Source organism: Bacillus sp. NPDC077411 (assembly GCF_044543425.1).
GTDB lineage: Bacteria > Bacillota > Bacilli > Bacillales > Bacillaceae_G > Bacillus_A > Bacillus_A bruguierae.
In genome coordinates this window covers 57027-114697 of record NZ_JBITWA010000014.1, presented here as the reverse complement: position 1 = coordinate 114697, position 57671 = coordinate 57027, and the positions used below count along the sequence as shown (strand labels likewise).

Annotated in this window: 62 protein-coding genes and 2 pseudogenes (2 of these 64 cut by a window edge); 24 read left to right on the top strand and 40 right to left on the bottom strand. The window is 36.6% G+C overall.

The window, feature by feature from the left end; translation table 11 throughout:
- The 12 genes from ACIGHG_RS17690 to ACIGHG_RS17635 form a co-directional block, all read right to left on the bottom strand.
- A protein-coding gene (locus tag ACIGHG_RS17690; RefSeq protein WP_336474536.1) for a YfhO family protein crosses the window boundary here: on the bottom strand, positions 1-1050 show its 5' end (the start). It extends 1497 nt beyond the left edge of the window; the window shows 1050 of its 2547 coding nt (coding positions 1-1050); the start codon lies at positions 1048-1050; the stop codon falls past the left edge of the window.
- 125 nt (positions 1051-1175) lie between these two features.
- Positions 1176-3872 carry a YfhO family protein gene (locus ACIGHG_RS17685; RefSeq protein WP_336474535.1) on the bottom strand — a complete coding sequence of 899 codons (2697 nt, stop codon included), beginning with the start codon at positions 3870-3872 and terminating at the stop codon, positions 1176-1178.
- An 80-nt stretch (positions 3873-3952) separates the two neighbouring features.
- Complete coding sequence (locus ACIGHG_RS17680; RefSeq protein WP_336474534.1) at positions 3953-4375, bottom strand: GtrA family protein; 423 nt, start codon at positions 4373-4375, stop codon at positions 3953-3955.
- Positions 4376-4387: 12 nt separating this feature from the next.
- A complete protein-coding gene (locus ACIGHG_RS17675; protein WP_396549645.1) occupies positions 4388-5392 on the bottom strand; it encodes a glycosyltransferase family 2 protein in 1005 nt (334 codons plus the stop codon).
- Between the two features lie 140 nt (positions 5393-5532).
- Entirely contained in the window at positions 5533-6417 is an 885-nt protein-coding gene (gene galU, locus ACIGHG_RS17670) for a UTP--glucose-1-phosphate uridylyltransferase GalU (RefSeq protein WP_396549643.1), read from the bottom strand.
- 596 nt (positions 6418-7013) lie between these two features.
- The gene (locus tag ACIGHG_RS17665; protein WP_336474531.1) at positions 7014-8741 is read right to left on the bottom strand and encodes a phospho-sugar mutase; all 1728 of its coding nucleotides are present in this window, start codon (positions 8739-8741) and stop codon (positions 7014-7016) included.
- A gap of 160 nt (positions 8742-8901) precedes the next feature.
- Positions 8902-10389, bottom strand: coding sequence for a leucyl aminopeptidase (locus tag ACIGHG_RS17660; protein WP_090918447.1), 1488 nt, complete (start codon positions 10387-10389; stop codon positions 8902-8904).
- A gap of 61 nt (positions 10390-10450) precedes the next feature.
- A complete protein-coding gene (locus ACIGHG_RS17655) occupies positions 10451-10831 on the bottom strand; it encodes a DUF309 domain-containing protein (protein WP_336474529.1) in 381 nt (126 codons plus the stop codon).
- Positions 10832-10918: 87 nt separating this feature from the next.
- Positions 10919-11545 carry a 3D domain-containing protein gene (locus ACIGHG_RS17650; RefSeq protein WP_090918445.1) on the bottom strand — a complete coding sequence of 209 codons (627 nt, stop codon included), beginning with the start codon at positions 11543-11545 and terminating at the stop codon, positions 10919-10921.
- Between the two features lie 85 nt (positions 11546-11630).
- Complete coding sequence (locus ACIGHG_RS17645; protein WP_090918443.1) at positions 11631-11948, bottom strand: YuiB family protein; 318 nt, start codon at positions 11946-11948, stop codon at positions 11631-11633.
- A gap of 15 nt (positions 11949-11963) precedes the next feature.
- Positions 11964-12461 (bottom strand): NUDIX domain-containing protein, encoded by a 498-nt coding sequence (locus tag ACIGHG_RS17640; RefSeq protein ID WP_090918441.1) that lies wholly within the window; start codon positions 12459-12461, stop codon positions 11964-11966.
- Between the two features lie 196 nt (positions 12462-12657).
- Entirely contained in the window at positions 12658-13866 is a 1209-nt protein-coding gene (locus ACIGHG_RS17635) for an NAD(P)/FAD-dependent oxidoreductase (RefSeq protein ID WP_396549640.1), read from the bottom strand.
- Positions 13867-14442: 576 nt separating this feature from the next.
- On the opposite strand from ACIGHG_RS17635, the gene ACIGHG_RS17630 reads away from it, so the two are divergent.
- The 6 genes from ACIGHG_RS17630 to ACIGHG_RS17605 all read left to right on the top strand — a co-directional run bounded on the left by ACIGHG_RS17630 (position 14443) and on the right by ACIGHG_RS17605 (position 20108).
- Positions 14443-15432 carry an NAD(P)/FAD-dependent oxidoreductase gene (locus ACIGHG_RS17630; protein WP_336474527.1) on the top strand — a complete coding sequence of 330 codons (990 nt, stop codon included), beginning with the start codon at positions 14443-14445 and terminating at the stop codon, positions 15430-15432.
- A gap of 346 nt (positions 15433-15778) precedes the next feature.
- Positions 15779-16255: a GyrI-like domain-containing protein gene (locus tag ACIGHG_RS17625; protein ID WP_336474526.1), complete on the top strand. Its 477-nt coding sequence runs from the start codon at positions 15779-15781 to the stop codon at positions 16253-16255.
- 239 nt (positions 16256-16494) lie between these two features.
- On the top strand, positions 16495-16812 hold the full coding sequence (locus ACIGHG_RS17620) for a magnetosome magnetite crystal formation protein family (protein WP_336474525.1): 318 nt from the start codon (positions 16495-16497) through the stop codon (positions 16810-16812).
- Between the two features lie 264 nt (positions 16813-17076).
- The gene (locus ACIGHG_RS17615) at positions 17077-18327 is read left to right on the top strand and encodes an MFS transporter (protein WP_336474524.1); all 1251 of its coding nucleotides are present in this window, start codon (positions 17077-17079) and stop codon (positions 18325-18327) included.
- Positions 18328-18599: 272 nt separating this feature from the next.
- The gene (locus ACIGHG_RS17610; RefSeq protein WP_396549637.1) at positions 18600-19052 is read left to right on the top strand and encodes a 2-thiouracil desulfurase family protein; all 453 of its coding nucleotides are present in this window, start codon (positions 18600-18602) and stop codon (positions 19050-19052) included.
- 243 nt (positions 19053-19295) lie between these two features.
- Positions 19296-20108 carry a hypothetical protein gene (locus ACIGHG_RS17605; protein ID WP_090918428.1) on the top strand — a complete coding sequence of 271 codons (813 nt, stop codon included), beginning with the start codon at positions 19296-19298 and terminating at the stop codon, positions 20106-20108.
- A 493-nt stretch (positions 20109-20601) separates the two neighbouring features.
- On the opposite strand, the gene ACIGHG_RS17600 is transcribed toward ACIGHG_RS17605, so the two are convergent.
- From ACIGHG_RS17600 to ACIGHG_RS17565, 8 genes are all read right to left on the bottom strand, one after another.
- Entirely contained in the window at positions 20602-20757 is a 156-nt protein-coding gene (locus ACIGHG_RS17600) for an FbpB family small basic protein (protein ID WP_396549635.1), read from the bottom strand.
- A 297-nt stretch (positions 20758-21054) separates the two neighbouring features.
- A complete protein-coding gene (locus tag ACIGHG_RS17595; RefSeq protein WP_336472097.1) occupies positions 21055-23559 on the bottom strand; it encodes a right-handed parallel beta-helix repeat-containing protein in 2505 nt (834 codons plus the stop codon).
- A gap of 44 nt (positions 23560-23603) precedes the next feature.
- A complete protein-coding gene (locus tag ACIGHG_RS17590) occupies positions 23604-23762 on the bottom strand; it encodes a hypothetical protein (RefSeq protein ID WP_336472096.1) in 159 nt (52 codons plus the stop codon).
- Between the two features lie 272 nt (positions 23763-24034).
- The gene (locus tag ACIGHG_RS17585; RefSeq protein WP_336472117.1) at positions 24035-24172 is read right to left on the bottom strand and encodes a hypothetical protein; all 138 of its coding nucleotides are present in this window, start codon (positions 24170-24172) and stop codon (positions 24035-24037) included.
- Between the two features lie 400 nt (positions 24173-24572).
- On the bottom strand, positions 24573-25826 hold the full coding sequence (locus tag ACIGHG_RS17580; protein ID WP_336472095.1) for an ATP-binding protein: 1254 nt from the start codon (positions 25824-25826) through the stop codon (positions 24573-24575).
- 474 nt (positions 25827-26300) lie between these two features.
- Entirely contained in the window at positions 26301-26654 is a 354-nt protein-coding gene (locus tag ACIGHG_RS17575; protein WP_336472094.1) for a HesB/IscA family protein, read from the bottom strand.
- Between the two features lie 45 nt (positions 26655-26699).
- Positions 26700-27566: a diaminopimelate epimerase gene (gene dapF, locus ACIGHG_RS17570; protein ID WP_336472093.1), complete on the bottom strand. Its 867-nt coding sequence runs from the start codon at positions 27564-27566 to the stop codon at positions 26700-26702.
- 265 nt (positions 27567-27831) lie between these two features.
- Entirely contained in the window at positions 27832-28071 is a 240-nt protein-coding gene (locus ACIGHG_RS17565; RefSeq protein ID WP_090918412.1) for a YuzB family protein, read from the bottom strand.
- Positions 28072-28638: 567 nt separating this feature from the next.
- Between ACIGHG_RS17565 and ACIGHG_RS17560 the strand changes: the two genes are divergently transcribed.
- Positions 28639-29709 carry an NAD(P)/FAD-dependent oxidoreductase gene (locus tag ACIGHG_RS17560; RefSeq protein ID WP_336472092.1) on the top strand — a complete coding sequence of 357 codons (1071 nt, stop codon included), beginning with the start codon at positions 28639-28641 and terminating at the stop codon, positions 29707-29709.
- Positions 29710-29745: 36 nt separating this feature from the next.
- Here the strand turns inward: ACIGHG_RS17560 and ACIGHG_RS17555 are convergent, their stop codons facing one another.
- The 3 genes from ACIGHG_RS17555 to ACIGHG_RS17545 form a co-directional block, all read right to left on the bottom strand.
- Entirely contained in the window at positions 29746-30543 is a 798-nt protein-coding gene (locus tag ACIGHG_RS17555) for a nucleotidyltransferase domain-containing protein (RefSeq protein ID WP_336472091.1), read from the bottom strand.
- Positions 30531-30821: a hypothetical protein gene (locus ACIGHG_RS17550; RefSeq protein WP_336472090.1), complete on the bottom strand. Its 291-nt coding sequence runs from the start codon at positions 30819-30821 to the stop codon at positions 30531-30533. The genes ACIGHG_RS17555 and ACIGHG_RS17550 overlap by 13 nt, the downstream gene beginning before the upstream one ends.
- A gap of 81 nt (positions 30822-30902) precedes the next feature.
- Positions 30903-31211 carry a YuzD family protein gene (locus ACIGHG_RS17545; RefSeq protein WP_090918403.1) on the bottom strand — a complete coding sequence of 103 codons (309 nt, stop codon included), beginning with the start codon at positions 31209-31211 and terminating at the stop codon, positions 30903-30905.
- A gap of 178 nt (positions 31212-31389) precedes the next feature.
- On the opposite strand from ACIGHG_RS17545, the pseudogene ACIGHG_RS17540 reads away from it, so the two are divergent.
- A pseudogene (locus tag ACIGHG_RS17540) lies at positions 31390-31608 on the top strand (NifU family protein); the annotation flags it as partial.
- 155 nt (positions 31609-31763) lie between these two features.
- Here ACIGHG_RS17540 and yutH read toward each other — a convergent pair.
- On the bottom strand, positions 31764-32765 hold the full coding sequence (yutH, locus tag ACIGHG_RS17535; protein WP_396549631.1) for a spore coat putative kinase YutH: 1002 nt from the start codon (positions 32763-32765) through the stop codon (positions 31764-31766).
- A gap of 116 nt (positions 32766-32881) precedes the next feature.
- On the opposite strand from yutH, the gene ACIGHG_RS17530 reads away from it, so the two are divergent.
- Positions 32882-33373, top strand: a complete 492-nt coding sequence (locus ACIGHG_RS17530) for a phosphatidylglycerophosphatase A family protein (RefSeq protein WP_020063076.1) — start codon at positions 32882-32884, stop codon at positions 33371-33373.
- A gap of 50 nt (positions 33374-33423) precedes the next feature.
- Here the strand turns inward: ACIGHG_RS17530 and ACIGHG_RS17525 are convergent, their stop codons facing one another.
- The 9 genes and pseudogenes from ACIGHG_RS17525 to ACIGHG_RS17490 form a co-directional block, all read right to left on the bottom strand.
- Positions 33424-33891 (bottom strand): GNAT family N-acetyltransferase, encoded by a 468-nt coding sequence (locus ACIGHG_RS17525; RefSeq protein WP_396549629.1) that lies wholly within the window; start codon positions 33889-33891, stop codon positions 33424-33426.
- Between the two features lie 157 nt (positions 33892-34048).
- A pseudogene (locus tag ACIGHG_RS17520) lies at positions 34049-34192 on the bottom strand (IS4 family transposase); the annotation flags it as partial.
- A 116-nt stretch (positions 34193-34308) separates the two neighbouring features.
- Complete coding sequence (locus ACIGHG_RS17515) at positions 34309-35301, bottom strand: ABC transporter permease subunit (protein ID WP_336472087.1); 993 nt, start codon at positions 35299-35301, stop codon at positions 34309-34311.
- A 1-nt stretch (position 35302) separates the two neighbouring features.
- Positions 35303-36184 carry an ABC transporter permease subunit gene (locus ACIGHG_RS17510; RefSeq protein WP_396549627.1) on the bottom strand — a complete coding sequence of 294 codons (882 nt, stop codon included), beginning with the start codon at positions 36182-36184 and terminating at the stop codon, positions 35303-35305.
- Between the two features lie 439 nt (positions 36185-36623).
- Positions 36624-37976 carry an MFS transporter gene (locus tag ACIGHG_RS17505; RefSeq protein ID WP_396549682.1) on the bottom strand — a complete coding sequence of 451 codons (1353 nt, stop codon included), beginning with the start codon at positions 37974-37976 and terminating at the stop codon, positions 36624-36626.
- A 107-nt stretch (positions 37977-38083) separates the two neighbouring features.
- Complete coding sequence (locus ACIGHG_RS25710; RefSeq protein ID WP_413788878.1) at positions 38084-38146, bottom strand: tetracycline resistance efflux system leader peptide; 63 nt, start codon at positions 38144-38146, stop codon at positions 38084-38086.
- A gap of 153 nt (positions 38147-38299) precedes the next feature.
- On the bottom strand, positions 38300-39064 hold the full coding sequence (locus ACIGHG_RS17500; RefSeq protein ID WP_336472085.1) for a TIGR01457 family HAD-type hydrolase: 765 nt from the start codon (positions 39062-39064) through the stop codon (positions 38300-38302).
- Positions 39065-39156: 92 nt separating this feature from the next.
- Complete coding sequence (locus tag ACIGHG_RS17495) at positions 39157-39792, bottom strand: helix-turn-helix transcriptional regulator (RefSeq protein ID WP_336472084.1); 636 nt, start codon at positions 39790-39792, stop codon at positions 39157-39159.
- Positions 39793-39861: 69 nt separating this feature from the next.
- Positions 39862-40302: a DUF86 domain-containing protein gene (locus tag ACIGHG_RS17490; protein ID WP_090918391.1), complete on the bottom strand. Its 441-nt coding sequence runs from the start codon at positions 40300-40302 to the stop codon at positions 39862-39864.
- A gap of 148 nt (positions 40303-40450) precedes the next feature.
- Here ACIGHG_RS17490 and glpX point away from each other — a divergent pair, with 148 nt between their 5' ends.
- The 3 genes from glpX to ACIGHG_RS17475 all read left to right on the top strand — a co-directional run bounded on the left by glpX (position 40451) and on the right by ACIGHG_RS17475 (position 42576).
- Positions 40451-41422 carry a class II fructose-bisphosphatase gene (gene glpX / locus ACIGHG_RS17485; protein WP_090918389.1) on the top strand — a complete coding sequence of 324 codons (972 nt, stop codon included), beginning with the start codon at positions 40451-40453 and terminating at the stop codon, positions 41420-41422.
- 15 nt (positions 41423-41437) lie between these two features.
- A complete protein-coding gene (locus ACIGHG_RS17480) occupies positions 41438-41704 on the top strand; it encodes a DUF3055 domain-containing protein (RefSeq protein ID WP_020063086.1) in 267 nt (88 codons plus the stop codon).
- Positions 41705-42075: 371 nt separating this feature from the next.
- The gene (locus ACIGHG_RS17475; protein WP_090918385.1) at positions 42076-42576 is read left to right on the top strand and encodes an Hsp15 family protein; all 501 of its coding nucleotides are present in this window, start codon (positions 42076-42078) and stop codon (positions 42574-42576) included.
- A gap of 57 nt (positions 42577-42633) precedes the next feature.
- Here ACIGHG_RS17475 and ACIGHG_RS17470 read toward each other — a convergent pair whose 3' ends face one another.
- Entirely contained in the window at positions 42634-42936 is a 303-nt protein-coding gene (locus tag ACIGHG_RS17470; RefSeq protein WP_090918383.1) for a YutD family protein, read from the bottom strand.
- Positions 42937-43239: 303 nt separating this feature from the next.
- Here ACIGHG_RS17470 and ACIGHG_RS17465 point away from each other — a divergent pair, with 303 nt between their 5' ends.
- The 5 genes from ACIGHG_RS17465 (at position 43240) to ACIGHG_RS17445 (ending at position 46845) form a co-directional block, all read left to right on the top strand.
- Complete coding sequence (locus ACIGHG_RS17465) at positions 43240-43812, top strand: YhcN/YlaJ family sporulation lipoprotein (protein WP_396549624.1); 573 nt, start codon at positions 43240-43242, stop codon at positions 43810-43812.
- 265 nt (positions 43813-44077) lie between these two features.
- Positions 44078-44854: a YhfC family intramembrane metalloprotease gene (locus tag ACIGHG_RS17460; protein ID WP_396549622.1), complete on the top strand. Its 777-nt coding sequence runs from the start codon at positions 44078-44080 to the stop codon at positions 44852-44854.
- Between the two features lie 183 nt (positions 44855-45037).
- On the top strand, positions 45038-45604 hold the full coding sequence (locus ACIGHG_RS17455) for a histidine phosphatase family protein (RefSeq protein ID WP_396549620.1): 567 nt from the start codon (positions 45038-45040) through the stop codon (positions 45602-45604).
- A gap of 58 nt (positions 45605-45662) precedes the next feature.
- Positions 45663-46355 carry a YoaP domain-containing protein gene (locus tag ACIGHG_RS17450; RefSeq protein ID WP_396549680.1) on the top strand — a complete coding sequence of 231 codons (693 nt, stop codon included), beginning with the start codon at positions 45663-45665 and terminating at the stop codon, positions 46353-46355.
- 22 nt (positions 46356-46377) lie between these two features.
- Positions 46378-46845: a YbaK/EbsC family protein gene (locus ACIGHG_RS17445; protein ID WP_336472080.1), complete on the top strand. Its 468-nt coding sequence runs from the start codon at positions 46378-46380 to the stop codon at positions 46843-46845.
- Between the two features lie 29 nt (positions 46846-46874).
- Here ACIGHG_RS17445 and ACIGHG_RS17440 read toward each other — a convergent pair whose 3' ends face one another.
- A complete protein-coding gene (locus ACIGHG_RS17440) occupies positions 46875-47207 on the bottom strand; it encodes a DMT family transporter (RefSeq protein WP_090918374.1) in 333 nt (110 codons plus the stop codon).
- An 80-nt stretch (positions 47208-47287) separates the two neighbouring features.
- Positions 47288-48184 carry a lipoyl synthase gene (gene lipA / locus ACIGHG_RS17435; RefSeq protein ID WP_020063094.1) on the bottom strand — a complete coding sequence of 299 codons (897 nt, stop codon included), beginning with the start codon at positions 48182-48184 and terminating at the stop codon, positions 47288-47290.
- A gap of 189 nt (positions 48185-48373) precedes the next feature.
- Here lipA and ACIGHG_RS17430 point away from each other — a divergent pair, with 189 nt between their 5' ends.
- A complete protein-coding gene (locus ACIGHG_RS17430; RefSeq protein ID WP_396549617.1) occupies positions 48374-49363 on the top strand; it encodes a M23 family metallopeptidase in 990 nt (329 codons plus the stop codon).
- Between the two features lie 29 nt (positions 49364-49392).
- Here ACIGHG_RS17430 and yunB read toward each other — a convergent pair whose 3' ends face one another.
- The 3 genes from yunB to ACIGHG_RS17415 all read right to left on the bottom strand — a co-directional run bounded on the left by yunB (position 49393) and on the right by ACIGHG_RS17415 (position 51957).
- A complete protein-coding gene (gene yunB, locus ACIGHG_RS17425; RefSeq protein WP_396549616.1) occupies positions 49393-50130 on the bottom strand; it encodes a sporulation protein YunB in 738 nt (245 codons plus the stop codon).
- 52 nt (positions 50131-50182) lie between these two features.
- Entirely contained in the window at positions 50183-50485 is a 303-nt protein-coding gene (locus tag ACIGHG_RS17420) for a YunC family protein (protein WP_396549614.1), read from the bottom strand.
- An 80-nt stretch (positions 50486-50565) separates the two neighbouring features.
- Positions 50566-51957: a bifunctional metallophosphatase/5'-nucleotidase gene (locus tag ACIGHG_RS17415; protein WP_396549678.1), complete on the bottom strand. Its 1392-nt coding sequence runs from the start codon at positions 51955-51957 to the stop codon at positions 50566-50568.
- 241 nt (positions 51958-52198) lie between these two features.
- On the opposite strand from ACIGHG_RS17415, the gene ACIGHG_RS17410 reads away from it, so the two are divergent.
- From ACIGHG_RS17410 to ACIGHG_RS17390, 5 genes are all read left to right on the top strand, one after another.
- A complete protein-coding gene (locus ACIGHG_RS17410; protein WP_251227648.1) occupies positions 52199-52570 on the top strand; it encodes a GntR family transcriptional regulator in 372 nt (123 codons plus the stop codon).
- 5 nt (positions 52571-52575) lie between these two features.
- Positions 52576-53442: an ABC transporter ATP-binding protein gene (locus ACIGHG_RS17405; RefSeq protein WP_396549612.1), complete on the top strand. Its 867-nt coding sequence runs from the start codon at positions 52576-52578 to the stop codon at positions 53440-53442.
- Positions 53435-54040, top strand: a complete 606-nt coding sequence (locus ACIGHG_RS17400; RefSeq protein WP_396549611.1) for an ABC-2 transporter permease — start codon at positions 53435-53437, stop codon at positions 54038-54040. The genes ACIGHG_RS17405 and ACIGHG_RS17400 overlap by 8 nt, the downstream gene beginning before the upstream one ends.
- 390 nt (positions 54041-54430) lie before the next feature.
- Positions 54431-54760, top strand: a complete 330-nt coding sequence (locus tag ACIGHG_RS17395; protein ID WP_396549609.1) for a PadR family transcriptional regulator — start codon at positions 54431-54433, stop codon at positions 54758-54760.
- Positions 54760-55485 carry a VanZ family protein gene (locus ACIGHG_RS17390; protein WP_396549607.1) on the top strand — a complete coding sequence of 242 codons (726 nt, stop codon included), beginning with the start codon at positions 54760-54762 and terminating at the stop codon, positions 55483-55485. The genes ACIGHG_RS17395 and ACIGHG_RS17390 overlap by 1 nt, the downstream gene beginning before the upstream one ends.
- A 119-nt stretch (positions 55486-55604) precedes the next feature.
- Here ACIGHG_RS17390 and ACIGHG_RS17385 read toward each other — a convergent pair whose 3' ends face one another.
- Positions 55605-57134, bottom strand: coding sequence for a thiol-activated cytolysin family protein (locus ACIGHG_RS17385; RefSeq protein ID WP_396549605.1), 1530 nt, complete (start codon positions 57132-57134; stop codon positions 55605-55607).
- Positions 57135-57467: 333 nt separating this feature from the next.
- On the opposite strand from ACIGHG_RS17385, the gene ACIGHG_RS17380 reads away from it, so the two are divergent.
- Positions 57468-57671: the start of a tyrosine-type recombinase/integrase gene (locus tag ACIGHG_RS17380; protein WP_396549603.1), read on the top strand. The gene runs 792 nt beyond the window's last position; 204 of the gene's 996 nt are visible here — the first part of the coding sequence; the start codon lies at positions 57468-57470; its stop codon lies off the right edge, out of view.

Here is a 57671-nt window from a genome sequence, read left to right as displayed (position 1 = left end):
ATATGCATTCGGCCACTTATTTCCATGCCACGCTAAATTTAAAAATGGAATTGCAAAACTACAAATTAAGAACAAAAATACAGCTATAGATAAGAATTTTTCTCGTTTATTAATTCCTTTATTAACAAAGTATAAAGGTAATAATACGAGTACTAATATAGATGCATATACGTTTGGAATACCAAATAAACTTGAATCATACCCACCAGATAATAACTTCCAATAGAAAAGAAGTAAATCTAGCTTCCATTCTAATTTGAACTCCGTTGAACCGATACTATATGGGTTACTCTTTAACGCTTCAAGAGTTGGAAGAATAATCACCGCTCCTATGCCAGCAGCTAATCCCGTTCCGAGGCAGAAAAGAAGAAAATATTTTCCCCACGTTTTTATGGCCCGAAACTCATATTGTGTAAAAAGTCGAATCATAAAATAAAGGAATGTAAAAATCCCAAACATAAAGGAAATGTAGAAATTTGCGATAAACATAATTGCTAACGAAAACGTAAAGAAAATAATCTTTTTATCTCGTAAAAGTTTTTCAACTCCCATTAAAACGACAGGTAGAAATACAATACCATCTAGCCACATTACATGAAACGAATAGGCCATAACAAAGCCTGATAATGCATAAGCTGTTGAAAATAATAACAACCCTTTATGCTGCTTTCCTATCACATAACGTAAAAACAAGCCGCATGTTACTCCTGCAAACCCTACTTTTAAAAGCGTAATAAGAAAAATAAATTCTGGAAGGTTTGCTTTATTAAAGAAGAAAAGAAGAAGAGAAAACGGACTTGATAAATAATAAGCAAATGTTCCAATAAAGTTAAGTCCCCCGCCTAACTCCATTGTATATTGTAAACTCTTTCCTTCTGTAAATACGCTATGTAAATAAGAATAAAATTGAACATATTGTGTGCTTAAATCACTAATTAATACTGAATAATTCCCAAACGGATACATACCAAATATAGCATAACTTAAAAGCAATATCCCAAACGGAATGAAAAAGAACAGTACGCCATATAACCCTCTTAATTGTTTCATTATTTTATGCTCCTGTTTTATTTTTTTTGCATACTTGCTATTTTCTCATATTAATGAATATTTGTAAAAAAAAACCTTTCTAAACAGGTTCTGTTACCCCTGCTTAGAAAGGATTCTCTTTCACATTACTTCCTCTTCTTTGACACGATAAAACAAAGAACAATCGCTGCCAATAAGCTAATAACAGAAACGATGACCCCTACTACAAATCCAGGGGATGTATACTTCAATTCAATTGTATGTGTTCCTTTTGGTAGTTCTACTCCAAGAAATGCATCATTTAATTTCAGTACTTTACCATCTTTTCCATCAATTTTTACTTTCCATCCTTTATCATATGGGATAGATAAGAAAAGGAGATTATCTTGTTTTACATCAATCTTCCCTTGAACACTACGACCCGTATAGTTTGTGACGTTCAATGGTTGTTGTTTTAATTCATTCACACGTTTTTCAAATGTATCTATGTCAAGTCCATAGAACAACTGCTGATCTAATTCAACGGAATGACGTTTTACCGTCACTTCTACTTCTACTTTTTCATTTTCAAAATAGCCTAAATCAAGAATACCATTGTTCCAATAATAAGATGGATAATCAGACACGTCGCTGTCTGGTCCCTCACCGATTGTTTTACCTAATGTTTTTCCATTTACGTAAACCTTTGTTACACCAGTTGGTTCCACACGTAATTTTGTATATAACTGTTGTTTTCCTTTAACATCAAACACGTATTTAATGCTTGCTGTCTTATCATCTTGCTCTTTGACTAACTGGATTGGTTTTTGATTTGTAAGAGCCGCTTTTTTCTTCTCAGCAGCAAGTTGCTTTTTACTTTTTTCTTCATCTGCTACTGCCAAGTTATTATATTGAACAGAAATTGGTTCAAGCGGTTTATAATAGCTTACAGGTTGTCCATTTAACTTGCCAATTAGTTTATTTTGCTCTTCAAATGAGTTTGTATAGTTGGTTTTTTCAACCTTTAATTTCTCTTTTCCTTTTGTATCAAACTCATCTTTATTGACCATATATCCAAACGGAAGGGCATTTTTATTCTCATATACGGAAATATCGCCGATATTATCGACTTTTTCAAAACCATATTTATTTAACGGACGATCTGAAATCATATACTTCATACCAAATAAGGCATCAGTTGAAACAATTCCTTTGCCGTTTTGCAAAATTAATGCGTCCAAATAACCGTAACCTAAATCTTGCATATATAAATTCAAATGCCCATTTGCAACAGAGTTGAAATGAGTAAGTCCTTTATATCCAAAGCGCATCGCATCATTCCAAGTTCTTCCCATTGTTGTTTCCATGCGATATAGCCCTTTGTCTTTTTCAGCTACTTTTTGAATTGTTTCTTCATATCCCGGATATGGAGATGCATATTCTTGACGATTAATGTAGCCATACTCATAGCCCATTAACTTAATCATATATACTGTGTTAAGTGCAACATCTAGCAAAGCTACAGCTACTAATGCGAAAGATACCAATGCTTTGTTCTTTTTCACTCGAACTTTTGCGTATAGTAACAGCGCATATACAACAACGAAAAAGATGTTTGCCATCATTTTATTCGATTGCATATAAGAAGGTGCTACTTTTCCAAGTAAAACAATCATAAATAGGTTAAAGAAAACGACCTTTTTCAATGCAGGTAATAATTCTTCTCCGAATACCATAAACGTTCGAACAGCCACATAAATAAGTGAGAATGACAATACAAACGAATAACGATATGGGAAATTTGTTGGCGGCTCAAAGCCATGCCAAGCAATATTTAAAAACGGTATTTCAAAAGAAAGAACGATAAAGAGCATCACTGCCCCGTATACAATTTTTTCTTTTAATGCAATTTTCTTTGTTACAAAGAACAATGGAACAAGTAACAGTGTCAATACACCAGCATACACGTTTGGCATCCCATTAACCGTTGTATCGGTAATTCCATTAAAGAAGCGACTATAAAAATCAAATGGATCGAAATTAAACGCTGTAGAAAATGGAAGTTTCGTACGTTCTGCAAAGTTACTCTTTAAGTCCATATACGTCGGCAGTATAATAAATGCCGCCATTCCAGCTGCTAAACCTGTTCCAATGCAGAACCATACAAACTTTTGCATAAATTGCTTTACATTACGAACGTCATAAAGGACACAGAAACGCACCACAAAGTAAATAAATGTAAAGATCCCTACCATATAAGAAATATAGAAGTTTGTAATAAACGTAAGAGCTAAACTAAAAATAAACAATCCGCATTTTTTAGTTGTCAACAACTTCTCAATTCCAAGCATAATGAGCGGAAGCAAATAAATTGCATCCAACCACATAACGCAGAAGGAATAGACTGTTACAAATGACATTAATGCATAAAAAGTTGAGAATAATGCGATTGTAATCTCACGACGCTTCATCATATAACTTAAATAATGCGTCATTGTCACACCAGCTAATCCAACTTTCAATAATGTCATAACCATAATTGCTTCCGGAATATGAGCACGATCAAAAAAGAAAATTAAAATAGAAAACGGGCTTGCTAAATAGTAGGCAAATACACCAAGAAAATTTAGTCCCATTCCGCCTTCCCAACTATAAAAAATGCTTTTTCCATTTTTCATAACATCATATAAATATGTGTAAAACTGTACATACTGTGTGTGCAAATCAGTAATAAGAATTGATTTTTGTCCAAATGGAGCAATACCAATCAGTATAAACATTACACCATAAATAGAAAACGGAAGGAAAAAAGCTAATGCATATAAAAATTTCTTTTTCTTAAATAAATCCAACAGTTGTTGCATTATACTCCTCCATATCATTCCTAGTTCGAAAATATATGTATAAAAAACAATAGCCGGCATAAAGCCAAGCTATTTGTTTTTTATGCATTTTGGCCTTGTTTCACTTCGACCTTCTTTTTAAAAATTATATATTTACTTGCAAAATAGTTAACAATTACAACAATAACATTCGCGATAATTTTAGATACTAAATCATTGATACCTAACCATTCGATTAATACAATCATGGAGAAAATATCGATGAAGTACGATAAAACGCGAAATCCCATAAAATAGAAAAATTCTTTCATCGCATGGGCAAAACTTGTTGGTTGACTTTTAAATACATACTTTTTATTTGTAACATACGCAAACAACACAGATACAATCCATGCGATTGTCGTAGCAACTTTGTAATCCATTCCAACTAAAGTTGCACAAACATAATACGTAACTATATTAACTAACGTCGTTAAACCGCCAAAAAGCAAATAGTTAAAGATTTCCTTCACTCTGTTATTCACGTTTTTAATCCCCTAACGATTTGATTTTACTTTATGGTCTTCTACGCGATATAACTTTGCTGTCGGCTTTTCATCCAAATTTGTTACTTTATCATCGTTATACTCATCTACAAAGTATAGTGGACGATTTTTCGTTTCGTTAAAAATACGGCCTAAATATTCACCGATAATTCCAACTGCAATTAATTGTACACCGCCAAGGAATAAAATCGCTGTCATCATTGATGGATATCCGCTCACAGATTCCCCATGAATAAGCGTCTTAATAATAATCCAAAGCATGTAGCAAAATGCACCAAATGATACGGTGAATCCTAAGAAGGATGCAAGACGTAATGGAAACGTTGTAAAGGATGTGATTCCTTCAATTGCTAAATCCATTAGCTTAAAGTAGTTCCATTTCGTTTCACCAGCTGCGCGTGGATCACGGTCGAATAAAATTTCTTTCTTATTGTATCCAATCCAACTGAACATTCCCTTTGTATAACGCTGTGTTTCACGAATTTGCTTTAATGCTTCCACGCAGCGTCTATCCAATAAACGAAAATCTCCTGTATTTTCTTGAATTGGGATTCTTGTTGTTTTCTTTAATAGGCTATAGAATTTTCCAGCTGTCCATTTCTTCGCCCAAGATTCTCCTGCACGAGAACGTCTTTTTGCATAAACATCATCATAGCCTTGCTCCCAATATTGAATCATGTCTGGGATTAATTCTGGCGGGTCTTGTAAATCAGCATCAATAATGATAACTGCATCGCCCATCGCATGATCAAGTCCTGCGATCATCGCTGTCTCTTTTCCAAAGTTACGAGATAAGTCTACATAAGAAATGCGTTTATCGCGTACTCGAAACTCTTTGATCATATTTAATGTATTATCTTTACTTCCATCATTCACAAATAAAATCTCAAAGTTGTAGTTTGGCACCGACTCAATTACGCCCGTCAACCGGCTATACAGCTGATCTAACACTTCTTCTTCATTATATGCCGGTACTAAAATTGTAATGGTCTTCAAAGAAGGTACCCCTTTCTTTTTCAAATTTTCTCAGTAAAGAACAATTTATAAGCACAGATTAGACATAGTAAATTGGATGTTTCCCTTAGAATACCTCATTCTCCAATTCACTATGTCTAATCTTACACATCTATCAATAATTAATTTTTAACCGCTTGTTCTTGTACAAGTTTTTGCATAATTTGTAGTAAATCTTCTTTTAATTCGTCATGTTGCAGCGCCATTTCAATTGTTGTTTGAATAAAGCCAAGTTTCTCACCAACATCATAACGTGTTCCTTCAAAATCGTAAGCGAATACGCGTTGAATTTCGTTTAGATTTTGAATTGCATCCGTTAATTGAATCTCACCGCCAGCACCGACATGTTGTTCTTCTAAGAAACGGAAGATTTCAGGTGTTAAAACATAACGACCCATAATCGCTAAATTTGAAGGTGCTGTACCTTGTGCTGGTTTTTCAACAAATTGTTTTACTTGATAACGACGGTCGTCTTTTTCTAATGGATCAATAATACCGTAGCGATGTGTTTCATCTTCAGGAACTGTTTGCACACCAATTACAGATGATAATGTTTTTTCATACTCATCGATCAATTGTTTTAAGCAAGGTGTTTCTGCTTGCACAATATCGTCTCCAAGTAATACAGCAAACGGCTCATCACCAATGAATTTACGCGCACACCATACTGCATGGCCTAAACCTTTTGGTTCTTTTTGACGGATATAGTGAATATCAACCATTTTAGAAGAAGCTTGTACCTTTTCAAGTAGCTCATACTTTTTCTTTTCTAATAAATTTTGCTCTAATTCAAAAGCATTATCGAAATGATCCTCAATTGCACGTTTTGTTTTGCCTGTAACGATAATAATATCTTCAATACCTGCAGCAACTGCTTCTTCAACGATATATTGAATTGTTGGTTTATCAACAATCGGTAACATTTCCTTTGGCATTGCCTTCGTTGCTGGTAAAAAACGTGTTCCAAGACCAGCAGCAGGAATAATAGCTTTTCTTACTTTTTTCATGTTTACAACCTCTTTCTTTATTGGTTTTACATGGCGAACATTTTTTTATTTCCTATCAGTTAATTTATCCTACACAAGATAAATTTATTGTACAAAGCACACTTAGTTATAGAGAAAATAATATGAAGAACCTCATCATATTAATTCTCATATTGTCTCTCTCTCTAGGAATCTTACAACCTTTTTCCTTTGTAATATTCCCTTTTTTTTATGACAAAGTGACATTCCCTACAAATTTTACATGATTGTCTCTTCATTAGTCAAGGTTTCCTCAAACTTGTCATAAATTTATAACTTAATAATACTCCTCTTTTATGAATAAAATGTCATATCAAGCTCTACTGTATAAATCCATTTTAACTTTCCGACATATAAGTCGCTGCTACGCAGAATACACCATGACCTCTACTTGCTTTCTCCTTTTGTTTTAAACCTTGCATGTGACAGGAAAACGCCCTGACCGTTTCTATGCGTGGCCAGATGTCCCCCTAAAAAGAAAGGGGTTTCACGTTGTTTTTACTTATATGAATGTCCATAAAATAGATTTGCCTGATACATCTCCTTTACAAAATAAAAAAAGGGATTTCTCCCTTTTTTTATTTTACTCGATTCATAATATCTTCTTTAATCGCTTCAAGCTTCTCTTCACTACGCTGCAAGGAATCTCCTTGTACACCAAAGTAAAACTTAATCTTTGGCTCTGTTCCAGATGGACGTAGGCAGAACCAAGATCCATCTGCCAAATAATACTTTAATACATTTGATTTTGGTAATTCAATTTCTTCTGTCACATTTTCTTTTACTTTTGTTCTAACGCTTGCTTTATAATCTTCTGCAATCGTTACTTCTAAATCTGCCACTTCTGTCGGTCTATTTTCACGGAACGATGTCATCATATTTTGAATTTGCTCTGCTCCGTCTTTTCCTTTTAACGTTAAGGAAACAAGTCCTTCACGGAAATATCCGTACTTTTCAAATACTTCAAGTAAACCATCATATAATGTTTTGCCTTGCGCTTTATAATATGCGGCAACTTCACATGCAAATAATACAGATTGTACTGCATCTTTATCACGGCAGAACGGGCGAATTAAATAACCATAGCTTTCTTCATAACCGAACTGGAATTCATATTCTCCGCTCGCTTCATATTGCTTAATCTTCTCACCGATAAATTTAAAGCCAGTTAACGTATCGATTGTATCAAGTCCATAAGATTTTGCGATTGTACGTCCTAATTCAGATGTAACGATTGTTTTTAATACAACACCGTTTGCCTGTAACATACCTTGTTCTTTCTTTTGTGATAATAAGTAATCCAGCATTAAAGCACCTGTTTGGTTTCCTGTTAATACTTGATACTCACCATCATGATTGCGAACTGCTACACCAAGACGATCAGCATCTGGATCTGTTGCAATTAATACATCTGCATCAATTTCTTCACCGTATCGAATTGCCAATTCAAACGCAGCATGTTCTTCTGGATTTGGTGATTTTACTGTTGAAAAGTCTGGATCTGGCTGTTCTTGTTCTTTTACAACAGTTACATTTTTAAATCCAACTGCCTCTAATCCGCGGCGAGCCGGAATATTAGATGTTCCATGCAAAGGTGAGAAGACAATTTTTAAATCTTGTCCAACTTCCTTCACAAGCTCTTTATTAAGAATAACTGTTTTTAATTGTTCTAAATATGCATCGTCAACTTCTTGACCGATGATCTGTAAGAGACCATTTTGTTTCAATTGCTCTACATCAGCAACCGCTACTGTCAATTCATCACTTACATTATTTACATACTGAATTAACTCATCTGCTTCTTTTGGAGGCAATTGTCCACCATCATCTCCGTACACTTTATAACCGTTATATTCCGGCGGGTTATGGCTTGCTGTAAGAACAATTCCACTGTACGTATGCAAATAACGTACTGCAAATGACAATTCTGGTGTTGGGCGTAGACTTTCAAATACATATGTTTTAATACCGTGAGCACCTAATGTTGCTGCTACTTCCATTGCAAACTCTGGAGACTTATGACGGGAATCATATGCAACAACAACGCCGCGTGCTTTTGCTTCTTCACCTTGATTTTCAATGAAACGAGCTAAACCTTCCGTCGCCTTACGAACAGTGTACACATTTAAACGATTTGTGCCGGCACCTAACTCTCCGCGCATACCACCTGTACCAAATTCTAAGTTTTTATAAAAACTATCTTCAATTTTCTTTTCATCACTTTGCATTGCTTCTAATTGCTGCTTTAGCTCTGCATCTAAATCTGCAAAGGAAATCCAGCGTTCATACTCTTTTTTCCATTCCATGTTGTTTTCTCCTCTCAATCAGCATAGTTTCATTATATGAAAAAAATTATGCTTCCCTCAATATTTTTTATTTTTTTACAACATTTAATTCCCTATTTATCGAGTGAAAGCACTGGCACACATCTAAAAAAGGATTGGCAAATGCCAATCCTCTCCTTACTTACTCTTCATTTCCAAAGCTTTCAACAAGTGTTGCCAATGTACGCACCATTGCTCCTGTTCCTCCGCTTGGACCTAAGTCATGTGCGCTCTTTGTATCAGATGTTCCTGCGATGTCTAAATGCACCCAAGGTGTTTTTTCTGCAAATTCTCCAAGGAATACACCTGCCATAATCGCATGGCCATCACGCCCTGGCGAGTTATTCAAATCTGCTAACTTACTATTTCGAACACGCTCTTTATCGCGTTCGAAAATCGGTAATTGCCACATTGGCTCATCTGTTTCCATCGATGCCTCTAACACTTGCTCATAAAATGCTTCGTTATTTGTCATAGCACCTGTTGTATGATTTCCAAGTGCAACAATAACACCACCTGTTAATGTCGCAACATCAACAAGATAATTTGCTCCAAGCTTCTTCGCATACGTAATACCATCAGCTAACGCTAAACGACCTTCTGCATCTGTATTTAATACTTCAATCGTTTTACCACTCATCGATGTAATCACATCATCTGGTTTAAATGCGGTACCGCTCACCATATTATCTGTAGAAGGAATAACAGCTACTACGTTTTGCTCTGGGCGAAGTTCACCGATAATTTCCATTGCACCAAGAACAGCTGCCGCACCGCCCATATCGCCTTTCATACCAACCATGCTTTCGCGCGGTTTTAGAGAATAACCACCTGTATCGTATGTAATTCCTTTACCAACTAAACCAATTACATCTGTCCATTCTTCTTTACCTTTATATAAAAGAGCAATCATTTTTGGCGGCTCTGTAGAACCTTGATTTACCGCAAGCAGGGCGCCCATTCCAAGCTCTTCCATTTCTTCTTTCTCAAGAACCTTATAATCCATATCATACTTTTCCGCTAGTTCAACCGCATAATCCGCTAAAGCTGTTGCCGTTAACATATTTGGCGGCATATTCACAAGCGTACGCGCAGAGTTTGTAGCACGTCCGTGTACATAGCCAACTGTTAATGCAGCTTCAATTTCTTGCGGGTCTTCCTTTGTAATTACAACAAAGCTTTCTAATTGATGCGCTTCTTTTTTATCTGTTTTATATGTTAACAACTCATATGTGCCAAGGAAATATGTTTCTGCCGCAATATGCGCAACATCAATAGCGTCCATTTTATCTGTAACAAACGAATCTAACATAAATGCAACATTTTTCACTTTAGCACTTTGCAATGTTTTCGCTAACTTTCCGAGCGTACCTCGCAGTGTTTCTGTCGTATATCTTTCTTTTTTGCCAAGGCCAACAAAATAATAACGCTTTGTATCTGTTTTTCCTAAACTATGTAATTTAGAAATGACTTTTTTCTTTGGAGAAATTTCCTTTTCATCTAGTAACACTTGTAAATGACCATCAAACGCTTGGTTTAATTCTTTCACAAAACTGCTCATTACCTCATCTTCAAATAAAGCAACAACTACCGCTTCATGACTTACTAATTCTTTTTGCACTTGAAACATGCTAGCACCCCCTGTTTTTTGTGTTTCTATTATATCCTTATTTTCGGGAAAATGCGACAATTCAAACTTCTTCCATGTATAAAATAAATTGCGGGAGCTGCGGCAATTTCTGAATTTCCTCATATGAAATTCGATTTATCTCTTTCGGTAACATTTCACGACACGTTTGAATGAAGTGTACAACTTTTTCAACATTCAAATCCCAATAAATCGGGCAATACGGAGTTAAATACGCTTCAGCTACTCCCATCATTATCCGTGCCCCCTTTATATTTCCGTAGCTATAATGATACTGTGCGACTGTCATTTGCAATAAACCTTTTAAAAACAAATTCTCTCGATCTTCGAGCCACATTTCTTCTAATAAGTCATGGCACGTATAATAATCACCTTCATTATACTTTATAAAAAACTCATAATACGCTAAAGGATAATCTTCCATCACTTCTCTCCCTTTACTGCGTTTTTTCTTCTCCATTTCACTTTATGATAACAAATAAAAAAAAGTCTAGCGCCACAAGCGTCTAGACTATTGCTGTTTTAAATATTGTGAGCGAAACACTTGCATTGTTTCATCTTCATTTAAAAGCGTTAAATCTTGTTCTGTAAGTTTGCCATTTCCCATTTTCACAACGTAAACATTCACTTTTTTCTTTCCCCATTGATTATATACATCTCGCACGGTTTCATAATATAAATCAAGGCGATTCCCTTGAATTGCACCGCCTTTATCCGCCACAACACCGTAGCCATATCCAGGAACGAACAGAATCGTCCCAATCGGAAATACGCGAAGATCAGCTGCGATTGTTGAATATATATCCCGCTTTACTTTCACCCCGGAATATGTAATCCCGTACTCAGGATGTCCTTTTGTTTTTCCTGTTGACTCCATACCAGCTGTATATCCTGTGGCAGTAACTTCCATCTGGTGATACTTTGACCAATCTTTTGCATTCTCTAAAGCACGAATAACTTCGGCACTTGGAATCGCCTGCTTATTTTGTTCAGCTGCGTGCACTACTTTCACTTCATTTTTCTTATACATATGAATCATTTCAGAAAGAGAGATTCCTGACATAGCTTGCCAAGTTACACATAATGCAGCTATAAATAAGCAAATCATTATCATGCGAATGCTATATCGTTTTATCATTTTCGTTTTCCACACTCCTTCATCGTTATTGTGCCCCAACTGATGAAGGAAATATTCATGAAAAAAGCTCCTAAAAAAAGGAGCTTCAAAACATTTGATATCCACGTTGTCGTAATGATTTGATCACAATGCCAGATAAAGCGGCACCGACTAAGCCAGTTGATAAGATCATAATATCAGCTTGTCCAAGGTGAAGAAAGCTTGTTCCTAATGAAGTGAACGCTTCTTTTGGCTGTACAAAGTAATCTAAAAAATCAACTTTATCAATAATAAACACACAAATAAGCGGATATACGACAACCATGACCCATGTTGCTCGTAAAATCATATTTAATAAAAAACCAATTCCAAAAAATAAAACTAAGAATAACATCATAGAAATTAATAAAACGGGTATGCTCATTATTTCCATCCCTTCTTATTTATTTTCTGTATTTCCTACAAAAATGTTATATACTGTATAACCAAATTGTTCTCCTGGATTTAACGTCCCGTCCATTTGTAAAAGCGGAGCCGGCATTGCTTCTAATAAATACTGTATTAACACGGAAGCATGTTCATCATGTGCGATATCTGTTGGAAATAAGAATGCTCCTTCAGACAATTCCCGCTCCTGAATGATAATATGTTCTCCTTTTGGTTCTAAAAGAAAAATAATCATATTGTCACTAATCTCACCCTGTATGACACCTGATCGAACACTCATTATTCCTTTCACACTCGTAGCAATTCCTGTCTCCTCTAACACTTCACGCTGCACTGCTTGATCGATTGTTTCTCCTTCATTGACAAAACCAGCAGGCAATGACCATTTTCCTTTTAATCCGCCATATTTTTTCTTAACGACAAGCCACCTTCCATCTGACGTTATGACAAGACCACTTACCGCTAACCATACCTTTCCACGTTTACTCATTATTAGAAACCCCTTCCAGTAAAACGAACAGAATATTCACTCTTTTCTTCCATTATACTATAAAGATTTCAAAAGGAGAACGAGGTGAAACGCGCTCTCTATGTAAAAAGAACTTTATTTATTTTGTAATATTCAGTAAAATTAAAACAACAAAAAACAGAAACAGCCGATAGCCGTTTCTGTTTTGAATTACAAATTAAAATAATTTTAACTTACCTTTTTTAAGAACTAATAAAGGTCCGCCAAGTATGAATAGGTAACGGTTGTCGATTACTTTCTTCATGAATGAAGCTTTCCAGCCAGTTAATTTTTTGCCCATTACAACGCCCATTGCATCGTCATGTCCTAATGAACATACAGAACCTTTGTTATCGAATACAAACTTCTGCATTTCGCCTTTACCACGAACAAGAACAGCTAAGTTATGTGCAATGCTGTAACCTTGTTGAATCGCAATTTGTGCTGTTGGTGGGTATGGACGGTTAATTTCTTCGTTAATGATTAACGCTGCATCACCAACCATGAATACTTCTTCATGACCTGGAGCGTGCATGTACTCGTCCACTTTTACACGACCGCGCATTGCTTCAAAGCCAGACTCTTCTACAATACCGTTACCGCGAACACCTGCAGCCCAAACTACAGTTGCAGATTTCAATAATTCTACATCGTCGCCGTTTGCAACAAGAATACCTTCTTCAGTTGCTTCCTTAATAGCTGTACCGATGCGGAATTCTACACCTTTTTTCTCTAATTGTTTTACAGCGTACTCAACTAGCTCTGGATCGAAACCAGGAAGTGCTGTTGGAGCAGCTTCAACACAAATGATACGCGCTTTTTCACGAGGAACATCATACTCTTTACAAAGCTCTGGAACACGGTTTGCAAGCTCACCTACATACTCGATACCTGTAAATCCAGCACCGCCGACAACGATTGTAACTAACTCATCGCGTTTTTCTGAAGCATATAGAGAGAACATGTACTCCATATGATCACGAATTTGACGAGTTGCATTAATGTTAGCGATAGAGAATGCATGCTCTTTTAATCCTTTAATTCCAAACGTTTCAGACTCGAAACCAAGACCGATTACTAAGTAATCATACTCTAGCTCGCCATTCTTTAAGATAACGCGCTTTTCAGCTGCTTTAATTTCTACAACTGTGTCTTGTACGAAGTTTACTTTGTTTGTGTCGATTACATCTTTAATGTCTAAACGAACTTTGTCATGATGCAACGTACCAGCTGCACTTTCATGTAACCAAGTTGCTTGATAATGATAGCTGTTGTTATTTACTAATGTGATTTCAGCTTCACTTACAGATAATGTTTTTTGCAGACGAACAGTAGTAATCATTCCGCCATAACCTGCGCCTAGAACTACGATTTTTGGCTTCTTCACCCTAATCACAACCCTCTTCTTTATATAGATAGTTAAAAATAATAAAAATAGTGCTAAAACAAATGAAATGCTAAGAATGTAAAAGTTCTCACATTCTTAACAAAACCAAAAACAAGTTTGAAAAATGTTACGAAATTTGTCATAAAAAATTAATACATTTACCTTCCTATATTAGTCGTTTTCTTTTTACTTTTCAAGCACTTGTAGAATTATCAATATTTTAAAATAACGTAGTCTTTTTAAGTTTTTTGACATTTGCTTATTCACTAAGTGTATAAAGCTTTTCACCCATTTTTTTTGCTTTCTGTTATGCCGTATATATATTAAAATTACGAAAAAATACATATAATTACCAAACATTGCATCCTTTACTTACTGGCTAGTTTCTTCTTTGTATAACAAATCTATACAAAGTGCATATACAATTCAGTCGCTTTCTACGGCTTTTTTTTATAAAATATGATATTATTTGTCTTGGGTGCGCTTGCACTCCGCTCATGGAAGTTTCGTATAACATACATACGAGTGTATATAGGATAAGCACGAAAAATTTCCTAATTATAGGGGGAGTAAACAGTGACAGAAAATCAAAAGGTATACGACATCACTATTATTGGTGGAGGCCCAACTGGATTATTCACAGCTTTTTATGGCGGTATGAGACAAGCAAGCGTAAAAATTATCGAAAGCTTGCCACAACTCGGCGGTCAATTATCCGCATTATATCCTGAAAAGTACATATATGATATCGCAGGTTTTCCAAAAATTCGTGCACAAGAACTTATTAACAACTTAAAAGAACAAATGAGCAAGTTCGAACCAACCATTTGCCTAGAAGAAGCTGTACAAACGATAGAAAAACAAGAAGATGGTGTGTTCAAACTTGTAACAAATAAAGAAACACACTATTCTAAGTCCGTCATCATTACAGCTGGAAACGGCGCGTTTAAGCCGCGTCCTTTAGAATTAGAAGGCACAGAGAAATTCGAAAAAACAAACTTACATTATTTCGTTGATGATATGAATAAATTTGCTGGCAAACGCGTTGTCGTCTTTGGCGGCGGAGATTCTGCTGTAGACTGGACAATGATGTTAGAGCCAATCGCAGAAGAAGTAACAATCGTTCACCGCCGTGATAAATTCCGCGCACATGAGCATAGCGTCGAAACGTTAATGAACTCGCGCGCACTAGTAAAAACACCATACGTTCCAGTTGAACTTATAGGTGAAGAAAAAATTGAACAAGTTGTACTTCAACATGTGAAAACAGAAGAGACAGTTGTCATTGATGTTGATGATGTCATCGTAAACTACGGATTCGTCTCTTCCCTTGGTCCAATTAAAGATTGGGGCCTAGATATCCAAAAGAACAGCATCGTTGTAAATTCTAAAATGGAAACAAACATCCCTGGCATTTACGCAGCTGGTGATATTTGTACATATGAAGGAAAAGTAAAACTAATCGCATGTGGCTTTGGCGAAGCCCCAACAGCAGTAAACAACGCAAAAGCATACTTCGATCCAAATGCGAAGCTGCAACCAATGCATAGTTCTAGTATGTTTTAATAAAAAGAGACTGATTCCAAAGGCACTTAAGCGCCTTTGCGAATCAGTCTCTTTTTTACGTGCCCAGCAATATATATCGGCGTTTTTTACGATATATCAGCGATTCGACACAATATAAAGTGAAACTTCCATCAGTGACGACTTTTTCACTGATGGAAAGCCCGCCCAATCGGGCTTTTACGGCCAGTCGTCTTCTCCATGCTTCCACAACCTGTACTGCCCGTTAATGCGGGATAAAGACCCTTCGACGATGTTCGACACGTAATCCCCCTATCCTCCACCTGTATAATTATGGTACAATTAACAAGAACGTTTGTTCTTATTAAAAAGAGAGGATGATACAATAATGCAACCTACAATTATAAAAAAAGAAGCTTTTCAAGCCATCGGGATTTCTATTACTACAAACAACGAACTGGAAATGTCTAGCGCCGGAAAAATCCCTCATCTATGGAATCAATACTTCCAAGAGCAAATTACCAACCAAATTCCTAACAAAACTACACAAACAGAAACGCTCGCATTGTATTCCAACTATGAATCCGATGAAACAGGTCGCTATACGTATACAATTGGTGTTCCTGTTTCTACTGTCATTGATACACCAGAAAACATGACATCATTCACGATCCCAGCTGCTACATACGCCGTATTTACAACGCGCAAAGGGCCGCTATCCGAAATCATCGCAGAAGCATGGCAAGATATTTGGAACTGGTCAAAAGAAAATAAACGTACGTTCACAACGGACTTCGAGCTGTATGATGAACGAGCTTTCGATCCAAATGATGCTCAAGTTGACATTTATATTGCACTTGCTTAATACACAAAAAGACGCAAGCAGCTGCTGTGTCTTTTTTTATATCCACTTCTCGTTATACCTTTATATATATTTTAATCAATATATGAATATAATATAAAACTTAAAAAAAGCCTTACATTACATATCGCCGAATCTTACAAAACTGTTATGTTTCTGTAAGATTCGGCGATAGTAAGTCCATACGTTCTCCTGCATAATAAGCGTATAACAACAAGAAAAGATTTCATGAGGTGATACATATGAATGGAAATAAAATATTATCTGCTCTTTCGTACTTTAGTGTTCTCTTTGCACCTATCTTGTTCCCGCTAATCGTTTGGATTGTAGGCGATTACGAAACAAGAACTCATGCTAAACGCGCTCTATGGACACATATTCTTCCGAGCATCGCTATCTTTATAGGACTTGCAGTATTAGGAGTTATGGATGCTGGTTTTAATCAGCCAGCTGAGACACTTGCTCTTAGTGCAGTGATTGTAGTATGCATTTGTGCCCTAGTTAGCCTATACTACTTTATTTGGAATATGGTAAAAGGAATTACAGTCCTTAAAGGATAACTTCTTCCATTGAACTACCCCCACCTACCGTTTCGTGCTTGAGGTGGCGGTCTTCTCACTAGATATGATAAAAAAGGATTCCCCAAGTTAAAAACGCAACCACTCAATATCTCACATAAGAGACGTTTGGTGGTTTTTCCTTTTTCAACATGAAAAATCTGCTGGGCAAATTCTACTTTTTTGAATACAATAAAAAAGTATCTGTATAGAAAGATTAGAAACTGTTAACAAAGATAAAAAGACATATGACAGAAAGGGATTCATATGGAGGAATTACAGAAAAGTAAACTTGCTCTAGAAGAAATGGAAATGCCTTTATTAAAAAATACAAACTTCCTATTTCTTTGGGCAGCCACTCTATTTTCAAGCTTTGCCTTAGCATTTTTTACGTTTTCACAAACATGGTACATAGCAAAAACATTAAATTTAGAAGCATCACTCGGTGTTGTCTTTGTGGCTCTTAGTGTTCCGCGCCTCATCTTCATGATTATTGGTGGAGCTGTTGCAGACAAATTCCCAAAAAAGAATATCATGTTTTATTCTAATATTGTTCGGGCGCTTCTTGTCACTATCATTCTTATTTGGTTTATTATTGGTCACGTCACACTATACACATTTGCTTTATTTGCACTTTTCTTTGGCTTAGCCGATGCCTTTTTCTGGTCAGCTGATGGTTCTATCTTACCTGAGCTCGTAGCGAAGCATCGTCTTACACAAGCAAATTCACTTACACAAATGACGAACCAAGCATCAGTTATTTTCGGCCCTGTCCTTGGCGGGATACTCATCAAATTCAGTAATTATGAGACAATCTTTACAATAACGATTTTATTATTAATTATCGCTGCCATACTGATTCAAAAAGTTCACTCTAGTACAGGTCAAGAAGATAAACATGAAAATAAAGGCATGTTCACCTCTATTAAAGAAGGCATTCTTTATGTGAAAGAATCTTCATTTTTATCCACGTTCCTTATTTGCAGCGCCTTTTTGAATTTATTTTTAATCGGACCGATGCAAGTTGGGTTTCCGCTATTTGTTAAAAATGTACTGCACGGTGATTCTCTACAATTTAGTTATTTAGAGGCAGCTGTTGGCGGTGGGATGGCCATTGGCGCTGTTATCGTTGGACTGCGAAATATTACTCGCCGCCGCGGGTTATTTTGCATTATTATGATGCTGTTGTCAGGTGTTTTCTTCTTGTCTATTAATTTCAGTACAACACTTTGGCAAGCACTTCTTTCAGGCTGCTTTTACGGCATTACAATCGCAATGGCAATTGTGCCGTTAATGGCCATGATTCAATCGACTGTGAAAGAAGAAATGATGGGACGTGTCATGAGCTTACTTATGCTATCATCGATGGGCTTTATCCCTATTTCTTATGCAATTACATCACTTGCCTTAGCAGCTGGAATACCTATTGTTATAGTTATGAAAAGCGGTGCAATTGCTGTCATTGTCTTTGTACTCTTTATCGCGATTCGCGTTCCAACTGTACGAAAATTTGATTAAAAGAAAGGAGTTATGCTTCATAAGCATGACTCTTTTCTTTTTTAACTTTCCAATGGAAATCCGTTTTATTAATCTGAGTTTGATACTGCGTCAAAATTTGCTGCTGCTATGTATTAAACTCTTCTTTATTTTGAAATTCACTATGTTGCTTCATTAATGAATACATTTTACTCATATTCATCACTCCCATTTATAAATAAGAAAAAAAACATAAAGGTGGAGAAAGATTTTATTGTATGATAAAAATAAATTCATCAAACTGAGGTGGAAAAATGATTGTAATCAGTGCATGTTTAGCTGGAATTGCTTGTCGCTATGATGGAAACGATAATTTCGTTACAAAAATCCAAGAACTACTCGAAAAAGAAGAAACAATTCTTATTTGTCCGGAAGTGTTAGGCGGATTGCCGACGCCTCGTATGCCCGCTGAAATTATCGGAGGCAACGGGGATGATGTGCTAGATGGAAAAGCAAAGGTTATCGATCGCAGCGGAAATGACGTGACAGAAATCTTTATTGCAGGTGCTTACAAAGCATTAGATCAAATCAAAGATTTAAACCCTGAGTATATTATCCTAAAAGAACGCAGTCCGTCATGCGGAAGTTCTGTCATTTACACGGGTGAATTTAATGGACAAAAACAAGATGGTTACGGCGTTACCACTGCATTATTTAAACGACATGGTTTTACGGTTATTTCAGAAGAAGCATTTACCGAAAAATAAGGCGATGTCCTTTTATTCCTCTCCTTATTTATCCCGCTACTTTAGGGCAGTAAGAGCCCGATTGGTTCAACTAACCATCAGTGGTGGATGACGAAAACCTCCACTGATGGAAGTTTCACTTTATTTCCCCATAGTTTTCCATTCATTTACACAATAAATATCTATATAACAAGAAATACAAAGATAAGCCATATTCATTATCATTAATATAAAATATATTATTAAGAAGCAGGTGAACTGGGAGTGAAGAGAATAAAATGGGCTGTTTTCATTTTAGTGTGTAGCATACCACTATTTCTATTAAGTGGTTGTTTTACAGAAACAAAACTAAAAAAACCAATAGGAGATTATTTGTCAGAAAGCTATGGAATAAAGGATGGAGATTTTAAAATTCTTTCTGCTGATAATAATTGGTTTGAAGGTATTGATCATCAAACTTATGTAGAAATAAAAAAACCCTACCACACTTTTGCTTATTTAATTGTAGATAGAAATTCACATGAAATAGATAAAAATAGCGGCGATGATGTTTTCTTAGAAATATTCAAAGGAGCGTATGTTAAACAACATCGTGATGTTTTGAAACAATCTGATAAGATTATAAAAAAATATAACTTATTAAGTGAATCTCCTAATGACTATGACAATGGGAAACAAAATTTCTATTACTATTTACATATAAATATAGATGAACAACAAGAAAAAGAATTAATTACAGACTTCAAAAAAGAACAAAAATTAAACACTGACAACATAATAAAAACATTAAAAGTTAGTAAACCTAGAGATAATGCCGATCATATAGGAGTCATCAATTTTATTTACTATTACAACACCTATAAAAATAACGGAAGTGTACCTAAAGCCCAAAGCATTGTGGATGATTTTGAAAAAAGTCACGTGTTAACAGAAGGTGTTTATAACGTAGCAGTTAACACCATATATTCTAGTCCTGAGTCTATACAACAAGGGATGGATAGTAGAAATAGTAATGTCATGTTCATCGTAGATAAATCAGGGAAATTTAAAGCAATGGAACCAAATTCGAGTTTTTAGAACCCGATAACTTCGAAAATGGCGACGAAATCTGATAATCCATCTATATACTCATTTACCGTGACAGTTAATGCCACAAAAGTCCATTTAAAAAGAAAAAGAAGATAACCACTTACTATATATAGAGGGTTGTCTTCTTTTTCTTTTCTATATATAAATAAGATTTTCATCCCTTACGCAAACCATATAAATCCATTTTAATTTTTTGACATATAAGTTACTACTATGCAAAATACAACATGACCTGTACTCGCTTGTGGCAGGAAAAGGAACTGACCGCTTCTATGCACGGTCAGATGCTCTCGTCCCCCCGTTTTTATCCCGCATTAACGGGCAGTAAGACCCCCACCTCAAGATTCAGAGAGAAACAAAGAAGATAGGTGGGGGATAACTGCCCGTAAAAGCCCGATTGGTTCAACTAACCGTCAGTGGGGGGAAACCCCCACTGACGGAAGTTTCACTTTATGTCGGTTTTTACTTGTATATAGCCTTATTATGAGGCTGGTTTGTTAATTACATAACGTTGTTCAATGCGTTGTTCAATTCTTTCCAACTCTTGTTTATCATTTAGGATCTTTTGTTTATTTTCCTGTACTAATTCTTTAAAGGATTTATTGAGTAATTTACAATGCTTTTTCACAATAATCATTCCTCCTTATTTTCTATGAAACCAAGATGTAGAATGAAAAAACACATAAAACTTTTCGCTTCTTGTAAAAAATTTGTCTTTATTTGTCGAAAAATTCTACTTAATTAAATAATACTATACCTTTTTCTTTTTCAAAAGGTAATTTTTTGAACATTTCGTGAAGTTAACGAACTATGGTAATAGGGATTGTATTTTCTAGAATAATACTGTTAGCGTGGGTTTTTTCCGAAATGCTGGCGGTACTCCATATAGAAGAAACAAAAAAACACGCGGTGTAGGTGCACCACGTGTTTTCAATTAATTCGGAAGCTCCTGATTCCCGTTTACAATATCCTTTGGCTTTACCTTCAAAAATGCCTTGTGTAAGATGTTGTTTTGAACGCGATAAGCTGGTGCATTGACGCCGCCGTAAATCGTGCTAATACCTTCAACCGCTGCACCTGTTGTGATGGTATTGCCAGTGATGTTTGCTTGTTGGCCCTGGAACGGTTTGTCTTTATTCCAATAGTCTCCCACTTTGATAACCGCTTTGTTCATCCCTGGCAGTAAGCCAGAGGTAATCGTGTTATTGACAACATTGATTTGTTTCCCCATTGGGATATTGAGTACAGTTGTATCACCATTGATATCAAATCGAGAGTTTTGAATTGTAACATTTGCGTCTTTGCTTCCGACGTTAAATGTCCCTTTTGCTGCCTTAAATGTACAATTTTGAAAGGTGTAAGTGCCGTTATAGTCGACATGTGTACCACCAGTCGCAGTTGGACTAGATTCAAATATGCAATTGTTATAGGTCCCTCGTACGAATGAAGTGCCAGGGTGATTGAGCACTTTCAAGTTGTCAAAAATACTTCCGTCTGGTGCTTGGCCGCTCACTCTTCCTCCGTTTATGGTTACATTACTTACATGAACAGGGTTGACCCACACATTTAAATCCATATTGTTTAATGTAAGGTTTTTCGCTTCGATTCCAAACGGGACACGACTTGAAAGACTTAACATCGTTTTATCAAATGTCATGCCGTCTACCACCGCGCGAGGTCCTGTGATGCTCATCAGTCCATCCTTTATGCTGTTTCCTTCAAACGTGATATCGTGATAGGCGTAAATACTATTGGCATCAAATGTATTATTCTTGATATATGCATTTGTGAATGGTTCGGAAACAGCTAAACCGATTTTCCCTCTTGATCCGAAGTGATTCCCTTCAACAACCCCATCATGTCCATCATATAAAATGACATCGTATTTGTTATTGTTGTAGAATTTGTTGTTTTTGATGAAGATGTTTTTGTTCATCATCCCGTTTTCACCGTATCCGCCCTCTACGTCAATGCCAGACTCAGGCGCAACACCTTTAATATCATGGAAGACACTGTCTGTGATGGTTACATGGTCCGCGCCTCCCACTGTGATGCCTTGACGCCGATTAAAGGAAAAGTCAGAATGTTTTACGGTCACATTCGTTGCTAATGCCTTGCTCCAAAACTCCCCGTATACACCGCTCGTATTTGCTTTTTTAAACACCGCTTTAAAGGACGCTGCAGATTTTGGAATTTGAACCACTTCTTTTCCGGTATTGACACTGTAGCTAGATAAGAAGGAACCATCTGCTTGATAAAAATAGACATCATAGAGATACGGCAAATTTTTTGCATTTGGCATTTCAAAATAAGGTTCTGTTTTGAGGATGTCCTTTGTGAATGAGATCGGTGCTTTCAATCTAATTTTCGTTGGATCTGCCACTTTGTTTCCATTTTTATCAAGAGAACCCGATTCAAAATGATCTGGATAGATGTCTTGCAATAACGTTCCTTTCCCACCAATACCCGCACCATCACCTGTGAAGTTTGTTGCTTTAACGCCGTCAATTGTCAAGTTTTTGGCCGCATATACAGAAATGCCTATTCCATTTTCATGCGTACCAGGAAAACTCGGTCCTTGTTTTTTCGAATAGTCATGCGTATCTTTATCACCTTTGTACGTCCCGCCTTTTAATGTGACGTTGTCGGCGCCGTACCCAACACATACAGTTGAATATACTTCTCTTGCGTTTGTTTCTTTTTGAATCACAGCATTTTCATCTAACCAGAATGTGATATTCGGAACCATATTGATACACGCGGAAGGGTCATTCGACAAAGCAGGATTTTCTTTTTTTACCATGTACGTTCCTGCTGGAACCTTGAATGTTTTGAGGGCATTTGCTTTTGCGAATTGGAGTGCATCGTTCATTCCTTTTGTCGATTCAATCGGATGCGTGCCATCGTTTGAAATATGCCATTTTTCTTGCTCTTTTTTGTTTAATTCATAAAAAGTACCATCTTTTTCTACCGTTTTGAGGGCAGCTTGTTCACCTGCCGCCGCCTTTACTTGCACGTTCCCATTTTTCAACCTGCTTCCGTTGATCGAAGTTTGAAATAGTCCCTCTTTATTTGCTGTAACGTCTGCAGAAACTTGTTTTCCATCTGCATCTGTCACTTCAATGTGAACAGGCGTATTTGCTTCTGCCGTGCCTTCTACTCCGTAAGAAGATTGATTGTTGTAAATCATATGTTGTAAATTTCCGAGTGCTACGTTTGTTTTTTTTGTTTCTTTTGTTTGTTTTGCCGCTATTTGGGTAGCAGGATTACTTGTGAATACCCTATTTGTTTGCACGAAACGCTTTCGCCCTGCACCGTCCCATTTTTCGTATTTATTTGCGACATGCACCGCGGTAATTGGAATCGGTTTCATGGTATTCCCATTTTCTGTGTGCAAACTATTTTGAAGCAATAACAATAGAGCTGTCATCACCATCATCGATACTTCACCTCTTTCTATATAACCATTTCAAATCAATCGTTTTAAGATTGTTTGTTGGGATCTGATTTCTCCCTTTCTTTTAACTTTTTCTCTACATTGTAAACGATTGTAATCATACATAGAATCATAAGCGTCACGATTCCAATTGTTGTATAAGGACTTCTCCATAACAAGCTAACGACGCTTCCGATTACAATCATAAAATAGCCGCTTCTTTTCAAAACATTGATTCCACACGACATCTACCGTTTGCGACCAGTCACACCGTTTCCCTTTTTCTTGATGAAGAAAAGAAATTTATCGTTTATTTAGATTATTTTTATTATAAGATATAAAGGAATCAGGAAAGGCGAGAGTTTCACCGTTTTTATTTTATTCACGAAAAAACATGATACCATTAAGAAAAACAATTTGGCAAGGGGAAACAATATGAAACACGTAATCAAATCGAAAAAGCAAAGAAACCATATGATTATTCCTTTGCTTGGTATTTACTGGTTCGTTGCACAAAACCAACATCTTTAGCAAGATCTCGTAAGGTATTTGGGGATAAAAAACTTTGAATTTCTTGAGCGAATAGCTGCAATTCATCGGATACAGAAATAGACATACAAAAACGCCATCCTTTCCTATGATTCATGAGAAAGAATAACGTCTTTTCATTTTAGGGGGTATTTTGTCTTGTTAGCTTGATAGCGATGTGACGGTACCCCTGTTAGCTCATATTTTAATTATCCTTACACTTAGCGTACAGAGTACTAGTTAAATTGTTTCCAAAATATGTATAAACGTGCAATTTTCTTTTTTTGATATGGTGAGGCCTAATAAATCCATTTTGATCTCCCAGCATATAAGCCGCCGTTATGCAGAACAAAATATGACCTACACTCACTTTCTCCCGTTGTTTTTACCTTTGCACATGGTAGAAACAGACCCTGACTGCTTCTATGCATGGCCAGTAAAAAAGGGTTTAATCAAAAAGAGCGTCCAGCTTTGGACGCTCTTTTTGATTAACAAGGTATAATGATAGAAAAACATGTTCCTTTTCCTTTTGTACTCTCTATTTCTATATCTCCATTTAGCTCTCTAATAATGCTATACGCAATCATAGTACCAAGCCCAGTTCCTTTTTCTTTTGTTGAATAAAATGGCGTGGCAATTCGCTTTATTTCTTTTCGAGACATTCCAATTCCTGAATCAATAATATCAATTACAATATTACCCTTAATTTCTTGTGCACGAATTTGTAATACTCCACCATCTTTCATAGCTTCAATTCCATTTTGTAAAATGTTAGTTAAGCACTGTTTTAATTTTTCAGGATTCGCATTTATATACAAACACGCTGGAATATCTCTCTTTATTTCAACATTGTATGAAAACGCTAGTGGTGAAATAATATTTGTTACTTCCCGAAAAATACAACTTATATTTAGTGGTTTTTTTATCGTATGTTGTGGTTTTGTGAGAGATAAATAATTATCGATAATCAATTGTACTTTTTCTAATTCCATTAACATAATTTTCAAGTACTCATCTTGAGATGTTTTTGAAATTTCAATTTCACGGAACAATTGAGTGAATCCATATACAGTAGTCAGCGGGTTATGAATTTCATGTGCAATCGATGCAGCTAATTCACTAGCTGTATAAAATTTTTCAGCTCTTTGAATTTTTTCTTTCATTTTAAATTTCTCGATCATTCCCTCTACTAAATAAACAGACAAGAATCCTGTGAAGGCGTTGACCACTACATAATTAATCAAAAATCCAATAAAAACAGCTTCTATTTTACCATTTATTTCAATTTGATTCATTATCGCAAAGATAGAAAAAGAACTAGTACAAATCAAAAGCAATAATGTGTTGAACAATACCTTTTTTCTCCTAAAATAAATGGGTAGAAAATAACGTAATATTGTCGTAATAGCTGTAATTACAGTATATATAATAACTGATGAAAAAAAGCCGTTTCCACCTAAATAAAATCGATAAGCAATATATACAATACCTATACAAATAACGCTTCTTGTGTTTCCATATAGAAGCACTAAAAGAATAGGAATAAAACGCAAATCATAAATATACCCATCATGTAAATGAATAGGGAATGTCATACAAAGAACAATTGCAACCGATGAAAGAAAAGAAATGAGTATGTTGTTACGTGCTTTTTTTTCTGTTTTATCTAACCAAAATACTTGATAACTAAGGATACAAATTATAATAATAAATGCATTTAATAGTAGTGTAGAAATTCCCATATTCTATACCTCCCTAATTTTTTGTAAGGGGGATAATACACTCGTCCTCTAAAACTCCTTTAATTTTATATTACGTTATTTAAATTTATTAGTTCGTTATGTTTTCCAATTTTTAAAATACTAAATAGGCATATGTGCTTTTGATCGTTTATATTCGTTAGGTGCAAAAAAAAATTTTTTTGGGTAAAGACGTACAAGAAAGAGGAAATGGAAAAAACTACACAATTATTTTCTGAAAATTCTGTTAATTCAAAAAGACAAACCATCTTCTCTTCTATATAATTGACTTTATAGTAACATGAAAATAAGCAAATAACAACAAAAACACTCGAATTTCTACTTTTTTCGCCATTTTCCCTCTTTCGTTCCATCCAAAATAAAAACCCTCTTAACGAATGAATATTGTAATTCACCGTCAAGAAGGTCGGTATTATTAATCCTTATAGATGCGCACTACACAAATATTAGCTAATGTTAACATTCCTCAGGCTTACCAGCATTCGTCGCTGTGCGGAACGATGATCCACAGCCGCATGATGCGATTGCGTTTGGATTGTCGATTGTAAATCCACCGCCAAGCATTGATTGCTTATAATCGATTTTTACTCCTTTTACAATTGGAGCACTTTCTTTATCAATAACAAATTCAACACCGAAAAATTCAAGAACTGTATCGTCTTCATTTGGTTCTCTTTCAAATCCTAAGCCATAAGAAAGACCGCTACATCCACCGCCGTGTACAGCAAGGCGAACGTATCTTTCTCCTTCTTCAGCGTCTTTTAACATATCTTTAATTTGATGTGCTGCTTGTTCTGTTACAGTAATCATAGAATTCACCTTCCTTCCTTTCTTCTCTCGTTCTATTATACATCTTTACTCTTCAATCTTATAATAATATACACCGCTGCAAGTGACTTCTGCTGGACCATTCATGAGAACTGTTCCTTCTTCTGTCCATGTAATCATTAAATCTCCGCCTGCTAAATGAACAGTAATTTCTTGTCCGCGCTTCATCTTTCTATTTAAGATTGCAGCTACAACCGCAGCACATGCCCCTGTTCCACATGCTTGTGTAATGCCAGAACCGCGTTCCCATACACGAAAATGCATTTCACAATCATTCAGTACTTCAATAAATTCTACATTTACGCTTTCCGGAAACATCTCATGTGTTTCTAATACAGGTCCTAATGTTGTAAGCGGTGCTTCTTCAATATCATCTACAAAAATAACAGCATGCGGATTTCCCATTGAGACAGCTGTAAATGTGTAACGGTGGTTACTGTAAAGGAAATCTTCACGAATAAATGGTGTTTCTCCTTCACCTAACATCGGTAAATCAATGCGTTTTAATCTAGGTGCTCCCATATCAATTGTTGCCGAGGTTACAATTCCATCTTCAGCTTTTACTTCTGCTGTAACGATTCCTGCTAACGTTTCAATCATAAAAACAGTCTCTTCTACTAATTTATGCTCATATGCGTACTTTGCAACGCAACGCAGTCCATTCCCGCAGCTTTTTCCTTCTGAACCGTCTTTATTAAAAATACGCATTTTCACAGGAGCAATGTCAGAGGGACAAATTAAAATCATTCCGTCGGAACCAATTCCAGTATTCACGTCCGATACTTTTTCAGCAACTTTTGCAAGATGCTCTTCTGCAATTTGTTCTTCAAACATATTTATATAAATATAATTATTCCCAAGTCCGTGCATTTTTGTGAAAGAAAGTTGTGTCATATTATTTCACTCCAAAATTTTTGATTGTTATAAGTATAAAATGAGCGCTTTTGGAAAACAATAAGAATGTCCCCCGTTTCTCATATTCAACGACAATTTTGGTGTAACAATGTCGTACTTACACATATTGTGTAAGCAAAAAGCCCTTCAAAAAAGGGCTTTCTTTTTTGTCTATATACTAAGCAACTGCTGCACTTGTTATAGCCTGTTCTTTCGAAGTGATTTTATGCGTTCAAATGAAAAGGCGCTGCCTCGTTGCAGCACCTTAAAACATCGGGTTTTCATCTAAATAATCGTATACATTTTTCACAAGTTCATCCGGTGTTTCACCTTTTACAACTTCACCGTTTACGAGCGCATACGGCCCTTCAAAACAAACGCCGCAATACCCAAGACAGCCATACTCAATCACATCTAAATTCGGATCTTTCTCTAATTGTTCACGTGCCTTTTGCGCACCGCTTGCAAGGTTGCTAACACAAAATTCAATTAACGGTTTAATCAACCTTAATTCCCCCCTATATCTATTTCAAAGCTTGTTTTATAACAGTAAGCCTAAGATGTTTGTCTAAATCCAGCAAAAACGATTAAAATATTCAATCGTTTCATTTGTTAACTCTTAATAAAAAGCGTTTACTGACAGGAAACTCCATAATTCTACTAATTCTGAATGAGCCACTTCCACTTTTCTTCTTATCCAGTCCCAGCAGCTATATATATCCGTTTTAATTTTTCGACACATAAGTCGCTGCTATGCAAAATACACATGACCTCCACTCGCTCGCTCCCTCTGTTTTAAACATGGCATGTGGTAGAATATGGATCTGACCACTTCTATGCACGACCCGATGCTCTCGTCCACCCCCAAAAATGGTCTTTGTTGTTTTTGTATTTATATAGAATATTCGGTGATATCGCTTCCACTTTCTTATTATTGTACAACAGAGTATGTATTCACGCATTGTTATTTGCTTCTAAATTCGATATAATTTTAATGAGTAAAGTCAAAATATTTTTGTAATATAAAAATTTATGATTAGGGGATATTTCAACAGAAAAGGGGTAATCCATCATGAAGCACCTCGTAATACTTGGTGGCGGCTACGGTGGAATGAGAGTTTTACAGCGTCTTCTTCCGAGCAACCAACTTCCAGATGATGTTCAAGTGACATTAATCGACAAGGTACCGTATCACTGTTTTAAAACAGAATACTACGCATTAGTGGCAGGAACGATTTCTGAAACGCATATTCGCATTCCATTTCCAGAGCATCCACGACTTAATATTCAATATGGTACTATAACCAACGTTGATCTAGAAAACAAAGCTGTTCATCTTGAGGGCGGTGAAGTTGTCAATTATGATGACTTAATTATCGGACTTGGCTGTGAAGATAACTATCACAACGTTCCAGGAGCGAAGGAAAATACATATAGCCTTCAATCCATTGAGCAAGTTCGTCAAACATATCAACAACTAAATGGTTTAGAACCACATGCAACAGTTGCTGTTGTAGGCGCTGGACTAAGCGGTGTTGAAGTAGCAAGTGAGCTTCGCGAAAGCCGTCCAGACTTAAACATTTATTTATTTGACCGAAAAGATCGCATTCTTTTCCCATTCCCAGAGAAATTAAGTAAATACGTAGAAGAGTGGTTTTTGAAGCATAATGTTACAATTGTTCGCAACTCGAACATTACAAAAGTAGAACCAACTATTGTGTATAACCACGATGAACCACTTGAATGTGACGCAATTGTATGGACAGCTGGCATTCAAGCGAGTGAAATCGTTCGTAATCTACCTGTCGAGCATGATAATAGTGGTCGGGTTGTATTAACAAAGTATCATAATATTCCAGATTACGAGAATGTATATGTGCTAGGTGACTGTGCTGCGCTGCCACATGCACCATCTGCACAGCTTGCAGAAGGTCAAGGTGAACAAATTGTCCAAATATTATTAAAACGTTGGAGCAATGAAGCATTACCAGAAGAGCTACCTGTTATTAAACTAAAAGGTGTTCTTGGTTCTCTCGGGAAAAAACACGGATTCGGTTTACTCGCAAATCAGCCATTAATGGGCCGCGTACCGCGTCTTTTAAAGTCAGGTATTCTTTGGATGTACAAACATCATAATGGTTAAAAAATAAAAGAAGTTCACAAAAAATGTGAACTTCTTTTATTTTCTACACTTCTTCTTACATTCCTCTATCCCAAATAATAAATACTGCTTCGTCATCTTAGCACGTTTCCATCTCGATAAAGATGGTTTCATTCCTTCTTTTTGACGTACCCGGTACACATCTTGAAGAAGCGGTTCCCATTCTTTAAAACATTTCATCATATATTGCAGCCCTTCATCTTTAGAAACAATCCGTTCCATCTCTAGCGTGTATATAATACGTCCCATTGTCACAACTGCAAACTCTACCCATTCTGTAGATAAAAATAAATATGGACGCTTTACTTTCTCACTCCAATATTGTTCCACATTGTATTCCATTGTGCTTACAACATCATCCCACGTTACTACATATGGAAGCTCGTCTGCTTTTTGACCCAAAATCGTAATACCACAATTCTTTATCATCCACCACGTCACAGAATTAATGTCCCAATAGCCTTCATTTACTTTTCCATCTGAACAATATAGATACGGTGACATCTCATGATTTTGCTTTCCTACATCACCAAGCGGAATATACATCCCGTCCATTCGTTTACCAAGGTCATGTGTATAAAGCCTCTTATGTAATTCACGTATTTTCACTTTCTCTGCTTCACTGACTTGTTCTGTCATCACCGTTACAAAGTCAATATCACTCGTTTCCGGATGAAACGCATCTAATGCTAATGAACCATACAAATACACACCAATTAGCTTTTCTTTTGAAATGATTTTTTGAAGTTCGTTCACATATTGGTCTAATAAGAACTTTGCTTCTTTTGGTATAGAATGCTCCGTTACGATAGCCATAAGTATACTCCTAACGCTGCTGTCATATTAGGAATTGCTGCAAATGCGTTCGTTTTAGCAGATTGAAAGCGGGATTCTTTTCGCGTTGGCTTTGCCGAGGCAAATGTCCCCCTTGCTCCTAAAATAAATCCATCTATACAAAGAAATACTGCACTAGCTAAGAAAAAGACGCCCAGCCAACCTGCTAATGAGTAAATTGCTGCTGCATCCTCTTTCATACAAGCAATACTGCTAACTAGAAAAAGCCCTATAATCCCTATTACAAATCCCTTCTTCATCTCATTCATCCTCCAAAGCACAGAAAAAGCCCTTGCGATTTGTAGTCTAAGTTGCAAGAGCTCTGTGAGTGATAAGTTATATTATAAATATTTCTCAATTTCTTCGTATACATCCTTTAAGCGAGGATTTCCTTCTCCGACAATCTCGTTATTCACAAGAACAACAGGATAAAATAAGTCTTCTTCCATAACACGCTCAGCAAAAGCTCGTTTTTCTTCCTCCTCTTGCTCCTCATGAATATCCACATATTCAAAATGAAACTTATCTTCTTGTCCTTCATATTTTCGTCCGATTGCTGCTTGCAGCCATTCATACGTTTCCGTTGAAGACGGCATTCCAACGCAGCTCGCACATACAACTTTCGCGCCGTAAACACTAACTTTTATCATATTTTCTCCCCCATTTGCACACACATTTCTTTCCACATCTTATTGTCACATATAAGCAGGAAACTTCCATAAACTATCTTGACAATATAAGAAAGATATTAAAAATAGATTTTCCCCTGTATCTTGATTATAATAAAACTGATGAAAGGAGTCGATAAAAATGGAAAACGAAAACTTACACGAACAAGTAGTAGAAGTATTAGATAAATTACGCCCATTCTTACTTCGCGATGGCGGTGACGTAGAATTAGTAGATATCGAAGACGGTATCGTTAAATTACGCCTTCTAGGTGCTTGCGGTAGCTGCCCAAGTTCTACAATCACATTAAAAGCTGGTATCGAGCGTGCTCTTTTAGAAGAAGTACCGGGTGTAATTGAAGTAGAACAAGTATTTTAATTTAAAAGCGGAAGCGGCCTGCTCAGAACAGGAGGGGGATGGAGCTTCTGACATAGAGGCGCTTTTTGCCTCGACGGAAGACGCGAATCCATCGACTGTTCTAGCCGCTAAAGAAAAAAGAGACCCACCATGGTCTCTTTTTTCAAAATTGCATATTACGTAAGCCAGTCAATCTTGCGAATTCCTAACCTATCAATAGGTAAGCGAATAAGATCATAAAACTGCTGAAGAAACTGTTCCAATTGATCTACACGCCGCAAAATCGTTTCTAACCGATCTTGGTATACATATTTTTGCGTTTCATTTCCAGTTAAGTAATAACCTTCAATGGTTTCAAAATAATGAAGCGGAAAGAGAAGACGGGCAAATAATAAACGCCAGCCAAACGAAGATAATGAATAGTTCCGTTCGTAGTCGGTTAAGAACTGGACAATCGTTTCTTCCCAGTTCTCTCTTTTTTCAAAAGAAATATGACGTACCCATTCGGCTAAATCACGGCTTGGATGGTCATATACCCAATCAACTGGCAGCTTTAATCGTTTCGTTTGCTGCCAAAGTAATGGCGTAAATCGTTCCTGACAAATTGTTGCGGCATCAGTAGGTTGAGGATTATCATCAATTTCTGTATCTACTACATATTGAATCGCGTTTTCGGCAAGACCTAAGTAGTACGGAAAAGATTCAATAAATAATTGTTCAAACACATCAGTAGGGTGACTTGCTATTTTAGATTGCCAAAAACGTTCGAGTTGATCTAATCGTTTTTCCCAGAGCGACTTCCATTCACCAATTCGGCTGAGATGTTCAATTTCTTCTGAAAAGAATGCACCGCGCTTATGAAATAACGATAACTCACTTCCTAATGAAATGACATTACGCTCTAACGTGCGTATTCCTTTTAACAAACAATAATTTGTTTCTTCTATCTCACTAACATAATAACCTTGTACGTTTGGCACAAACGTCGCAACGGTAATATCACCTTGCTGATTCATATAATCACTTAATTTTTTCATTTCAACAAGCTCTTCTTCTTGCAAATGACCGGCAGGAAGAAGCACATAAATTTTATTACGAACCCAAAAGCTTTTATAAGGACCAAGAGGTGTAAATTCTTTGACGTGTATATGATAGTTCTCATAAATATGTTGAATCATCGTACTCGCCACCTACATTTTTTCTATATATATATGAGCCTTTAATTGAATTTCATTCCTATGCACATCATACACCTATACGTATACAATATAAAAAAGAAAAAAAGGTGATAAACATGACACAACGAAATGAACTACAAGAAAGAGCATTACAGTTACTACAAGAACGCGGTGTAAAAATTGACGATATTGCAGAGCTCGTTCATTTTCTTCAAAAAAAATATCATCCAAATTTAGCAATGGAAGAATGTCGTTATAATGTAGAACGTGTCTTATCCAAACGTGAAGTACAAAATGCCCTCATTACAGGAATTGAATTAGATGTTCTTGCCGAAAAAGGTTTACTAAGTGCACCTCTTCAAGACATCATCCACCGCGATGAAGGATTATACGGAGTAGACGAAGTTGTCGCCTTATCCATCGTCAACGTATACGGCTCAATCGGTTTCACAAATTTTGGCTATATCGATAAATTAAAGCCAGGTATTTTACAATATTTAAATGATAAATCAACAGGTAAAGTTCATACATTCCTTGATGATATCGTTGGAGCGATCGCTGCTGCTGCGTCAAGTCGTTTGGCGCATAGAGCAGCACATGCTGAATAATACAAAAACAAGAAAACCAGCTTCTATATAAAAAGAGCTGGTTTTCTTATTTATTTCTCCTCATACTCCATAAGCTGAAATTCTCTACCTCTGTTCACAAAAGACACTTTCTTTTGAAAACCTGCTTTCATATATAGATGAATGGCCCGCTCATTAAAAGCCGCAACACTTAACCGAATTTTCTCTGGCTTAAACTTATCCTTCGCAAACTGCAATCCTGCTTGTAAAAAAGATATCCCCAGCCCCTTTCCTGTTAATGCTGGTTTCATCCCAAGTCCGATATCTATAGCGCGCTCACCTGTGTATAACTTCGCATCTCTTCCGCCTGGTACCTGTGCGTTATCCCCAAAACAAAAATAACCAATGAATTTATCCTGCTCATCACAAACACCGTAATATGTACCATCAAGCAATTCTTTTAACTCTTCCCCAGTAAAACTATACAGTTCATACGGGGCCTCATATTGCCATGTATTGATTTCTTCCGCTTCTTTTAATGTAAGGTTATGAATGTTCATTTGCATGTTCTCCTCTCTTTCCTTATACCTATTCGCTCACACGAAAAGAATTCCTGTTATGCAAAGCATCTTCTTTGCTTTCCCTCTAGGAATCCTGCCGCATGCCCATCAAGCTAACGGTGTGAAACCCTATCTACACCTTGATTTTTGTACTGTGACTAATGAGTTCGTTTGCTTGATATTTACTAGATCGCTTTACAAAGCCAACTTGTCTGGCGATGTCTTGTAGGACTACTGGAGATAGAAAGCGTTGTAATTCTTGTAAGAATAGATGTAATTCTTCAGAAAGCGAGAGGTCCATAAAAAAATGCCATCCTTTCCTATGGTTCTACAGAAAGAATAGCGTATTTTTTCATTTTAAGGGGTATTTTATTTTAGTAGGTCGATAGCGATGGGACAGAACCCCAGATACAGCTTTTAACCTTCTTTGTAAAATGTAAATGAATTCGCTGTTATAGTTACCCGTTGATCTTTGTCGTGTTCATCTATTTGTTCTTTTGGCTGATATTGCCTCTCCATCGCTACTTTCATGCGGCGTACAATTGTATTCCCCGCAATAATAGTAAGGGTAAAACAGCCAATCGGTACCAGTGGAATCCAAGGATGTACTGATAAAGAGCGGAAATATAAGCCGATAAGCCCAGACCATTCGCTGCTGACGGATTCAGATTCACCGCCAGAGAAGACAATGGTTCCACCAAAGAAAATCTCTAATACGCCTAGATGTGCGAAGAGGATTAAAGCTTGTACAAATTGCTGCATTAAGACAATCATGAAGAGTGGCCGTAAATTCGGAAATAAATGTATCTTGATAAGGTGCCACTTGTTACCGCCAAGTGTACGAGCAGCGTGCATAAATGCTTCAGACAGCAGTTTCTTCGTTTCATTTGCAAAATAAAAAGACAGCGTCGGTAGTGCTAGAACGATAAGAACCATCATTTGAAAGAAAATGCGTTGATAAAAGGGCGGAGGTATTTCGCCGTTCGCAAACTGCAATACATTCACTAGCATAAAAAAAGCGATGAGTGTCATTGGAATAACGGTAAAGCTATCAGATGTCGCTTCAAGATTTCGAAAAGTTCGCTTTATATAAAAAGCAATAAAAATTCCAATCCCAATCCCAAAAATGGTGCGGATGACTGCGATGAGAAAGGCAGCGCCAATACTCCATTTTGCTCCTTCGATGACGCGGTGCAATAAATCATAACCTTTCTTATCTGTACCTATTGGGAATTCTAGAGAAGGAGGAAACGGTGCTGCTTCTACTTTTCCATTTTCATCAAATCGTATCGACACTTGGCGAACTTCTCCGTCCATGAAGATAGAGTTTCCGATGCTTGCAAGGACGAAAAGAAGGAGAAAGGAAACACTAACAATGAAAGATTTATCCTTTTTTAATGTACGCCACATGTTATGCTTCTCCTTTCAATTCGTCTGGAATGAAAATGTGAAACAACTTAAAGATGATAAAAATTGGTATATAAATGAGTAGCATTGAAATGATAAACACTTCAGGAATGCCGTAATCTTTTATGAATAAAAAAGTGCCTGGGATATTAAAAAAATATTCAATGATGTATAAGCTCGATAACATAAACCATATGTTTGTTTTCGAGAAATAAAGCATGCTCAGTAACACATTGCGTAGCACGTGATGATTTAAAATATGTAGTTTACTGAGCCCTTTTGCACGGGCTAACAATATATAATCTTTTTGCAATTCTGTTTCAAAGCAAAATAAAAGCAATTTTACAAATAGTATAATGGAAGGTAAGCTAAGGCATAGTATTGGAAGCAAAACGACCTTTTTATCACCTATGCTTCCGATATTCATAATAAGTACATCTGTTTTTTTGTAAATATACACAACAAGTAACTGTAATCCGAGGATGAATAACATATCTGGGATGGACTCAAGAAAGTCGAGAAAGACCATTATTTTTTCTTGTTTACGTTTTGATAGTTGCAGAATGATGTATACGATGATGAAAGAAACGAGTACAGAAATTAGTAAGGACATCAAGAAAACAAATGCAGTTTCTTTGTACTGTATGAGAATTTGCGGGAATAATGGTCTCCCGTTTGATGGGTCCATATAAGGGCCATAATAGGTTAACGGTTTATTGCCAAACAGTTTTGAAAATGTCGATGTAATAGAGTCGATGTAATGATGAACGTTAAGCTCCATACCAATAAATAATTGCGGCAATGTACCTAAAAAGAAAATGACGATTATCGATAAGACGAGATGAATCGGTATTTCGACAAATTTATTTGTAAGTATTTTTTTCATATATGACCCCCGTATATTTTATGTAATATATACGATGAATTTGTCGGAAAATCCTTTTTATGTTAGGGAGATTTTTTATATATTCATTGATATTAGCCTGGTGAGTAACTTGTTGAATTTTGTCTTTGTCATGTTTGTTTGATACATTCCCAAAAGATATATTATCTTCAATTGTGAAGAAATAACGAATAAAATCTTGGAAAAGCACCGTGATATTTTCTCTTAACGAATGTATCTCAATATCACGAATAGAAATTCCATCGAAATAAAATCCCCAATTTAAACTGCGGATTTCTTAATGAGCCATATGATAATTCCAGCAGCTCCGCAATAGGACATAGCGATCAGGCCACTAAAAAACACTTCACTTCCTTTCTTCCCCAGATTGACTAAGTAATTACAAAGAAGCCAAACATTTTGTTCGGCTTCTAACCATCAATTACAATTCATTTCTTCTTCGACTATAAGCCACTGTATAGATGGTTGTACCAGTTAATATGGCAACAATAAAAACGAGTAGTAAATTACTATACAAGTACGCTTTCGCATTTTGTATAGTGGAAAGTAACGGATATTCTAAAATATGTTTTGTTAATAACCCACCAACAATCGCTATCCCTAGTCCTTCTGCTAAAAAGCAGGCGAAGCTGAGAAATCCCATACCTGCACCGACTTCCTTCGGCCCCAGAGCATCCGCAACACTCGTAGAAATGACTGTTTTAACGAAGGAGAGTCCACCAAACATTAGAATTAACATACCTGAAACGAACCATGATGTTTGATCTGCAAATAATGAAATGATAAAAAAGCTCGCAACAATGAAAAATGAGCCAAGCCATAGAACAAATGTAGTTCCTCGTCTATCAACTAGGCTACCACCAACAGTGCCGAATACCATTACACTCATCGTCCCTGGGAATATAACCCACCCGATCATACTTGCAGACAGTTGGTGTATATCTCTCATCATATAAGGAATCATTGCTATACAACCTGCCACAGTACCTAAAAGAACGCAACCAGTTAGAACTCCCAATATAAACTTTCGGTTTATAAATAATCTTGGTTCTATAAAAGGTTGTTCAACCTTGTGTATATGCAAAGCGAAGCCTGCAAACAACACAAAACTAGTCACCAAATACAACCAATTATATTGTGTTGTATATATAGTAAATGTGACAATTCCACAGGACAGTAACACTATTCCAAAAGTATCTATCCTCTTCCCCTTTATGGATTCATTCGGAAGTTCTTTTAGAAAAAAGGGGATAGTAAACAGTGTCAGCATCGGAATCAGAAAAAGAAAGGGCCACTGTACATAATGAGCAATCATCCCGCCAAGAGCTGGCCCTATTCCTTCTCCCATAGCTACCAATGAGCCGATTATGCCAAATGCTTTCCCGCGATCTTCTGATTTCATGTAGCGTGCAACGATTACCATAATAAGCGCTGGCACTGCTGATGCACCAGCACCTTGCATAAAACGCGCAGCAATTACAGCCAAAAAATGAGAATGTGCCAACACTCCTAAAAGTGATCCACCACTATAAGCAAGCAGACCAAAGACAAGTAATTTCTTCACACCATATTTATCACTTATTGTTCCGTACGTGATTGATCCAATCGCAAATGAAAGCATAAAACTTGTATTTACCCAGTTAGCTAAAGATGGTGATATACCAAGATCTTTCGCGATATCAGGTAAAACTACATTAAAAACCATTTCGTTCAATACACTAAAGAAAGCAAGAAAGCCAAGCCATAGAAAAGCCTTCTTCACATCAGTAAACACATAATTCGGTAAATCGGTTACTGTAGTTGATATATTACTATTCTTTAATTCTTGTAAATCTTTTTCCACTAGGATGATACCCCCATATTAAAGGGGAACCACGCAGTTTATAGGGTAAATGATGCGTTTTCCCCTTGAATTTGTACCCTCATCATTTTTGCGCACTTCATAAATACGCCTCCTCATTACATTTGTTCCATATTATACTATCTAACTGCTTGGCAAGAAAGAAATAAAACCTCACACAATTCGACCACATCTATCAGCAAAACAAATTTTTTATAATAAAAAATAGGCAACCATTTACGATTGCCTATCTCTTCTTACATCTTCTCAATCCACTCCGTCAAACTGTGGACAACATGCGTTGGCTGCACGTCGTATTCTGTTAATTTTTCCACAGATGTAACTCCTGTGTGGACAAGTAGTGTATCCATGCCCGCATTCATGCCTGCTAAAATGTCCGTGTCATAGTTATCCCCAACCATTAATGTTTCTTCTTTCGTTGTTCCGAGTACTTTTAATGCTTGCTCCATAATAATGGATTCCGGTTTCCCAATGAAAATTGGATTTACTGTTGTGGATACTGCTACAACGGATGTTAAGGAACCGTTCCCTGGTAATAAGCCACGTTCTGTTGGAATCGCAATATCACCGTTTGTTGAAATGAATGTTGCCCCGTTTCGAACAGCTAAACACGCTTTTGCCAATTTTTCATACGTAATTTCACGATCTAGTCCAACAACGACAAAATCAGGATTACTATCCACAAGTGTGAATCCTTTTTCCACAAGTGCATCACGTAAACCTTCTTCCCCAATCATATATACAGAAGCATTTTGTTTTCTTTCATATATAAAGTTCGCTGTGGCCATGCTTGTTGTAAATACTTGCTCTGGTGTAGCCGGAATATCAAACTGCACAAGCTTGTCTGCCACTTGCTCTGGTTTACGCGTCGAGTTGTTCGTCACAAATAAATAAGGTAAGTTACGCTCTTGCAGCGCCTTTATAAAATCGCTCGCCTCTTCAATGCGTTCTTCGCCTCGGTACATCGTTCCGTCTAAATCAATTAAATAGCCTTTATACACAGATGTCACTCCTTCTTGATACATACTCTCTTCTTATCGTATCCTCTTTTCCAAAAGAAAAAAACGCTTTTTCAAAAAGCGTCCCATAATGTTCATTTTTTTTCTATGATTTGATACGAACAGAAACAGTCTCCCACGCACATACTCGATAATACTTTTACATCAGTGGTTGGCAATAGCTTATTATACATACTTTTCTCATCATGACAAATTTGCGGAAACTTTTCAGCTACCTCCATTAACGGACAATTTTGTTTTTGTAGTATGAAAGAATGTTCACTTTCTTGTTCTACGCGCACCATATACCCATTTTTTTCTTGCATGATTGCAATTTCTTTTAAGCGCTCTAATGTTGTTTCCTTTCGATTTACACGTTTTGCCAATTGTTCTTCCATACGGTCTGTTCGCGCCTGCAAAAGTTTCTTAACAAGTTCTTCATCGCCAATACGCTGCAAATCTTCTAGCATTTCGACTGCAAACTGCTTATATTGTTTTGGAAACAAGTCTTCTCCTTTTGCACTTAAACAGTAGACATACATTGGTCTTCCGACATGTTGCCGTACCATTTTCATTTCAATGAGCTTATCCTTCTCAAGCTTACTTAAATGACGACGTACGGCCATCTCTGTAATTTGCAACGCTTCTGCTAATAACGAAACCGTTTGTTCTCCTCTTACTTTCAAAAGTTGAATAATTTCCTCTCTTGTGGAACGTGCCGCTTCCCCCATTTCTTAACTCCCTTCGAAAAAGCTCTAACGGACAGTATACATCATGGTCCATTAGAGCTAAAACATAATCTATTCTCCCACAAACGCAGATACAGGACCAAGCTCTTGTTCCAAATACCGGCGAATATTGACAGGGTATTGTTTTATCATATCAATATGTTTTTGCACTGTATGATACACTTCTGTATGGTTCATACTTACATAATCCTGCACAATCATTTTTCGAAGACGAACGACTTCTTTTAAATGTTCTCCTTCTTCATTTGTAACAACTTTTTCATCCATTAAAATATCAATAATATCTTCATAGCTACCCGGATCGCGCATAATAAATCCATCAATCATGGCATTGCCTACATCTAAAATAGAATCAATCATAAGATGCGCCATACGCTCTAATGCATATTCCTCAAGCGCTCCCTTGTATTCTTGCTTTGTTTGAAATGCTGCAACAACTTTCTCTAAACACTGTAACATTTGTTCAATTTTTTTACGGTCTACAAAGTACATATATGTCACCTACCTGGAAATTAAAGCATTTTCATTCCCAATTGTAACCTTTTATTCAAAAAAAATCGACAATTTTTCGAATTCACCTTTTTCCGGTTCTTTGTTATAGTTATATTTGTATGATTTTCGGAATTGGAGGAATGTCACAATGGAACGTGAACTCGCATTAGAAATTGTCCGTGTAACAGAAGCAGCAGCCCTTGCATCAGCACAATGGATGGGCCGTGGGAAGAAAAATGAGGCAGATGACGCTGCAACAACTGCAATGCGTACAATGTTTGACTCTGTTAACATGGCAGGTACTGTTGTGATTGGCGAAGGGGAACTTGATGAAGCACCGATGCTTTACATTGGGGAAAAGCTCGGAACAGGAAACGGTCCAGAAGTAGACATTGCCGTTGACCCGTTAGAAGGAACAAATATCGTAGCGAAAGGTCTTGCAAACGCAATGGCTGTTATCGCTGTCGCTGATAAAGGAAACCTTCTACATGCTCCTGATATGTATATGGAAAAAATCGCGGTTGGCCCAAATGCAGCTGGTAAAATTAGCTTAGATGATCCAATCGAAAAAACAATTGAAATTGTAGCAGAAGCAAACAATAAAAAAATTCGTGACTTAACAGTTATCATCCAAGAACGTGAACGTCATCAAGAAATTATTAACCGTGTTCGGGCAAAAGGTGCACGCGTAAAATTATTTGGTGATGGTGATGTTGGTGCATCTATCGCAACAGCTCTTCCAGGCACAGGAATCGACTTATTTATCGGTACTGGCGGTGCCCCAGAAGGCGTTATTTCTGCCGCTGCGCTGAAATGTCTTGGCGGAGAGATGCAAGCACGTCTCGTTCCAATGAATGAAGAAGAAGCAGCACGCTGCCTTGCAATGGGTTTAGAAAACCCACGTCAACTGCTAATGCTAGATGATTTAGTATCCGGTGATGATGCAATTTTCTCAGCAACAGGTGTATCTGCTGGCGAGTTATTAGACGGTGTGAAATTCCTTGGCGGCGATTTAGCTGAAACATATTCGATCGTTATGCGTTATAAAACAAGAACAGTGCGCTTTATTAAAACGCACCACCATTTAGATCATAAACCACACTTAAATTTAGATATTTAAAAAGGAGTCATGTTCATGGAAGAACGTTTTTTTCTTTACGATGACACAGTAGAAACAAAAACGCGTTTCGTAAGCTTTATGGGAGAAAACGAGCGCCACGATTTAGCGCTTTTGTACTCCGATCGTCATTATGGCAAAACAATCGTCCTTGATATGCAGCGCAATAAATTTGCAATTATCGGTCGTGACGATTTAGAAGAACCTGGCTACTTAGAACATGCATTTTCGATTTCTGAAGAAAACGCAGAAGAATTACGCTCATTTTTATTTGAACTGATGTAATCCAAATCACCGGCTTGTAATAGAGCTGGTGATTTTTTCATGTTATTTGTTTTGAATTTTCAGTTTAATGTGTTATACTAACGACAAATCTATTTGGATAGAAAGGATGTCACACTACGTATGCCAACATTTACTTTGTAATGGATAAGCAACTGGATAGCATTACTCTCAAAAAAGCACAACGCTTTTTTCAAGGGAGTAGTCTGCCCAATTCCCATTACAAAGGAGCGTAGCACATCTGCAGTATGATTGTTACAAAGGTTCCTCACAAGGGAACCTTCTTTTATTTTTCTCTTTTTTCTATATTTCATACCGCAAGACATCCAAATAGATGTCTCACGTTCCTTTATCTAAATACGAGGTGAAGGAAAATGCAGAACGTACAACTTTTTTGGAACTTATATAAAACGGAATTAGAGACAACTGTTGAAAAACATTGTAAAAATTGTGGTCACACAGCTCTTTTTACTGATACGCACATTCGCAGGCATAACGCGAACGGTAAAAACATTTACCGTTTTGCAATTTACAAATGTGCAAAAGGACATACGTGGAATAAAAAGTTACACATTTATAAAACGCATTCTGAGCACGTGGAAACAGTCGACACCTTTCAAGAAGAAAGACAAGAAACGCTAAACAACATTTCAATTACGCCCTATCAAAATGGGGGAACAACTGAACTAACCATTCTCTTAGAATCCGTGCACGGAGTGTTTCGCATCGATAAAGTATTGGCAACCTATATTTCAGAATGGAGCCGTACAGTAATTACAGAAAAAATTAAAGATGGAGCTATTCAACTAAACGGTCAACAAATTAAACCAAATGCCAAACTTGCAGCTGGTGACTGTATTTCTATATATATGTAATTTGAATCATATCGAAAAGTAGAAGGAGCTGACTTTTTAAAAGCCAGCTCCTTCTTTTTACTTCTTCACTTTTCTCAGTACAAAGTACGAACACCCAAAATTACAATACTCATATAAATACTCAGATAACGTACTAATTTTTGTATCATACGTTGCACGCTGGTTACTATCATCAAAAAAGCCGCGCAAACGAAGCTGATCATAGCCCCAATCGCCCACAATGTAATCATATTTATTTAAAATTTCTGCATAACGAGCTTTAAATGCTTCTTCATTAAATCCATTTCGGTTCTCTTCTATTACTTCATAGTGGATATTATTCACATGAACTGTAGTGCGAATCTCCTGTTTTTGCTCCATCTTCCAATCCCTTTCCTATTCTTTCTTCTTTTTATCGTATCATAAAGCCTCAAAACCAACAATTTCAAATACAAAAAACCTTCTCAGTGGGAAATGCTATAAAGTGAAACTTCCTTTTGGAATGCTCTTCTCCAAAAGGTTAGTTGAACTAATCGGGCTCTTATGGGCAGTTAACACTTCTTTGCTTTTTCTAACTATTACTGCCCGTTAGAGCGGGGTAAAGTGAAACTTCCTTTTGGAACGCTCTTCTCCAAAAGGTTAGTTGAACCAATCGTGCTTACATCAAATAAGGAGAAAACAATCATGAAAAAACAACTGCTCTTATCCCTTCTCACTCTTTCCATCTGTGCTGGATGTCAAACAAAGAAAGCAGAAATGAAACGTGAAGAAGGAAGCCGTGTACTCGTGTCAGAACATAAAGACTTATACGGGAAGGACGTACCAAACCGAATGCTAACACGGGTTGGCTATTCTCATAAACAAAAAGATGAAGTATCCAATCGCCCAGTTGGTACCATTAACAAGGAACGATTAGCTGAAATGATTACAGATTTAACCGTCAAACTACCAGATGTCATGAACGCCGCAACACTTGTAACCGATGACGAAGTGTTTATTGTCTACCGAGCAAACACAACAGACCCAGCTTTAGTTGCTGATCAAGTACAAAAAACAGCACTGTCTATCGTTCCCCGCTATTACAAAGCATATGTATCAACAGAACAAAAATTAGTATCACAAATTCAAGGACTCAAGTCAGGCACATTAAACGATAAAGAATATGCTCAAACACTTGATATGCTTAAACGTGAAATGAGCAAAAACCCGCACTTAAATAATACACAAACGGATACAATGCCTAATACGATGAAGTAAAGTGAAACTTCCATCAGTGGGGAGTTCTTCATCCTTCACTGATGGAAAGCCCGCCCAATCGGACTTTTACGGGCAGTTATCCCCCACCTATCTTCTTCGCTTCTCTCCAAATCTTGAGGTGGGGGTCTTACTGCCCGTTGATGCGGGATAAAGTACTATCTGTTGAATCAAATAACCTGGGAAGATAATCTCAGGTTATTCCCTAAACATTTCACCGTTTTTCAGGCATAATATAGAATATATATATTAGAAAGTGGTGAAATTTATGGTTTCAAATGCAGCAATTGGAAGTATAATCGTCCAAATCATTATCTGTGTTCTTATTCCGATTATTGCTCTCATTTATTTTCGGAAAAAGTATAAAATCTCTTTCAAAATTGTCGGTGTCGGAATTGTATTTTTTATCGGATTCTCACAAATTTTAGAGAAAACGTTACATGTATTTATATTGGGAAATCCAGCGACAGCTCCACTGTTAAAAAATTCGTTTATCTATGCCATATATGGTGGATTAACAGCTGGCATTTTTGAAGAACTTGGACGTTTTATTGCCTTTTACTTTCTACTCAAAAAGTATCAGGAATATAAAGATGGTCTCGCTTACGGAATTGGTCACGGGGGGATTGAATCATTATTAATCGGAGCAACCACTGGAGCCCAAACTCTCGTATTTGCTTTCGCCATTAATAACGGTACCTTCACCAAAATGATTGAAAAAGTACCACAGCTTAGCGCTGTCCAAGACGCCTTAATACATAATCCGCCTTATCTCTATTTATTTGGCGGAGTTGAACGACTCGTTGCTTTTATCATGCAAATCGCTCTCACAATGCTTGTCTTATACGGTGTAAAGTATAAAAAATACATGTTTGTAGGACTGGCAGTATTCCTTCATGCGTTTGTTGACTTTTTCGCAGCACTCTACCAACGCGGGCAAATTCATTTGTTCGTAATCGAAGGACTGATGATGCTATTTGGTATCTGTGCTTACATGATTATTCGTAACATAAAAACAAAATTTACATTAGAACATGCAAGCTAAGCCGGCTCGGCTTAGCTTTTTATTTTGTAAGAAACCCCACCCAACTTCCCAATAATTAGAAAAAAGAGGATTTCCCACTCTATTTGTCGAAGTACGTACAAATTCGTCTATATAAAGTGAAACGAACGGAGCACATACCAGCAGTTAACTATTACTTCCTGTTAAAGAAAAGAGGAATGAATTATGAAGAAATTAATTGTTGTCCGCCATTGCATGGCAACTGGACAAGAACATGATGCCCCGCTTACAGCAATAGGCGAGCAACAATCAAAAGATCTTGCCAATTTTCTCATTACAAAACGACTTCCTATCGAAAATATTATCTCTAGTCCCTTTACTCGTGCTGTTCAATCCATTACACCTTACACGTCACATATGCAGCTCCCTATTCAAAAAGATGCACGGTTAACTGAGCGTATACTGAGCGGCGCCCCAATGAGTAATTGGCTACAAATGCTAGAGCAAACATTTACAGACATAGATATCACTTTTCCTGGCGGAGAATCTACACGCCAAGCGACGGAGAGAGTTCGATCACTTATCCACAGCATATTACAAGATGATACACAAAAGGTAACAATGCTCGTTACACACGGTAACTTATTCACACTTATTTTAAGAATGTTTGACGAAAACATCGGTTTTTCCACATGGAAAAACTTAAGTAACCCAGACGTATACGAAATTACAATCGAACATGATGCAGTAACTATCCACAGATTATGGGAGATACATTGTGAAACGAATTAACGTAACTACTGATAATTTAGAATCAGAACATATTTGCTGCGCTATATCTGACAAGAGAATGGCACGCGGAGTCCAGCAAAAGAAAGCATGGCTACAAAAACGAATAGAAGAAGGACTTGTCTTCAAAAAGCTAGATGTAAACGGGAAAGTATTTATTGAATACCTTCCAGCTGAATCCGCCTGGGTACCTATTATAGCTCCAGAATATTTTTGTATAAACTGCTTTTGGGTTTCTGGGCGCTTTAAGGGAAAAGGACACGGCGCGGCATTATTAGACGAATGTATACAAAATGCAAAAATCAATGGTAAACACGGTGTTGTTGTTATTTCAAGCAAAAAGAAGCGCCCGTATTTATCAGATGGCAGCTATTTAAAGAAAAAAGGATTCGAAGTTTGTGATACAGCACCACCTTACTTTGAACTCCTTGTGTATAAGTTTGATGTCGAGACACCTATCCCGCAATTTCATACGAGCGCAAAAGAAATGCATGCTGAAACTCAAGAAGGATTGGTTGTGTATTACACAGATCAATGCCCTTTTACCGATTATTATGTCCACCAAGAACTGAAAGAAATTGAGCAAGAATACGACATTTCTGTTCAGCGCAATAAAATTTCAACCCGAGAATCTGCTCAAACTGCGCCGTGTGCCTTTACAACATATAGCGCTTTTTATAATGGGCAATTCATTACACATGAAATTATAAACAAAAAGAAATTCGAAAAACTGTGGAAAACATTCAAAAAGTGAAACGAAAGGAGCTTGCATTCCGATGTACGAAGAAGTCATCTCGTTACTACATAAAACGAATGTTTTATATGAAAAGTTTGAACATGAACCTATTTTAGATTACGAAACAGATCGGCTCATTCGAGAACGCCTTGGCTTAGAAGGCGAACCAAGTAAAAGCCTCTTTATGAAAACAAAATCTGGGGCTCACTATGTCTTTTTTACATTAGAAGGAACTCGCCTCGATATGAAGCAAATGAAAGACATCATCGGTACACGCGTATCACTTTGTTCACCTGATGAACTAAGAGAGAAGACTGGATGCATTCCAGGTTGTGTTGCTCCGTTTGGTTATACACAGGATGTAACGATTATTGTGGATTCTTCTATTTATCAACACGAAAAAATATTAATTTCACCTGGTGTCCCTGAATTTACGATTTCGTTATCCACAGAAGAATTACGAAAGATTTTATCCACATGTGGAAATATTGTATTAGAATATGAATGAAACAAGAGCTGAAAATTCCAGCTCTCGTTTCATCCATGTGCACCCGACCCCGACATATTTAATACAACTACTCCGCCAATAATGAGCACTAAACCAACGAGTGTTTGCCATGTAAAAGCATCCTTCCAAATAAGAACACCAATTACTGCCGTTAACGCTGTACCAACTCCGGACCAAATCGCATAAGCAGTGCTAATTTGAAGATGCTGCAATGTTTGTGATAAAAAATAAAAGGCAGATGCAAAACCAAGAACAACCCCGATACTTGGCCATACTTTCGTAAAGCCATCTGACAACTTCAGCATCGTTGTTCCAAAGACTTCACTCACAATTGCAAACGCTAATAAAATAAACCCTTTCATGAATTCCTTCCTTTCTATTCAAGTACATCTTTCTCAAAAAAAAATCCCTCTTAGCTAAGTTACTAAGAAGGATCTCCTCATTATTTTGCTGCTACTGTATTCTCTTTTGCAGATTGTACTTGCTCATCAGCATGGTAAGAAGAACGCACAAGTGGGCCAGCCTCACAGTGACTAAATCCTTTGCTAAGTGCAATTTCTTTTAGCTCTGCAAATTCTGCTGGTGTGTAATATTTAATAACCGGTAAATGCTTTTTAGACGGCTGTAAATATTGACCAAGCGTTAAAATGTTAACGTTGTTTGCACGCAGGTCATCCATTGCTTCGATAATATCTTCTGTTGTTTCACCAAGCCCAAGCATGATACTTGATTTTGTCGGAATGTCTGGCTGCATTTCTTTTGCACGACGTAAAAATTCTAATGAACGATCATATTTTGCTCTTGCGCGAACTCGGTCAGATAATCGACGCACTGTTTCAATGTTATGGTTTAAAATATCAGGACGTGCATCCATTAACATTTTTAAATTCTCTTCTACCCCACCCATATCAGATGGTAAAACTTCAATAGACGTAAATGGACTTTTGCGACGAACAGCACGCACTGTTTCCGCAAAAACTTCCGCTCCTCCGTCTTTCAAATCATCACGTGCAACCGCTGTTATAACAACATGTTTTAAGTTCATTTGATACACGGAATCCGCTACGCGTTCCGGCTCTTGTAAATCAAGCTCTGTTGGTAAGCCTGTTTTAACAGCACAGAAGCGACATGCACGTGTACAAACTGCACCTAAAATCATAAATGTTGCTGTTTTACGAACAGCCCAGCATTCGTGAATATTCGGACACTTTGCCTCTTCACAAACGGTATGAAGGTTTTTAGAACGCATCATTTTCTTTAAGCCTGTATAGTTTTCATTTGTATTTAATTTAATTTTTAACCATTCGGGCTTGCGCTTATATTCTGTTTGTTTTGTCATGTTCATCAACTCCGCACAATATGAAATAGTTTACCGTGTTCGCTTCTTTCAATGTAACATATCTATTCTATCGCATGAAAGCGATTTGCTCAAATGAAGATTGCAAGAATTCTTTCCAATTATTACTTATAATGAAATATCGTGTATATCTCACACTAAAGGTAGTGATTCGGAAAGGAGCTTACTGCCGTGCATCGAAAACTTTTCCTTCTGCTTTTTATTTATTTTCTTCTTCAGACCAATATTGTATACGGGGAAGAAAACAAGCAAGATATATATAAGAAGCGAATGACATTATATAAAGAAATGGAAACCGTCTCTCTTATTCCATGGTACTACTTTGCTGCCATTGATCAATACGAACGAAATATTCGTTCCGTACGCCGAGATATTCCGAAAAAGCCAGATGCCACTATCTCGATTTATTTCAAACCAGAAGTATGGTCCGGGCCAGCAAATTCAGACCTCCATGATACAAGACCGTACACAATTTCCTTATTTGGAGGCATAGGGTTAGACGGAAATAACGATGGATTGGCAGACCCAAATAATGAAAAAGATGTTCTCTATACAATGGCTACCATATTAGGAAAACGTGGGGCAAATCGTGAACAGCTAAAAATTATGCTGTGGGAGTATTATCAGCGGACAAAAACAGTAGAGTTAATATTAGGGTATGCCCGTATGTACAAACATTACAATCGAATTGATTTAGAGGGAAATGCCTTTCCTCTGCCCATTCACAGCAGCCATAGCTACCGCAGTACATTTGGTGCGAAACGAAGCTTTGGTGGACGTCGTATGCATGAGGGAACAGATATTTTCGCCGGGCACGGTGTACCTGTTCGTTCTACTTGCTATGGCATTATTGAAACGAAAGGATGGAATCGCCTTGGCGGCTGGCGCATCGGTATTCGTGATTTATACAACAACTACCATTACTACGCACATCTGGGGGGATTCTCAAAAGAAATACAGCTTAGACAAATCGTTGAACCTGGAACTGTCCTTGGATTTGTCGGCAGCACTGGCTACGGCCCTCCTGGGACAGCTGGTAAATTCCCGCCTCATTTACATTTTGGATTGTATAAAGATAACGGCTATACGGAGTGGGCATTTGATCCGTACATGCATTTAAGTTTATGGGAACGAAAAGAAAGAATGAATTCAAAAAAATAACAGAAATTATTGTAAAAAAGCGGCTCGTTTCAGTTAGCCGCTTTTTTCTCGTTCTTTTCTGGTACAACAACTCCGCCGCTTCCATAATAACCAGGCACCTCACCTTGAACAATGCGCGTGGCTATTGGAATATCTTGCTTCACAGTTACTTCTTTTGTATGAAACGGAATAATAACCTGAAGCGCCACTTCAATTTCCATCACAATTTTAATCGCCGTATTGTTAATTCCTTGCTGCTCAAAATCTTGTTTAATATTTGTGGATACATGACCAATTGTTGTAAACGTAATCGGAATATCTGGTCCTATATTACCGAGCAATGCATTATCCGTAATTCTTCCGAGAGGAACAGATAGTGCCGTTCCGTCATCTTCTGATAATCCTAACGCCTTCGTATCTCCTTTTTCAACCAGGTGTAAATATTCTTCTATGTATGTTGTTGTCGTTGTTAAAATTTCATTAACTGCTTCTGTATTTAAATCCATTGTAGAAACTTTTCCGTTCTTATCAGTTTGCACTTTCATTAATGAATCAACGTTGATGCCTTGCGCAACCCTATCTTTCACTGCCTTCGTCATCACAACTGTGGCAGTCCGCTTCGTTTGCATTTCTGCATATTTCATTAACGTTGGCCGCATGCTTTTATTCACAAGCCATAAGCCTTGTAAGGTAAGAAAAATAAAAATAGCAAATGAAATAAGCAATACGTAACGAAATGGCAATGGTCCTTTCCGAAATCGAGAAGTTCGGGGACGAAACGCACGCATAACAAAATCCCTCCTTCTTACACATGTATATGCAAAAAAGAGGGACGATATATTAAATCATTTTCACCAATGCTTCTTTTCCAATTGTACCAGTTGTAATTCCTAATCTTTCTGCCTCAATCGTAACCGATTCAAGCGGTGCTTCTAACAACTGCTCAATTGTCCTAACCCCAACGGCACGCCCCGCAAGGATACCGCGATTGCTTAACTTTTCATTTAACAAAGCAACATCCAGCGCCCCGCACATAATATATCCTTTATCGCTCATAACAGCTAACAAATTTGTTTTCGGAAGCTGTACACTCACTGCTATAAACGTGTGTTCATTTATTATAATTGGTTCTACATTAACCATAGTTCACACTCCTCTCTCTTTATCTGTATGAAAAGAGAAAAACGAATGTGAATACAAAAAGCCTACTGCAATGCAGCAGGCTATAATTTTACAGATGAAGCATATGTCAGTAATGTATTTGTTAAAACATCACGAAGTAGTTCCGGCATATAGTATTCTTTTTCTGATACAACAGCAAGCTCTGGATACAAATAGCCAAATGTGAACATATCGATCGTCCCTACTGTGTAAATTCGTTCTAGATCTAATGATTCTCTGTTGACAATGACATCTTTGAGTAATGTTTTATTACCCGGAATCGTATCCGGGACAACTTCAACGCCCGCATATATCATTTTTCCCATGACTTTTCCGCGAAATCCTAACCCTTTTACTTCAAGCTGCTCCATGTTTGGACGACGCGCTTTCAAAATCACATCTCGCAATGTTTTTCCTTTCATCTGCAAGCGGCATGGGTTAATTGGATGTGGACAAATGCGATGAATATCTCCTCGTGTAACTACACCTTCTTGTAGTCCTTCAAGTAGTACACCTGCATTTACCATACCGATTTCAGCATCGCACCATTCTTTGAGAGACTCGGCAAGCATATGAGCCAATTTCGTTTCTTGAAACCAATTCATTTCTAACGATTCTTTTAAAGTTACAACAGGCTCCGTCATGATGAGATTACTATCTTGTTCAAGCTCTTCTAATAAAGCATGCCGCTCTCCATATGCTCCTAATCGTTTCGTGCTAATTGCCCGTCCATCTTTTTTCATCACTTTCTTTGTCTCTAAATTCACCGTAATTTGCACATGTCCAACATAATGCCCCCACTTCTCCCCGCAGCAAAGAAGCGTTCCATTCACCAATACACCACGCTCAAATAAATGATGAGTATGTGCACCTAAAATAACATCTAGATCGTAATGCTCTGCCATATATTCATCTGCATTTTTCCCTAAATGAGATAAGACAACAATGACATCTACCTGCGAGCGCACCTCTTCTAAAATCGTTTCCAAATGTAGAAATGGATCTTCAATATGCCAATCTAACTTCGCATAAAAATCAGGATATGCAACTGTTAAACCAATGAACGCAACGGTAATTCCGTTATCAAGCGTTTGCAGTACATATGGTTTTACCCACTTCGGACGCGTTTGATCTTTTTTAAATAAATTGGCAACGAGCACTTCAAAATTTGCATCGTCATATAGATGATCCAACTGCTCGTTAGCAAGTGTAATCCCTTCATTGTTCCCAATCGTTACATAATCGTACAACGCTTCGTTTAATAGCTGCACATTTCCTTTTCCACTCGTTGCCTCAGAAATCATATGAAATCGATCAACATGATCGCCAATATCTAATGTAAAAACCGCTTCACCAGCAGCAAGACGACGCTTTTTCTCTTCTAACACAAAACGCGAAATCTGCGGCCAATTTTCAAAATGACTATGTATATCATTCGTATGATAAAGATGAATTATTACTTCTTGCAGAGAAAAAACCTCCTCTCAATTCCCTACTTCTTGTTTACGCTATATGTAAGCTTGAATCCTGTAAATACTTTTCGTCTTTTCTTGCTATTTTACATTGTACTCTCATTGAAGGAAAAAGCAAAAATTTCTCCTTAAAAATTTTCTGAAAAAACGTTGCATTTTTAATAAAAAATATATATATTATATATAAAGTATATATACAATATGAAGATCAAGAGGGATTTGCATGCAAATAATTATTTCAAACAGTTCTAAGGAACCGATTTACGAACAAATTACCAACCAAATAAAATCACTAATTTTGAGTGGTGATTTAAAAGAGGGATCGCCACTCCCATCAATGCGCCAGCTTGCAAAAGATTTGCAAGTCAGTATCATTACGACAAAGCGCGCGTATGAAGAGTTAGAAAAAGCAGGCTTTATTTATTCGATCGTAGGTAAGGGCTCTTTTGTTGCTGAACAAAATTTAGATGTAGTACGTGAGAAAAAATTAAAAGTTATTGAAGAACAGTTAGTGTCTGTCATTACTAATAGTAAGGAAATTGGGCTACCCTTAACGGAACTCCGAGAATTATTAACTATTTTATATGAGGAGTAAAATGTATGGAGAATATAGTAGAGCTACACAATGTTAGTAAAACATTTCAAGGTTTTTCGATAGAGCAATTAAATTTACAAATTAAAAAAGGATTTGTAACAGGCTTCATTGGCGCAAATGGTGCAGGGAAGTCGACAACCATTAAAATGATAATGAACTTATTAAAGCCAGATGCGGGTGAAGTTGAAATTTTTGGCTTAGACTATGCAACGCACGAAAAGGAAATTAAAGAGCGCATCGGTTTTGTTTTTGATAGTAACGTATTTTATGAAGGCTTAAATCTAAAGGATATTAAGCGAATAGTCGCACCCGCTTATAAAAATTGGGACGAAACGATATTTAAACAGTATGTAGAGCAGTTTGAACTGCCAATGAATAAAGCGATTAAAGCTTTTTCAAAAGGTATGCAGATGAAGGCTTCACTAGCGCTTGCGCTATCACATCATGCCGAGTTGATTATTATGGATGAGCCAACAGCAGGTTTAGACCCAATATTTAGACGTGATTTACTCAATTTACTGCATGAATTAATGCTTGATGGCAATCGTACAATATTCTTCTCTACACATATTACGACAGATTTAGATCGCATCGCTGATTTTATTGCCTTTCTAAAAAGGGGGAAATTAATCTTTAATCAATCGATTCATGAGGTAGGGGAAAACTATGCTCTAGTAAAAGGTAGTACGGATTTATTAGACCGCGATACAGAAAAAGCCTTTGTAGATATTCATCGTGCACCGACTGGCTTTGAGGCATTAACGAATAATGTAGCTGAAGTTGAACAAATTTTTGGTAATGAGGTTATAATTGAACGCGCCTCATTAGAAGATATTATGTATTACTCGAAAGGAGTAGGGCATCATGCTTAATTTAATCAAGCGCGATTTAATTTTACAAAAGAAACAATTGCTAGTTTATTTAGGCTGTATCGTCTTTTTTATTGTGATGAACACGCACCCTATTTTAATATTTACGATTACAAGTATTTTTATTCCTTTTAATACGCATGCCTATGACGAAAAGACCGAAACAAATATTTTATTAAATTCTTTACCATATACCCGTAAGGAAATTGTCACTTCGCGTTATATTGGGACAATTGTTTACATGCTATTGGCGATTGCTGTAACAAGTGCAATGCTTATCATCTTCCAAAAGTCATTTACTGTAGAGCATATTGTAATGGGCAATGCATTATTTTTGCTATTTGCAGCCATTACATTTCCACTATTTTATCAGTTTAAACAAAATCATATGTCTTCCATTGTGATGGTTTCATTTCTAGTATTAGCACATTTTGGTCCAGCTGCTGTACAATTTCTTGTAACAAAGTTTAGTACAGTTACCGATGCTATTTTCAGCTTATCTGTATCTGCATTGTATACCATAGCTACGGTTATTATTGTATGTACTTATATCATTTCATGGGGAGTATCATTAATTATTTATCAACGTAAAGCATTTTAATTTTAAATTTTCCGTATTATAAAACATAAAATTTAACAGGCTATCCTTGTTAAAAGAGCAAAATCCGGTGAGATTTCATCGGATTTTATTTATGTACGAAAGTTAATTTCAAAATATTTTTTGTATAACATATCTAATATCAGTTTAAACGATTTGTTAAATTTAAAATTAAGTTAATTTGATAAGTTGCGTATTGCAGGGTATCATTCTACTTTAAATCCAGAGGAGCTTGTAACTGAAATTCAGATTCCGGTTATGAAAAGAAAAGTGAACTAAATATTTTAAATTGCTCTATTAAACAGGGCACTTTTTCATTTTTCTTTATAACCACTACCTTGTAACACGACATATGTCGTGTTACAATCTCACTATAAGGTGGTGACCCATAAAATGGATAAAGAGATATTAAAAGGAAGTATCGATATTTTACTCCTTTCTATCATTCAGCAACATGATACATACGGTTATGAAATCATTCAAAAATTAAAAGAAAACAGCAAGGATGCTTATAATATGAGCCAAGGCACGTTATACCCCGCACTCAAACGTTTAGAACAAAAAGAGCTGATTGCTTCTTATTGGGGCGAATCCGAAACAGGGATGAAACGAAAATTTTATCGCATCACTGCAAATGGAGAAAAAATTCTACAAGAAAAACTCACAGCATGGGATCAAATTACTACTTTAATTAAAGTATGTCGGAAAGGAGCCTATAGCTGATGACACTTGAAGAATACATCAAACACATTATTAAAAACACACATGTACCGAAAAATGAAAAAGAAGAGTTATACCTTGAACTATACGACCATCTGACAAGCCTACAACAAGAGTTTATCGAGCAAGGAAAATCAGAAGAAGAGGCAACGCAATTAGCAATTCAACATTTTGGAGAGGCTGATGTACTGGGAGTAGAGATTGAGAAGTCGATGAGTCCTTCTCATAAATACATAAAGTGGCTTGCTTGGGGACTATTTATTCCATATTCGCTCATCTTAGTATTTCAACTTTTATTAAGCAGACCGCTTTTTGATTACTTCCGCAATGTAACATACTTCTTAGAAACAGGTAATTGGAACATGATTAGCCATCTAGTAAATGTGATACCTTTTGCAAGTACATTCAAATATATTATGAATTTTAATCATTATAATCTAGATATATGGCTCATGAACACGATAGGGAATATTATAATATTCATTCCTTTCGGTTTCTTCCTCCCTCTTCTATTTCCGAAAGTAAGTAACTGGAAATCAGCTTGCAAACTGTTTATTAAAATCGTTTTCTTTATCGAATTACTACAATTAATAACCTTTACTGGTATCTTTGATGTGGATGATATTATTTTGAACGTAGCTGGCGGATTAATCGGCTACAGCATTTACATCGGCATGAAAAAATTATGGATTCGCTATAAGCGTACTGATAAAGCCACCTCATTTTAATGATGAAGTGGCTTTTATGTGTTGAACACAGTTGAAGGATCTTTATATCGTATCGAATCGCTGATATATTTGCAACCAAGTAAAAAAGCGCCCTGTAAACAGGGCGCTTTCACTTTTAATTAATGATTAATATTAGCTCTTGGGTATAATGTTGTTCCTCCAATTGAAACTTTTATTTCATTTGTTAATGGAACATTTTGTTCATTAATAATTGTTCTCCACCATTCCCATGCAAGACCTGTACATTCTTTTGCTAGGACTTTTACATTTTTCGCATTCGGTGGTAGTGGGATTACTGTATTGAAATGAGCAGTTCTGTCTTTTCCATTTCCTTCCCAAGTTTTATGGGATAGTACTTCTTTGCCATTTTCATCATACGAGAATTCATCCCAAGATACATCAAATTGAGCAACATATGCACCAGTATGATTAAGCGTCACTTTCGCACTAGAATATTCTGTAGTTGTAGTCTCAATATAATCTGTATTGTTATGAACAGCAGCAGTTGCGTTATCTTTTAAGAAAGAGCTAGTATATGAAATTGGGTATGCTGGATTTTTAGAACTTAATTCTGCATTATCTTTAATGATATTTCGAATTTCATTAAAATCTTTTGTAACAACCTTGTTATGCTCTTTTGCATCTCCGCCTAATACGACAGCAGTAAAGGTACTGTCTTCAAAAATATCTTTGTACTGTCCACTCGCTTCAACGCCTTGACCCTTAATTAAAGCTTTAAAAGCAGCTTGTACATCTTTACTCTTAGATGATGTTTCTAGTTTCACATAAACTGTTCTACCATAAGCTACATTTGACACCATAATAGGCGGAGCTGTATTACTTACCCCTTTACGAGTTAACTCATCAAACGTAACACTATTATCAAAAAGATCTGATGGATTGTTAGGTAGTTCTGCACTTACGGTATAAAAGATTTGCTTATATGCCGCAACCATCACTTTTTTCTCTCCATTTGCAATCGCATTAAAATCAATGTTCAGTGAATTATCAAGATATTTAGCGTTAACATTAAGAGCACTTGCTATTTGAGATTTACTATACACCATAGATTCTGTATACTGCATTCTTGCAGGTAACGTATGTGTTTTTGAATACTTTTCATTCCAAGTAGATACTAATTCATCTACTGCCCCAGACACATTACCATATGTAGGATTTTGAACAGTGATTGTATTGTCTTTTCTCATGCCAGGTAAGTCTATACTAATATTCAAAGGTTTTCTCTTAGCTACTAATAAATCAGGTTGATTGTCTGCAAAAGCTTTATTTGCAAGTTGTACTGCTCCTGGATAAGTACGATTAGCCACAGAATCAATAATTGAAATATCCACTGGTGAAGTTGTAAGTGATTTTTTCTCACGTTCAACTACTACAAATTTACCATTTGAATTTGTACTTTCTTTCGGAACAAAACTCTCTACTTTATCACCATTTACTGCTAAAACTTCTTGATTATTATACTTTAGATTTGCTATACCAGTATCAATGTCAATAGCTTTTTTTGTTGCATCAGCTGAATTACTTGTTTGTGTTTCAGCGAAAGAAATAGAAGAATAATTAAAAGTGCATAAGCCAATTGATAAACATGCTAGTAATTTTATTCCTTTAACATTATTTAGAACTTTCAAAATAATCCCTCCTTTTTAGAAAATTATACCATACACTTTTGACCCCTGTCTAATTATTTTAATATAACAAAAAATGAATTGATAAAACCAAAGAATACCCGAGAACACTGAAAAATTCCTTACAAGAGAGAAAGAAAATAATTATTTTCTTTCAGGCTGTGGAGAAAGTCTTCTCCACAGCCTGAAAGACCACACTTACAGTGGTCTTTGGTTTTCATATTCAACTAACGCACCCGTTACTTTAAGTGTAATCCTTCACAAACATATGATATTATACAAGCAAATAGACAGACAAATTAGAATTTGAAGAGATAAAGAAATCAATGTATTAAGATGGATAATGGGCAAACAATAAACGATAGAAATATGTTATTTGAAGATGTTGTGAAAGAATGGCTTGAACATAAAAAAGCTAATGTAAAAGAATCTACGTTTACACAAATTGAAGTAATTATTAGAAATCACGTTTTGCCTACTTTTGGGCATAAAAAAATTATGACAATTCATAGACCTGAAATAAAAAGATGGATTGCTGCA

Bases quoted from the DNA above. Each gene is read 5' to 3' on its own strand.
- ACIGHG_RS17685 (WP_336474535.1), bottom strand. From the start codon at position 3,872: ATGCAACAACTGTTGGATTTATTTAAGAAAAAGAAATTTTTATATGCA.
- galU (WP_396549643.1), bottom strand. From the start codon at position 6,417: ATGAAAAAAGTAAGAAAAGCTATTATTCCTGCTGCTGGTCTTGGAACA.
- ACIGHG_RS17665 (WP_336474531.1), bottom strand. From the start codon at position 8,741: ATGGAATGGAAAAAAGAGTATGAACGCTGGATTTCCTTTGCAGATTTA.
- ACIGHG_RS17660 (WP_090918447.1), bottom strand. From the start codon at position 10,389: ATGTTTCAAGTGCAAAAAGAATTAGTAAGTCATGAAGCGGTAGTTGTT.
- ACIGHG_RS17655 (WP_336474529.1), bottom strand. From the start codon at position 10,831: ATGGAAGATTATCCTTTAGCGTATTATGAGTTTTTTATAAAGTATAAT.
- ACIGHG_RS17650 (WP_090918445.1), bottom strand. From the start codon at position 11,545: ATGATAAAACGATATAGCATTCGCATGATAATGATTTGCTTATTTATA.
- ACIGHG_RS17645 (WP_090918443.1), bottom strand. From the start codon at position 11,948: ATGAGCATACCCGTTTTATTAATTTCTATGATGTTATTCTTAGTTTTA.
- ACIGHG_RS17640 (WP_090918441.1), bottom strand. From the start codon at position 12,461: ATGAGTAAACGTGGAAAGGTATGGTTAGCGGTAAGTGGTCTTGTCATA.
- ACIGHG_RS17625 (WP_336474526.1), top strand. From the start codon at position 15,779: ATGCAACCTACAATTATAAAAAAAGAAGCTTTTCAAGCCATCGGGATT.
- ACIGHG_RS17620 (WP_336474525.1), top strand. From the start codon at position 16,495: ATGAATGGAAATAAAATATTATCTGCTCTTTCGTACTTTAGTGTTCTC.
- ACIGHG_RS17615 (WP_336474524.1), top strand. From the start codon at position 17,077: ATGGAGGAATTACAGAAAAGTAAACTTGCTCTAGAAGAAATGGAAATG.
- ACIGHG_RS17610 (WP_396549637.1), top strand. From the start codon at position 18,600: ATGATTGTAATCAGTGCATGTTTAGCTGGAATTGCTTGTCGCTATGAT.
- ACIGHG_RS17600 (WP_396549635.1), bottom strand. From the start codon at position 20,757: ATGATTATTGTGAAAAAGCATTGTAAATTACTCAATAAATCCTTTAAA.
- ACIGHG_RS17595 (WP_336472097.1), bottom strand. From the start codon at position 23,559: ATGATGGTGATGACAGCTCTATTGTTATTGCTTCAAAATAGTTTGCAC.
- ACIGHG_RS17590 (WP_336472096.1), bottom strand. From the start codon at position 23,762: ATGATTGTAATCGGAAGCGTCGTTAGCTTGTTATGGAGAAGTCCTTAT.
- ACIGHG_RS17585 (WP_336472117.1), bottom strand. From the start codon at position 24,172: ATGTCTATTTCTGTATCCGATGAATTGCAGCTATTCGCTCAAGAAATT.
- ACIGHG_RS17580 (WP_336472095.1), bottom strand. From the start codon at position 25,826: ATGGGAATTTCTACACTACTATTAAATGCATTTATTATTATAATTTGT.
- ACIGHG_RS17575 (WP_336472094.1), bottom strand. From the start codon at position 26,654: ATGATTACTGTAACAGAACAAGCAGCACATCAAATTAAAGATATGTTA.
- dapF (WP_336472093.1), bottom strand. From the start codon at position 27,566: ATGACACAACTTTCTTTCACAAAAATGCACGGACTTGGGAATAATTAT.
- ACIGHG_RS17560 (WP_336472092.1), top strand. From the start codon at position 28,639: ATGAAGCACCTCGTAATACTTGGTGGCGGCTACGGTGGAATGAGAGTT.
- ACIGHG_RS17555 (WP_336472091.1), bottom strand. From the start codon at position 30,543: ATGGCTATCGTAACGGAGCATTCTATACCAAAAGAAGCAAAGTTCTTA.
- ACIGHG_RS17550 (WP_336472090.1), bottom strand. From the start codon at position 30,821: ATGAAGAAGGGATTTGTAATAGGGATTATAGGGCTTTTTCTAGTTAGC.
- ACIGHG_RS17545 (WP_090918403.1), bottom strand. From the start codon at position 31,211: ATGATAAAAGTTAGTGTTTACGGCGCGAAAGTTGTATGTGCGAGCTGC.
- yutH (WP_396549631.1), bottom strand. From the start codon at position 32,765: ATGATTCAACATATTTATGAGAACTATCATATACACGTCAAAGAATTT.
- ACIGHG_RS17530 (WP_020063076.1), top strand. From the start codon at position 32,882: ATGACACAACGAAATGAACTACAAGAAAGAGCATTACAGTTACTACAA.
- ACIGHG_RS17525 (WP_396549629.1), bottom strand. From the start codon at position 33,891: ATGAACATTCATAACCTTACATTAAAAGAAGCGGAAGAAATCAATACA.
- ACIGHG_RS17515 (WP_336472087.1), bottom strand. From the start codon at position 35,301: ATGTGGCGTACATTAAAAAAGGATAAATCTTTCATTGTTAGTGTTTCC.
- ACIGHG_RS17510 (WP_396549627.1), bottom strand. From the start codon at position 36,184: ATGAAAAAAATACTTACAAATAAATTTGTCGAAATACCGATTCATCTC.
- ACIGHG_RS17495 (WP_336472084.1), bottom strand. From the start codon at position 39,792: ATGGGGGAAGCGGCACGTTCCACAAGAGAGGAAATTATTCAACTTTTG.
- ACIGHG_RS17490 (WP_090918391.1), bottom strand. From the start codon at position 40,302: ATGTACTTTGTAGACCGTAAAAAAATTGAACAAATGTTACAGTGTTTA.
- glpX (WP_090918389.1), top strand. From the start codon at position 40,451: ATGGAACGTGAACTCGCATTAGAAATTGTCCGTGTAACAGAAGCAGCA.
- ACIGHG_RS17480 (WP_020063086.1), top strand. From the start codon at position 41,438: ATGGAAGAACGTTTTTTTCTTTACGATGACACAGTAGAAACAAAAACG.
- ACIGHG_RS17475 (WP_090918385.1), top strand. From the start codon at position 42,076: ATGCAGAACGTACAACTTTTTTGGAACTTATATAAAACGGAATTAGAG.
- ACIGHG_RS17470 (WP_090918383.1), bottom strand. From the start codon at position 42,936: ATGGAGCAAAAACAGGAGATTCGCACTACAGTTCATGTGAATAATATC.
- ACIGHG_RS17465 (WP_396549624.1), top strand. From the start codon at position 43,240: ATGAAAAAACAACTGCTCTTATCCCTTCTCACTCTTTCCATCTGTGCT.
- ACIGHG_RS17460 (WP_396549622.1), top strand. From the start codon at position 44,078: ATGGTTTCAAATGCAGCAATTGGAAGTATAATCGTCCAAATCATTATC.
- ACIGHG_RS17455 (WP_396549620.1), top strand. From the start codon at position 45,038: ATGAAGAAATTAATTGTTGTCCGCCATTGCATGGCAACTGGACAAGAA.
- ACIGHG_RS17450 (WP_396549680.1), top strand. From the start codon at position 45,663: ATGGCACGCGGAGTCCAGCAAAAGAAAGCATGGCTACAAAAACGAATA.
- ACIGHG_RS17445 (WP_336472080.1), top strand. From the start codon at position 46,378: ATGTACGAAGAAGTCATCTCGTTACTACATAAAACGAATGTTTTATAT.
- ACIGHG_RS17440 (WP_090918374.1), bottom strand. From the start codon at position 47,207: ATGAAAGGGTTTATTTTATTAGCGTTTGCAATTGTGAGTGAAGTCTTT.
- lipA (WP_020063094.1), bottom strand. From the start codon at position 48,184: ATGACAAAACAAACAGAATATAAGCGCAAGCCCGAATGGTTAAAAATT.
- yunB (WP_396549616.1), bottom strand. From the start codon at position 50,130: ATGCGTGCGTTTCGTCCCCGAACTTCTCGATTTCGGAAAGGACCATTG.
- ACIGHG_RS17420 (WP_396549614.1), bottom strand. From the start codon at position 50,485: ATGGTTAATGTAGAACCAATTATAATAAATGAACACACGTTTATAGCA.
- ACIGHG_RS17410 (WP_251227648.1), top strand. From the start codon at position 52,199: ATGCAAATAATTATTTCAAACAGTTCTAAGGAACCGATTTACGAACAA.
- ACIGHG_RS17405 (WP_396549612.1), top strand. From the start codon at position 52,576: ATGGAGAATATAGTAGAGCTACACAATGTTAGTAAAACATTTCAAGGT.
- ACIGHG_RS17400 (WP_396549611.1), top strand. From the start codon at position 53,435: ATGCTTAATTTAATCAAGCGCGATTTAATTTTACAAAAGAAACAATTG.
- ACIGHG_RS17395 (WP_396549609.1), top strand. From the start codon at position 54,431: ATGGATAAAGAGATATTAAAAGGAAGTATCGATATTTTACTCCTTTCT.
- ACIGHG_RS17390 (WP_396549607.1), top strand. From the start codon at position 54,760: ATGACACTTGAAGAATACATCAAACACATTATTAAAAACACACATGTA.